Origin of the sequence: Streptomyces sp. T028 (assembly GCF_048159505.1) — a bacterium.
Lineage (GTDB): Bacteria > Actinomycetota > Actinomycetes > Streptomycetales > Streptomycetaceae > Streptomyces.
In genome coordinates this window covers 1-55,209 of record NZ_JBLRVZ010000033.1, presented here as the reverse complement: position 1 = coordinate 55,209, position 55,209 = coordinate 1, and the positions used below count along the sequence as shown (strand labels likewise).

55 protein-coding genes and 1 pseudogene (1 of these 56 only partly in view) are annotated in these 55,209 nt (G+C 71.1%); 35 read left to right on the top strand and 21 right to left on the bottom strand.

Features of this window, described 5'->3' with window-relative positions; all coding sequences use genetic code 11:
- On the bottom strand, positions 1-962 hold the start of the coding sequence (locus tag ACLZN2_RS30875) for an AfsR/SARP family transcriptional regulator (protein ID WP_416982679.1). It extends 2,017 nt beyond the left edge of the window; 962 of the gene's 2,979 nt are visible here — the first part of the coding sequence; the start codon lies at positions 960-962; its stop codon lies beyond the left edge, outside the window.
- 239 nt (positions 963-1,201) lie between these two features.
- Between ACLZN2_RS30875 and ACLZN2_RS30870 the strand changes: the two genes are divergently transcribed.
- From ACLZN2_RS30870 to ACLZN2_RS30815, 12 genes are all read left to right on the top strand, one after another.
- The gene (locus ACLZN2_RS30870; RefSeq protein ID WP_416982678.1) at positions 1,202-2,452 is read left to right on the top strand and encodes an amidohydrolase family protein; all 1,251 of its coding nucleotides are present in this window, start codon (positions 1,202-1,204) and stop codon (positions 2,450-2,452) included.
- 106 nt (positions 2,453-2,558) lie between these two features.
- Positions 2,559-3,389, top strand: a complete 831-nt coding sequence (locus tag ACLZN2_RS30865) for a class I SAM-dependent methyltransferase (protein ID WP_416982677.1) — start codon at positions 2,559-2,561, stop codon at positions 3,387-3,389.
- A complete protein-coding gene (locus ACLZN2_RS30860) occupies positions 3,386-4,597 on the top strand; it encodes a hypothetical protein (RefSeq protein ID WP_416982676.1) in 1,212 nt (403 codons plus the stop codon). The genes ACLZN2_RS30865 and ACLZN2_RS30860 overlap by 4 nt, the downstream gene beginning before the upstream one ends.
- A 141-nt stretch (positions 4,598-4,738) precedes the next feature.
- Positions 4,739-5,653, top strand: coding sequence for an LLM class F420-dependent oxidoreductase (locus ACLZN2_RS30855; RefSeq protein ID WP_416982731.1), 915 nt, complete (start codon positions 4,739-4,741; stop codon positions 5,651-5,653).
- A gap of 1 nt (position 5,654) precedes the next feature.
- The gene (locus tag ACLZN2_RS30850) at positions 5,655-6,425 is read left to right on the top strand and encodes an SDR family NAD(P)-dependent oxidoreductase (RefSeq protein WP_416982675.1); all 771 of its coding nucleotides are present in this window, start codon (positions 5,655-5,657) and stop codon (positions 6,423-6,425) included.
- Between the two features lie 100 nt (positions 6,426-6,525).
- A complete protein-coding gene (locus ACLZN2_RS30845) occupies positions 6,526-7,644 on the top strand; it encodes an LLM class flavin-dependent oxidoreductase (RefSeq protein ID WP_416982674.1) in 1,119 nt (372 codons plus the stop codon).
- 86 nt (positions 7,645-7,730) lie between these two features.
- Positions 7,731-9,461: an N-acyl-D-amino-acid deacylase family protein gene (locus tag ACLZN2_RS30840; protein WP_416982673.1), complete on the top strand. Its 1,731-nt coding sequence runs from the start codon at positions 7,731-7,733 to the stop codon at positions 9,459-9,461.
- On the top strand, positions 9,458-10,936 hold the full coding sequence (locus tag ACLZN2_RS30835; protein ID WP_416982672.1) for an aldehyde dehydrogenase family protein: 1,479 nt from the start codon (positions 9,458-9,460) through the stop codon (positions 10,934-10,936). The genes ACLZN2_RS30840 and ACLZN2_RS30835 overlap by 4 nt, the downstream gene beginning before the upstream one ends.
- A gap of 196 nt (positions 10,937-11,132) precedes the next feature.
- Positions 11,133-11,321: a hypothetical protein gene (locus ACLZN2_RS30830; protein WP_416982671.1), complete on the top strand. Its 189-nt coding sequence runs from the start codon at positions 11,133-11,135 to the stop codon at positions 11,319-11,321.
- 76 nt (positions 11,322-11,397) lie between these two features.
- Entirely contained in the window at positions 11,398-12,072 is a 675-nt protein-coding gene (locus ACLZN2_RS30825; protein ID WP_416982670.1) for an ABC transporter ATP-binding protein, read from the top strand.
- The gene (locus ACLZN2_RS30820) at positions 12,069-14,354 is read left to right on the top strand and encodes an ABC transporter permease (protein WP_416982669.1); all 2,286 of its coding nucleotides are present in this window, start codon (positions 12,069-12,071) and stop codon (positions 14,352-14,354) included. Before ACLZN2_RS30825 ends, ACLZN2_RS30820 begins: the two co-directional genes overlap by 4 nt.
- Positions 14,355-14,692: 338 nt before the next feature.
- Entirely contained in the window at positions 14,693-15,250 is a 558-nt protein-coding gene (locus tag ACLZN2_RS30815) for a DUF3455 domain-containing protein (protein ID WP_416982668.1), read from the top strand.
- A 227-nt stretch (positions 15,251-15,477) separates the two neighbouring features.
- Here ACLZN2_RS30815 and ACLZN2_RS30810 read toward each other — a convergent pair whose 3' ends face one another.
- Together ACLZN2_RS30810 and ACLZN2_RS30805 are read right to left on the bottom strand one after the other, a co-directional pair.
- Entirely contained in the window at positions 15,478-15,708 is a 231-nt protein-coding gene (locus tag ACLZN2_RS30810) for a hypothetical protein (RefSeq protein WP_416982667.1), read from the bottom strand.
- Positions 15,709-15,745: 37 nt separating this feature from the next.
- Positions 15,746-16,141, bottom strand: coding sequence for a nitroreductase family deazaflavin-dependent oxidoreductase (locus ACLZN2_RS30805; protein ID WP_416982666.1), 396 nt, complete (start codon positions 16,139-16,141; stop codon positions 15,746-15,748).
- A 91-nt stretch (positions 16,142-16,232) separates the two neighbouring features.
- Between ACLZN2_RS30805 and ACLZN2_RS30800 the strand changes: the two genes are divergently transcribed.
- Positions 16,233-17,063 carry an endonuclease/exonuclease/phosphatase family protein gene (locus tag ACLZN2_RS30800; protein ID WP_416982730.1) on the top strand — a complete coding sequence of 277 codons (831 nt, stop codon included), beginning with the start codon at positions 16,233-16,235 and terminating at the stop codon, positions 17,061-17,063.
- On the opposite strand, the gene ACLZN2_RS30795 is transcribed toward ACLZN2_RS30800, so the two are convergent.
- Both ACLZN2_RS30795 and ACLZN2_RS30790 read right to left on the bottom strand, forming a co-directional pair.
- Positions 17,049-17,363 (bottom strand): DUF397 domain-containing protein, encoded by a 315-nt coding sequence (locus ACLZN2_RS30795; RefSeq protein WP_416982665.1) that lies wholly within the window; start codon positions 17,361-17,363, stop codon positions 17,049-17,051. The two genes, ACLZN2_RS30800 and ACLZN2_RS30795, sit on opposite strands and share 15 nt — an antisense overlap.
- A 10-nt stretch (positions 17,364-17,373) precedes the next feature.
- Entirely contained in the window at positions 17,374-18,225 is an 852-nt protein-coding gene (locus ACLZN2_RS30790) for a helix-turn-helix domain-containing protein (protein ID WP_416982664.1), read from the bottom strand.
- Positions 18,226-18,424: 199 nt separating this feature from the next.
- Between ACLZN2_RS30790 and ACLZN2_RS30785 the strand changes: the two genes are divergently transcribed.
- Complete coding sequence (locus ACLZN2_RS30785) at positions 18,425-19,207, top strand: ATP-binding protein (protein ID WP_416982663.1); 783 nt, start codon at positions 18,425-18,427, stop codon at positions 19,205-19,207.
- A gap of 37 nt (positions 19,208-19,244) precedes the next feature.
- Here the strand turns inward: ACLZN2_RS30785 and ACLZN2_RS30780 are convergent, their stop codons facing one another.
- Complete coding sequence (locus ACLZN2_RS30780; protein ID WP_416982662.1) at positions 19,245-20,093, bottom strand: hypothetical protein; 849 nt, start codon at positions 20,091-20,093, stop codon at positions 19,245-19,247.
- A 71-nt stretch (positions 20,094-20,164) separates the two neighbouring features.
- Entirely contained in the window at positions 20,165-20,974 is an 810-nt protein-coding gene (locus ACLZN2_RS30775; RefSeq protein ID WP_416982661.1) for an SDR family NAD(P)-dependent oxidoreductase, read from the bottom strand.
- A 107-nt stretch (positions 20,975-21,081) separates the two neighbouring features.
- Here ACLZN2_RS30775 and ACLZN2_RS30770 point away from each other — a divergent pair, with 107 nt between their 5' ends.
- The 4 genes from ACLZN2_RS30770 (at position 21,082) to ACLZN2_RS30755 (ending at position 23,226) form a co-directional block, all read left to right on the top strand.
- Positions 21,082-21,711, top strand: coding sequence for a TetR/AcrR family transcriptional regulator (locus ACLZN2_RS30770; protein ID WP_416982660.1), 630 nt, complete (start codon positions 21,082-21,084; stop codon positions 21,709-21,711).
- 56 nt (positions 21,712-21,767) lie between these two features.
- Positions 21,768-22,184 carry a hypothetical protein gene (locus ACLZN2_RS30765; RefSeq protein ID WP_416982659.1) on the top strand — a complete coding sequence of 139 codons (417 nt, stop codon included), beginning with the start codon at positions 21,768-21,770 and terminating at the stop codon, positions 22,182-22,184.
- 61 nt (positions 22,185-22,245) lie between these two features.
- Positions 22,246-22,785 carry a GNAT family N-acetyltransferase gene (locus ACLZN2_RS30760; RefSeq protein WP_416982658.1) on the top strand — a complete coding sequence of 180 codons (540 nt, stop codon included), beginning with the start codon at positions 22,246-22,248 and terminating at the stop codon, positions 22,783-22,785.
- 102 nt (positions 22,786-22,887) lie between these two features.
- On the top strand, positions 22,888-23,226 hold the full coding sequence (locus ACLZN2_RS30755) for a hypothetical protein (protein WP_416982657.1): 339 nt from the start codon (positions 22,888-22,890) through the stop codon (positions 23,224-23,226).
- On the opposite strand, the gene ACLZN2_RS30750 is transcribed toward ACLZN2_RS30755, so the two are convergent.
- Positions 23,213-23,941, bottom strand: a complete 729-nt coding sequence (locus ACLZN2_RS30750) for a hypothetical protein (protein ID WP_416982656.1) — start codon at positions 23,939-23,941, stop codon at positions 23,213-23,215. The genes ACLZN2_RS30755 and ACLZN2_RS30750 overlap by 14 nt on opposite strands.
- Positions 23,942-24,084: 143 nt before the next feature.
- Positions 24,085-24,318, bottom strand: a pseudogene (locus ACLZN2_RS30745) (phosphoesterase); the annotation flags it as partial.
- A gap of 127 nt (positions 24,319-24,445) precedes the next feature.
- Here ACLZN2_RS30745 and ACLZN2_RS30740 point away from each other — a divergent pair.
- The 3 genes from ACLZN2_RS30740 (at position 24,446) to ACLZN2_RS30730 (ending at position 28,676) form a co-directional block, all read left to right on the top strand.
- Positions 24,446-25,312, top strand: coding sequence for an LLM class F420-dependent oxidoreductase (locus ACLZN2_RS30740; protein ID WP_416982655.1), 867 nt, complete (start codon positions 24,446-24,448; stop codon positions 25,310-25,312).
- A 68-nt stretch (positions 25,313-25,380) separates the two neighbouring features.
- On the top strand, positions 25,381-27,984 hold the full coding sequence (locus ACLZN2_RS30735; protein ID WP_416982654.1) for a bifunctional FO biosynthesis protein CofGH: 2,604 nt from the start codon (positions 25,381-25,383) through the stop codon (positions 27,982-27,984).
- A 101-nt stretch (positions 27,985-28,085) separates the two neighbouring features.
- Positions 28,086-28,676 carry a hypothetical protein gene (locus tag ACLZN2_RS30730; RefSeq protein WP_416982653.1) on the top strand — a complete coding sequence of 197 codons (591 nt, stop codon included), beginning with the start codon at positions 28,086-28,088 and terminating at the stop codon, positions 28,674-28,676.
- Between the two features lie 5 nt (positions 28,677-28,681).
- On the opposite strand, the gene ACLZN2_RS30725 is transcribed toward ACLZN2_RS30730, so the two are convergent.
- Entirely contained in the window at positions 28,682-29,206 is a 525-nt protein-coding gene (locus ACLZN2_RS30725) for a DUF2165 domain-containing protein (protein WP_416982652.1), read from the bottom strand.
- 190 nt (positions 29,207-29,396) lie between these two features.
- On the opposite strand from ACLZN2_RS30725, the gene ACLZN2_RS30720 reads away from it, so the two are divergent.
- Positions 29,397-30,515: an ADP-ribosylglycohydrolase family protein gene (locus ACLZN2_RS30720; protein WP_416982651.1), complete on the top strand. Its 1,119-nt coding sequence runs from the start codon at positions 29,397-29,399 to the stop codon at positions 30,513-30,515.
- An 80-nt stretch (positions 30,516-30,595) separates the two neighbouring features.
- On the opposite strand, the gene ACLZN2_RS30715 is transcribed toward ACLZN2_RS30720, so the two are convergent.
- Positions 30,596-32,164, bottom strand: coding sequence for a sodium:solute symporter family protein (locus ACLZN2_RS30715; RefSeq protein ID WP_416982650.1), 1,569 nt, complete (start codon positions 32,162-32,164; stop codon positions 30,596-30,598).
- Positions 32,165-32,305: 141 nt separating this feature from the next.
- The gene (locus tag ACLZN2_RS30710; protein WP_416982649.1) at positions 32,306-33,100 is read right to left on the bottom strand and encodes an SDR family oxidoreductase; all 795 of its coding nucleotides are present in this window, start codon (positions 33,098-33,100) and stop codon (positions 32,306-32,308) included.
- A gap of 77 nt (positions 33,101-33,177) precedes the next feature.
- On the opposite strand from ACLZN2_RS30710, the gene ACLZN2_RS30705 reads away from it, so the two are divergent.
- Positions 33,178-34,038, top strand: a complete 861-nt coding sequence (locus ACLZN2_RS30705; protein ID WP_416982648.1) for a hypothetical protein — start codon at positions 33,178-33,180, stop codon at positions 34,036-34,038.
- Between the two features lie 3 nt (positions 34,039-34,041).
- Here ACLZN2_RS30705 and ACLZN2_RS30700 read toward each other — a convergent pair whose 3' ends face one another.
- Positions 34,042-34,170, bottom strand: a complete 129-nt coding sequence (locus tag ACLZN2_RS30700) for a hypothetical protein (RefSeq protein WP_416982647.1) — start codon at positions 34,168-34,170, stop codon at positions 34,042-34,044.
- Positions 34,171-34,355: 185 nt separating this feature from the next.
- Between ACLZN2_RS30700 and ACLZN2_RS30695 the strand changes: the two genes are divergently transcribed.
- Entirely contained in the window at positions 34,356-35,879 is a 1,524-nt protein-coding gene (locus ACLZN2_RS30695) for an SCO2525 family SAM-dependent methyltransferase (protein ID WP_416982646.1), read from the top strand.
- Positions 35,880-35,891: 12 nt separating this feature from the next.
- On the opposite strand, the gene ACLZN2_RS30690 is transcribed toward ACLZN2_RS30695, so the two are convergent.
- Both ACLZN2_RS30690 and ACLZN2_RS30685 read right to left on the bottom strand, forming a co-directional pair.
- A complete protein-coding gene (locus ACLZN2_RS30690; RefSeq protein ID WP_416982645.1) occupies positions 35,892-37,859 on the bottom strand; it encodes an MFS transporter in 1,968 nt (655 codons plus the stop codon).
- Between the two features lie 170 nt (positions 37,860-38,029).
- Positions 38,030-40,414, bottom strand: a complete 2,385-nt coding sequence (locus ACLZN2_RS30685) for a D-alanyl-D-alanine carboxypeptidase (protein ID WP_416982644.1) — start codon at positions 40,412-40,414, stop codon at positions 38,030-38,032.
- A 215-nt stretch (positions 40,415-40,629) separates the two neighbouring features.
- Here ACLZN2_RS30685 and ACLZN2_RS30680 point away from each other — a divergent pair, with 215 nt between their 5' ends.
- The 3 genes from ACLZN2_RS30680 (at position 40,630) to ACLZN2_RS30670 (ending at position 43,028) form a co-directional block, all read left to right on the top strand.
- On the top strand, positions 40,630-41,388 hold the full coding sequence (locus ACLZN2_RS30680; protein ID WP_416982643.1) for a GOLPH3/VPS74 family protein: 759 nt from the start codon (positions 40,630-40,632) through the stop codon (positions 41,386-41,388).
- A 387-nt stretch (positions 41,389-41,775) separates the two neighbouring features.
- Positions 41,776-42,633, top strand: a complete 858-nt coding sequence (locus ACLZN2_RS30675; protein ID WP_416982642.1) for a helix-turn-helix domain-containing protein — start codon at positions 41,776-41,778, stop codon at positions 42,631-42,633.
- A 203-nt stretch (positions 42,634-42,836) separates the two neighbouring features.
- On the top strand, positions 42,837-43,028 hold the full coding sequence (locus tag ACLZN2_RS30670; RefSeq protein ID WP_133912130.1) for a DUF397 domain-containing protein: 192 nt from the start codon (positions 42,837-42,839) through the stop codon (positions 43,026-43,028).
- Between the two features lie 116 nt (positions 43,029-43,144).
- Here the strand turns inward: ACLZN2_RS30670 and ACLZN2_RS30665 are convergent, their stop codons facing one another.
- The 3 genes from ACLZN2_RS30665 to ACLZN2_RS30655 form a co-directional block, all read right to left on the bottom strand.
- Positions 43,145-44,026, bottom strand: a complete 882-nt coding sequence (locus tag ACLZN2_RS30665; protein WP_416982641.1) for a MerR family transcriptional regulator — start codon at positions 44,024-44,026, stop codon at positions 43,145-43,147.
- Positions 44,027-44,103: 77 nt separating this feature from the next.
- Positions 44,104-44,607: a glutathione peroxidase gene (locus ACLZN2_RS30660; protein WP_416982640.1), complete on the bottom strand. Its 504-nt coding sequence runs from the start codon at positions 44,605-44,607 to the stop codon at positions 44,104-44,106.
- A 145-nt stretch (positions 44,608-44,752) separates the two neighbouring features.
- The gene (locus ACLZN2_RS30655; protein ID WP_416982639.1) at positions 44,753-45,724 is read right to left on the bottom strand and encodes an ArsR family transcriptional regulator; all 972 of its coding nucleotides are present in this window, start codon (positions 45,722-45,724) and stop codon (positions 44,753-44,755) included.
- Positions 45,725-45,807: 83 nt separating this feature from the next.
- On the opposite strand from ACLZN2_RS30655, the gene ACLZN2_RS30650 reads away from it, so the two are divergent.
- Positions 45,808-47,049 (top strand): MFS transporter, encoded by a 1,242-nt coding sequence (locus tag ACLZN2_RS30650; RefSeq protein WP_416982638.1) that lies wholly within the window; start codon positions 45,808-45,810, stop codon positions 47,047-47,049.
- Positions 47,050-47,091: 42 nt separating this feature from the next.
- Here the strand turns inward: ACLZN2_RS30650 and ACLZN2_RS30645 are convergent, their stop codons facing one another.
- Both ACLZN2_RS30645 and ACLZN2_RS30640 read right to left on the bottom strand, forming a co-directional pair.
- Positions 47,092-47,682 (bottom strand): GNAT family N-acetyltransferase, encoded by a 591-nt coding sequence (locus ACLZN2_RS30645; RefSeq protein WP_416982637.1) that lies wholly within the window; start codon positions 47,680-47,682, stop codon positions 47,092-47,094.
- Positions 47,683-47,704: 22 nt separating this feature from the next.
- Positions 47,705-47,974: an SHOCT domain-containing protein gene (locus ACLZN2_RS30640; protein WP_416982636.1), complete on the bottom strand. Its 270-nt coding sequence runs from the start codon at positions 47,972-47,974 to the stop codon at positions 47,705-47,707.
- 129 nt (positions 47,975-48,103) lie between these two features.
- On the opposite strand from ACLZN2_RS30640, the gene ACLZN2_RS30635 reads away from it, so the two are divergent.
- The 5 genes from ACLZN2_RS30635 (at position 48,104) to ACLZN2_RS30615 (ending at position 52,670) form a co-directional block, all read left to right on the top strand.
- On the top strand, positions 48,104-48,532 hold the full coding sequence (locus ACLZN2_RS30635) for a hypothetical protein (RefSeq protein WP_416982729.1): 429 nt from the start codon (positions 48,104-48,106) through the stop codon (positions 48,530-48,532).
- Positions 48,533-48,709: 177 nt separating this feature from the next.
- Positions 48,710-49,552, top strand: a complete 843-nt coding sequence (locus ACLZN2_RS30630) for an SDR family oxidoreductase (protein ID WP_416982635.1) — start codon at positions 48,710-48,712, stop codon at positions 49,550-49,552.
- A gap of 73 nt (positions 49,553-49,625) precedes the next feature.
- Entirely contained in the window at positions 49,626-51,029 is a 1,404-nt protein-coding gene (locus tag ACLZN2_RS30625) for a cytochrome ubiquinol oxidase subunit I (RefSeq protein WP_416982634.1), read from the top strand.
- Complete coding sequence (locus ACLZN2_RS30620) at positions 51,026-52,084, top strand: cytochrome d ubiquinol oxidase subunit II (RefSeq protein WP_416982633.1); 1,059 nt, start codon at positions 51,026-51,028, stop codon at positions 52,082-52,084. Before ACLZN2_RS30625 ends, ACLZN2_RS30620 begins: the two co-directional genes overlap by 4 nt.
- Before the next feature lie 214 nt (positions 52,085-52,298).
- Positions 52,299-52,670 carry a hypothetical protein gene (locus ACLZN2_RS30615; RefSeq protein WP_416982632.1) on the top strand — a complete coding sequence of 124 codons (372 nt, stop codon included), beginning with the start codon at positions 52,299-52,301 and terminating at the stop codon, positions 52,668-52,670.
- Positions 52,671-52,693: 23 nt separating this feature from the next.
- On the opposite strand, the gene ACLZN2_RS30610 is transcribed toward ACLZN2_RS30615, so the two are convergent.
- A complete protein-coding gene (locus ACLZN2_RS30610) occupies positions 52,694-53,116 on the bottom strand; it encodes a DUF6325 family protein (RefSeq protein WP_416982728.1) in 423 nt (140 codons plus the stop codon).
- Positions 53,117-53,380: 264 nt separating this feature from the next.
- Here ACLZN2_RS30610 and ACLZN2_RS30605 point away from each other — a divergent pair, with 264 nt between their 5' ends.
- Both ACLZN2_RS30605 and ACLZN2_RS30600 read left to right on the top strand, forming a co-directional pair.
- The gene (locus tag ACLZN2_RS30605; protein WP_416982631.1) at positions 53,381-54,757 is read left to right on the top strand and encodes a hypothetical protein; all 1,377 of its coding nucleotides are present in this window, start codon (positions 53,381-53,383) and stop codon (positions 54,755-54,757) included.
- Positions 54,758-54,849: 92 nt separating this feature from the next.
- Positions 54,850-55,083: a hypothetical protein gene (locus ACLZN2_RS30600; RefSeq protein WP_416982630.1), complete on the top strand. Its 234-nt coding sequence runs from the start codon at positions 54,850-54,852 to the stop codon at positions 55,081-55,083.
- The last annotated feature ends 126 nt before the right edge of the window (positions 55,084-55,209 follow it).

The following is a 55,209-nucleotide window of genomic DNA, read 5'->3' as shown; positions in this document are numbered from 1 at the left end:
GCGCCCTCACCCCCACTGGCCGCCGCCAGCACCTCGCTCAGCTCGGCCACGAAGGACGCGCGGCCCGTGAAGTCGGGGACGGTCGCGGGCAGTTGCGCGGGGCGCACCCGTACGACCCCCGCCTCGGCCGGCGAGGCCGACGGTTCGGCCAGCTCCGGGTCCGCCTGGAGGATACGGCGCTGCAGCTCGCGCAGCCCGGCGCGCGGGTCCACCCCCAGCTCCTCCGCCAGCAGCCGCCGCGTGTCCGCGTACACCGCCAGCGCCTCCGCCTGCCGCCCGCCGCGGTACAGCGCCAGCATCAGCAGCTCCCGCAGCCGCTCGCGCAGCGGATGCGCGGCCGTCAGCGCCGTCAGCTCCGAGACCGCCTCCGTGTGGCAGCCCAGCTCCAGGTCGAGGTCCAGCCGGGACTCCAGCAGCCCCAGCCGCCACTCCTCCAGCCGGACCCGCTGGGCCTCCGCGTACGGCCCGGGGACCCCGGCGAGGGCCTCCCCGTCCCACAGCCCCAGCACCCGGTTGAGCCCCTCCCGGGCCCGCGCCAGATCCCCGGACGTGCGCGCCTTCTCCGCCTCGGCGGCCCACTCCTGCGCCACCGCCAGATCCAGGGCGCCCTCGCCGAGCCCGCGTACGGCGTACCCGCCGGACTCGCTCACCAGGACCCCGGGGTCCAGCACCTTCCGCAGCCGCGAGGCGTACGTCCGTACCGCCGCCAGCGCCTGCGAGGGAGGCTCCTCGCCCCACAGCGCGTCGATCAGCTCGCCCGCCGTCGCCGTACGGCCCTCGCGCAGCAACAGGGCGGCCAGCAGCGCCCGCTGCTGGGGGGAGCCGGTGTTCAGCTGCTCCTCGCCGCGTCGTGCGCGCACCGGGCCGAGCACGTCGAAGCCGAGCGCCGCCGGTTCCTCGGAGGAGCCGGGACGCCTCTGCTCCGGCACGCGCGGGCCGCCGGGTCCTACGCGGTGGTCCATCAGGGCTCCCTCAGACATCCGAACTACCGGTTCATCTTGCCTTGTCCGTACCGGAGTCGTCAGCCGCGCGGGGCGCCGATTCCGGACGACACGCGTGACTCCACACAGTCCTCACATCCAGGACGCACACCTCTCCACACAGTCGATCAACTTCGACCCCGTCTGATACAGCCGACGGGACAGCTGATACAGCCGACAGGACAGCTGACGGACCGTCAGATCGGCGCTACCGTGCCCCCATGGAGACCATGGAGACCACATCCGGCACCGCGACCCCCCTCCCGCTGATCATCTCCGTCGACGACCACACCGTCGAACCCCCCACCGTCTGGCAGGACCGCCTCCCGAAGAAGCACCTCGACACCGGCCCGCGCATCGTGCGCGCCCCACTGAAGGAGATGACCTTCCTCGGCGGCCACTTCAAGCCCGTCATGGGCGACCCCGGCGACGACGGCCCCCTCGGCGACTGGTGGGTCTACGAGGACCTCAAGCGCCCCCTCACCCGCCTCGACACCGCCGTCGGCTTCAGCCGGGACGAGATCAAGCTGGAGGTCATCACCTACGAGCAGATGCGCCCCGGCTCCTACGACGTCCCCTCCCGGCTCGCCGACATGGACGTCAACCACGTCCAGTCGGCCGTCTGTTTCCCCACCTTCCCGCGCTTCTGCGGCCAGACCTTCACCGAGGCCGCCGACCACGAGCTGGGCCTGCTCTGCGTCCAGGCCTACAACGACTGGATGGTGGAGGAGTGGTGCGGCCCGCAGGCGCGGGGCCGGCTGATCCCGCTCACCCTCATCCCCCTCTGGGACGCCGAACTCGCCGCCGCCGAGGTCCGCCGCAACGCCGCACGCGGCGTCCGCGCCGTCGCCTTCTCCGAGATACCCCCGCACCTCGGCCTGCCCTCGGTCCACACCGAATACTGGGACCCGTTCCTCGCCGCCTGCGACGAGACCGGCACGGTCGTCGCCATGCACATCGGCTCGTCGAGCCGGATGCCCTCCACCTCGGCGGACGCCCCGCCCGCCGTCGGCTCCACCATCACCTTCGCCAACTGCTGCTTCTCGATGGTCGACTGGCTGATGAGCGGCAAGTTCGAACGCTTCCCGAACCTGAAGGTGATGTACGCCGAGGGCCAGATCGGGTGGATCCCCTACATCCTGGAGCGCGCCGACGTGGTGTGGGAGGAGAACCGCGGCTGGGGCGGCGTCGCCGACAAGGTCCACCGGCCCCCGTCCGAGCTCTTCGCCGACCACGTCTACGGCTGCTTCTTCGACGACGCCTTCGGCCTGCGCAGCCTGGACTCCATCGGCCTCGCCAACGTCCTCTACGAGACCGACTACCCCCACTCCGACTCCACCTGGCCCAAGTCCAGGGAGGTCGGCGAGGCCCAGATGGGCCACCTGGACGCGGAGGTCGTCGAACGGATCGTCCGGGGCAACGCCATCGACCTGCTGGGGCTCACGGACGACGGCCTCTGGCCGGGCGCATAGCCGGAAAGGGCGCGTTCCAGGTCGTGGCTCGCGCCCCCCTCTTCGCCCCAAGTCGCCCCATTCCGCGCCTGGTTGACATTGATCGCAAAGGTGATTGCATACGTGCATGCGCTATGGAGTGGAGCGGACCGCGTACCTCGTCAACGAGTCGCGCGCCCGCCGGCCCGAGCTCGCCCGCGACCCGCTGGCGGCCGCCTGGATTCCGAACGACGAGCGCGGCGGCGTCCGCGCCCTGTGGGAGGAGTTCGCCGGCGAGGTGTACCCCTACGACGACCTGGTGGTCTCGCTGCGCGGCAGATACATCGCCGACACCCTCGAACAGGCCCTGGTCAAGGACCCCGACACCGTGCTCGTCGTCTGTGGCGCGGGCTTCTCCTCCTACCCGTGGCTGCTGCCCTTCCGTACGGCGCTCGAGGTCGACCTGCCCACGATGGTCGAGGCCAAGCGGCTGCGCGCCGCCGAACTCATGGACGCGGGCGTGATCCCACGCCGGGACGTGCGCCATCTGGCCGCCGACCTCGGGACCCCGGCCGGCCGTGAGGCGGTCGCCGCGGCGGTGCGCGAGATCGCCGCCGGGCGGCCGGTGGCGTACGTGGCCGAGGGCCTGGTCTTCTACCTTCCGCCCGACGAAGCGCGGGCGGTGGCGCGCTTCGGTGCCGAGCTGGACGGGCACGCGGTCACCGCCGTCAGCTACTGGCCCGCCGGGGCGGCCGGCAACCGGGTCCTCGCCGACCAGCGGCTCTGGTTCCGCCGCCACCAGGTCCCGGAGGACGCCAGCTATCTGACCCACGACGAGCTGCCCGGCCTGCTGGGCGGCCCGCCGGTCGAGGACCACGGCCCCGAGTCGCTGCAGCGTCGCTACCTGGACCGGGTGGAGGTCCCGGAGAGCGACCTGATTCCCGAGTATGTGGCGGTGTCCTGGGGCTCCGCGGCATGACCGAGGCATCGCCGGCGGTGCTGCATCTGCAGAGCAGGGCGTACCCCTTCCACTACGGCTCGCCCGATCTCACCCGGGGTTCGGTCCTGGTCCCCGGGCTGGGCGAATTGCGACCGGTCCCCGGGCGGCTCGGGTCACTGTCGTACAACCACGACGCGACCGTGGAGATCGACCTGACCGAGATGGCGCTGTCGGGGATATCGCAGTCCGGGATGTCGCTGTCGGGGATAGCGCTGTCCGGGATAGAGATCGTGGGCTGCCATGCCCGCATCCTGAGCGGCGGGTCCGTGCTCGTCGTCTACGCGCTGCGGCACGAGCAGGACCTGCGGGAGCTGTCGCTGTTCGACCTCGACGCGCGGGTCAACGACGCGTTGCGGGAGGCGGACGCGCCGATCCTGACCGCCATGCTGAACGCCTCGGTCGGCAGCGGCCTGGTGCGCGGCCTGCGTCTGAGACCGGACCGGGAGCTCGGCGCCGACGAGTCGCCGATCGACCGGCGCTCGGTCCGGTACAACTGCCACTTCGTGACGCAGGACCCGCCGTGGGCACCCGATCCCCGGGTGCCCGAGCTGACCCTCGGCCCGGCCTGCCGGGTCCTGCTGCCCTTCACGTACGCCTGGGACCGCGACCCGGCGACCCCGATCGGCGAGCTGCTGACGATCACCGAGCCGACCGACATCGCGGTGGCGCAGCAGTCGCTGCTCGTGGGCGCGCTGCTGGCCGGTCGCGAGATCCTCGTCGACCTGGCCGGGACCCATCCCGACCGGGCCGACGTGCACGCCTTCCGGCACTTCCTGGACGGCATCTGGGCGGGCTTCTACCACCTGGACGGCTACCGCATCGAGTCCGCGCAGGACCACCGGGCCACCTATCTCGCCGCGCGCGAGGTCATCGGGCTCGACGGCACCCAGGAGCGGGCGGACCGACTGCTCAGCTATGTGAGCAGCTCGATGACGGCGTCGTCGATGCAGCGGACGGAGGAGCTGGACAACCGGCTCAACCGGGTGGCCTCGGCGCTCGCCGTGTTCACGGTGGTGTCGTTCGCGCTGGACGCGGCGGTGTTCCTGCTGGGTGAGAGCGCCCCGATGTGGGGACGGCTCGCCGCGGTCCTCGGTGTGATCGGCGCGGGTGCGGCAGGGCTGTATGTCACGGTCCACCCGCGCGCGCGGGAGCGCCGCCGCCGGAGGGCCGCCGGGCCGGGGGCGTGATCTGCCTCGGGGCGTGATCTGCTGCGGGGCCGCGGGGCCGCGGCGTCCCCTCCCCGTCTCTTGCCTGACGGTGCGTCAGTGAGGACGATGGGGGCGCGCGTCCGTAGCTGACATACCGTCAGGCAGGTGGGTCCCTTGGTGATGTACGGCATCCAGCTCCCCGTCCAGTCCCAGTCCACGATCTACGCCGAACCGTGGGAGGCGGGCGCCGGTCCCGCCGATCTCGTCGAGATCGCGCGGGCCGCCGACCGCGCCGGTTTCGCCTACGTGGCCTGCTGCGACCACGTCGCGATCCCGCGCCGTCTTGCGGACGCGATGAGCACGGTCTGGTACGACCCCGTGGCCACCCTCGCCCACCTCGCCGCCGTCACCGAGCGCGTCCGGCTGCTCAGCCATGTCGCGGTGGTCGGACTGCGTCACCCCCTCGTCACCGCCAAGCAGTACGCCACCCTGGACGCGCTCTCCGGCGGCCGGCTGATCCTCGGGGTCGGCGCCGGACACGTACGGGAGGAGTTCGAGGCGCTCGGGGCCGACTTCGAGCAGCGGGGCGCCGTACTGGACGAGACGGTCGACGCGCTGCGGGCCGCGCTGGGACCGGAGGAGTTCCCCGTCCACCACGGCAAGCGGTACGACTTCGAGGGGCTCGGCCAGCGCCCCCGGCCCGCCCAGGCACGGGTGCCCCTGTGGGTCGGCGGCTCCTCCCCGGCGGCGGTCCGCCGGGCCGCCCTCAAGGGCGACGGCTGGCTGCCCCAGGGCGACCCCCGGGACCGGCTGCCCGCCCAGATCGAGCGGATACGGCGGCTGCGCGGCGACCGCGAGACCCCCTTCACCGTCGGCGCCATCACCGAACCCCTCTACGTCGGCACCCCCGCCTGGGACACCGGCCGCCGCACCCTCACCGGACCCCCCGAGGCCCTCGCCGACTCCCTGCGCGCCTACCCGGCGATGGGCGTGGACCAGATCCAGGTCCGCTTCCGCTGCCGCGACCGCGCCGAACTCACCGACCAGATCACGGCGTTCGGGGCCGAGGTGGCCCCGCGCCTCCGAGGAGACTGACATGGGCAAGCTCAACGGAAGAGTCGTCCTGGTCACCGGCGCCGCGCGCGGGCAGGGCGAACAGGAGGCGCGGCTGTTCCGGGAAGAGGGCGCCCGGGTCGTCGTCGCCGACGTCCTCGACGACCAGGGCCGCGCCCTCGCCGAGGAGATCGACGCCCTCTACGTCCATCTCGACGTCGGCCGCGAGGAGCAGTGGACAGCCGCCGTACGGGCCGCCAAGGAGACGTACGGCCATCTCGACGGGCTGGTCAACAACGCCGGGATCCTGCGCTTCAACGCCCTCGTCGACACCCCCCTCGACGAGTTCATGCAGGTCGTCCAGGTCAACCAGGTCGGCTGCTTCCTGGGCGTACGCACGGTCGCGCCCCAGCTCGCCGACGGCGGCACCATCGTCAACACCGCCTCCTACACCGGGCTCACCGGCATGGCGGCCGTCGGTGCCTACGCGGCGACCAAGCACGCCGTGCTCGGCCTCACCCGGGTCGCCGCCCTGGAGCTGGCGCCCCGCCGTATCCGGGTCAACGCGGTGTGCCCCGGCGCCATCGACACCGCGATGTCCAACCCGGCCCGGCTGGACCCCGACGCCGACCCCGAGGAGACCACCCGGGCCCTGGACCAGCTCTACCGCAAGCTCGTGCCGCTGGGCCGGATCGGACGGGCCGAGGAGGTGGCCCGGCTGGCGCTGTTCCTCACCTCGGAGGACTCCTCGTACATCACGGGGCAGCCGTTCGTGATCGACGGGGGATGGCTGGCGGGGGTCAGTGTCATCTGACGGGCTGTCAGCTATTGACCTTTCTGATGGTACGTCAGAAAGTCGTAGGACTCAGCAGGACCACCAGCAGGACCACCTGGACTTGGGACGGTGAACCGCCTTGGAATTCGGGCTCTTCGTACAGGGATACGTGGGCAAGCGCGCCGAGACCGACCCCCTCGCCGAGCACAAGGCGCTGATGGAGGAGACCGAGTACGTCATCCAGGCGGACAGGTCCGGCTTCAAGTACGCCTGGGCGTCGGAGCACCACTTCCTGGAGGAGTACTCGCACCTCTCCGCCAACGAGGTGTTCCTCGCCTACCTCGCCCACGCGACGGAACGGATCCACCTCGGATCGGGCATCTTCAACCCCCTCGCCCAGGTGAACCACCCCGTGAAGGTCGCCGAGAAGGTCGCCATGCTCGACCACCTCTCCGAGAACCGCTTCGAGTTCGGCAGCGGGCGCGGTGCCGGCTCGCACGAGATCCTCGGGTTCATACCGGGGGTGACCGACATGAACTACACCAAGGAGATCTGGGAAGAGACCATCGCCGAGTTCCCCAAGATGTGGCTCCAGGACGAGTACGTCGGCTTCCAGGGCAAGCACTGGCAGCTCCCGCCGCGCAAGGTGCTGCCCAAGCCGTACGGCAAGTCGCATCCGGCGATGTGGTACGCGGCCGGGTCGCCGCCGTCGTACGAGATGGCGGCCAGGAAGGGGCTCGGCGTCCTGGGGTTCAGCATCCAGAAGGTCTCCGACATGGAGTGGGTGCTGGAGAAGTACAAGACGGCGATCGTCAACGCGGAACCCGTCGGGGACTTCGTCAACGACAACGTGATGGTGACGACCACGGCGATCTGCGCGCCCACGCATGACGAGGCGATCTCCATCGCCGTGAACGGTGGGCTCCACTATCTGCCCTCGCTCGTGTTCCGGTACCACGACACGTTCCCCCGGCCCGAGGGCTTCCCGGAGTGGCCGGAGACGCTGCCCGAGTACACGCCGGAGTTCGTGGAGCTGCTCGTGGAGGAGGAGCTGCTGATCTGCGGGGATCCGGACGAGGTGCTGCGGCAGTGCAAGCGGTGGGAGCAGGCCGGGGCCGATCAGTTGTCGTTCGGGTTGCCGGTGGGGGTGCCGAAGGAGGAGACGCTTCAGACGATTCGGCTGATCGGGGAGCACGTGATCCCGAAGATCGACACGGATCCCGTTCACCGGACAACGCGGTTCCGTCAAGCCGCTTGATCGCCGTCGGCGGGTGCGGGTGGAGTGTGGCTGGTCGCGCAGTTCCCCGCGCCCCTTTTCAGTCACGGAGTTGAAAAGGGAACCCCATGCTTGATCACGTCATCAAAGGAGCGACCGTCGTCGACGGGACTGGTGCGGCCGCCTATGTCGCCGACGTCGGTATCAGGGACGGCCGAATAGCCGTGATAGGTACCGTCACCGAGGAGGCCCGGTCCTCCGAGGACGCGCACGGCCTCATCCTCGCCCCCGGGTTCGTCGACCCGCACACCCACTACGACGCCCAGCTCTTCTGGGACCCGTACGCGACCCCCTCCCTCAACCACGGTGTGACGACCGTCGCCGCCGGGAACTGTGGGTTCACGCTCGCGCCGTTGAACCCTTCCCGTCCCTCGGACGCCGACTACACCCGCCGGATGATGTCCAAGGTGGAGGGGATGTCGCTGGTGGCGTTGGAGGAGGGGGCGCCGTGGAGCTGGAGTTCGTTCGGGGAGTATATGGACGCGCTGGAGGGGCGGATCGCCGTCAACGCGGGGTTCATGGTGGGGCACTGTGCGCTGCGGCGGTATGTGATGGGGGCCGATGCGGTCGGCGGGCAGCCGAGCGCGGAGCAGCTCGACGCGATCGTACGGCTGCTGCACGAGGCCATGGACGCCGGTGCCTGGGGGTTCTCGACCACGCAGTCCTCCACGCACTCGGACGGGGACGGGCAGCCCGTCGCCTCGCGGCATGCGGGGCCGGACGAGCTGCTGGCCCTGTCCCGGGCCGTCGGTGAGCACGAGGGGACGCAGATCGAGGCGATCGTCGCGGGGTGTCTGGACCAGTTCAGCGACGCCGAGATCGATCTGTTCGTCGAGATGAGCGCGGCGGCCGGGCGGCCGCTCAACTGGAACGTGCTGACGATCGACTCGGCCGTGCCGGAGCGGGTGCCGCGGCAGCTGGTGGCGAGCGAGCGGGCGCGGAAGGCCGGGGGCCGGGTGGTGGCGCTCACCATGCCGATCCTCACGCCGATGAACATGTCCCTCGGGACGTTCTGCGCGCTGAATCTGATCCCCGGGTGGGGGGAGATCCTGGGGCTGCCCGTGCCGGAGCGGATCGAGCGCCTGGGGGATCCGGACGTGCGGGCCGAGCTGGTGCGGCGGGCCGAGTCCAGGGAGGCGGGCGTCTTCCGGCGGCTGACCAACTTCGGGCGGTACGTCATCGGCGACACCTACAGCGCGGCGAACGAGGGGCTCACCGGGCGCGTGGTGGAGGACATCGCGCGGGAGCGGGGGCTGGACCCGTTCTCCTGTCTGGTGGAGATCTGCGTGGCCGACGATCTGCGTACGGTCCTGTGGCCGATGCCCACCGACAACGATCCGGCCTCCTGGTCGATGCGTGCGGAGGCCTGGCAGCACGAGGACGTGATGCTCGGCGGCTCCGACGCCGGCGCGCATCTGGACCGCATGTGCGGGGCGCCGTACACCACGAGGTTCCTCGGGGACTGTCTGCGCGGGCGGCGGCTGGCGAGCCTCGAACAGGCGGTGAAGATGCTGACAGACGACCCGGCGCGGCTGTTCGGGCTGCGGGAGCGCGGGCGGGTGCGGGAGGGCTGGCATGCGGACCTCGTCCTGTTCGACCCGGAGCGGGTCGACGCGGGCAAGGCCACCCTGGTGCACGACCTGCCGGGTGACAGTCCGCGCCTGGACTCCAAGGCGGTGGGTGTACGGGCCGTCTGGGTCAACGGGGTCGAGGCCATTCGCGACGACGAGGTGACCGGGGCGGTGCCGGGACGGGTGCTGCGGTCGGGGCGGGACACCGAGACGGTGAGCACCCGGTGAGTTCCCGGCCGGTTTCTCAAGGGGGCGACGGGCAGCGGCTGTTCGTCGGCGGGGCGTGGGTCGAGCCGGAGGGCGGGCACTACGAGGTGACCGACCCGGCGACCGAGGAGACCGTCGGCGGGGCGCCGGAGGCCTCCCGGGAGCAGGCCCTCGCGGCCTGTGCGGCGGCCCGGGAGGCCTTCGGTCCGTGGTCGCGTACGGCACCGGAGGAGCGGGCGGCCGTGCTGGGGAGGGCCGCCGACATCATCCGGGGACACCTGGAGCCGTACGCCTCCCTCGCCCAGGCGGAGACCGGCGCCACGACGGGGACGGCCCGCGGGATGCAGGTGGGGGTGGGCGCGGCCCGTTTCCGGCGGTACGCGCGCGTGGAGCCCGCCGAGTGGGCGATCCCGCCGCAGATCAACGAGGCGGGGCCGATGGGGAAGGCGGGCGTGATGGGCGCGCTCGCCGTACGGCAGCCCGTCGGCGTCGTCGCCTGCATTACCTCGTACAACAACCCCTGGGCGAACCCGGCCGGGAAGATCGCCCCCGCCCTCGCCATGGGCAACACGGTGGTCGTGAAGCCCGCCCCGCAGGACCCCCTGTCCGTCTACCGGATGGCGGAGGCGCTGGAGGCGGCGGGGGCGCCGCGCGGGGTGGTGAACGTCGTCTCCGGGCGGTCGGTGTCGGTCGGCGAGGCCGTCGTGGAGTCGCCGGACGTGGACATGGTGAGCTTCACGGGCTCCACGGCGGTCGGGCAGCGGATCGCCGAGGTGTGCGGGCGCGACATGAAACGCCAGCTGATGGAGCTGGGCGGGAAGGGCGCGGCGCTCGTCTTCGACGACGCGGACCTCGGCTCGGCCGTCGCCGGCATCGGCACCACCTTCTCCTTCTACAGCGGCCAGATCTGCACGGCCCCGACGCGGGTACTGGCACAGCGCGGGGTGTACGGGCGTGTCGTGGAACAACTGACCGCCTACGCGGCCCGGTTGAAGGTCGGCGACCCGAGGGAACGGGACACGGTGGTCGGCCCGCTGATCTCCGCGGCGCACCGGGACCGCGTCGAGTCGTACGTCGAGCTCGGCCGGAAGGAGGGCGCGACGGTCCTCGGTACGGAGGGACGAGACCGCCTCCCCGACAGAGGCTTCTACGTCGGCCCGACCGTGCTGGCGGACTGCACGAACGACATGCGGGTCGCCCGGGAGGAGATCTTCGGCCCGGTGGTCGTCGTCATCCCCTTCGACGAGGAGGACGAGGGCGTGGCCCTGGCCAACGACAGCGACTACGGCCTCATCGACTACGTCTGGTCCGGCGACGTGGCCCGCGCCTTCCGCGTCGCCCGGCGGCTGCGCGCCGGCGGCGTCGGCGTCAACACCGTCGGCCGCAACATGGAGGCCCCGTTCGGCGGCTTCAAGAAGAGCGGAGTGGGCCGCGACGTCGGCTCGTACGCACTGCACGCCTACAGCGAGGTGCAGGCGATCGTCTGGCCGGGGTGAGTCGGGCGCCGAGTGGCCGAAAGTCGCGCTTGTCGTGGCTTGATCAAAATCAGCTGTGCCTTCGCTGTTAACGGCTGTTACTCTCCCGTCGATCCCTGGCCATGACCAGCCAGGGGGGAAGAAAAAACGGGAGGAAATCGCGGTACCGGCGCTGAGCCTGGACGACACCGACAACGGGGACGGTCACAACGTCTACATGCAGGTGCGCGTCGAGGGCTACGACTGGAGCCGGTACAACGGCAAGCAGAAGAAGACCGTTCACTTCGACCAGTTGAACTGGGACGGCGCCGCGCTCCACACCGACGACGCGTACATACGCGTCTGCCGTGACAAGGGCTCGCTGAACCCGGACAACTGCTCGCCGACCAAGCACTACCAGAGGTAAGTCGCCGCTTCGGCAGACGCTGCGGGCCCAGGGGTGCACACCTGGGCCCGCGTCGCTTCTTGGGGGAAGCAAAGGAATGTCTGAAATACTCACTGCCACGGGAGTCGACCTCTCCTACGGCAGCCAGCTCGCCGTTCGTGACGCGCATCTGTCCGTCTCGGCCGGGGAAGTCGTGGCGATCACCGGGCAGAGCGGTTCCGGCAAGTCCTCGCTGCTCTACTGCCTGGCCGGGGTTCTGCCCGTCACCCGTGGCCAGGTCCGGTTCGAGGGGCGCACGCTCGGTGATCTCACCGACGACGAGATCAGCACGCTGCGCCGGGAACGCTTCGGATTCGTCTTCCAGTACGGCGAGTTGCTGCCTGAGCTCACCGTCGAGGAGAACACCGCCCTGCCGCTGAGGCTGGCCGGGCAGCGCAAGCGCCCCGCCCTCGCGGCCGCCGGCGAGGTACTCGAGCGCCTCGGCCTCGGCGACCTGCGGGAGCGCCGGCCCGCCCAGGTTTCCGGCGGGCAGAGCCAGCGCGTCGCCGTCGCGCGTTCCCTCGTCCACCGGCCCGCCGTGGTCTTCGCGGACGAACCGACCGGGTCGCTCGACAGCGCCAACGCCGACGCCGTCCTCAAGGAGTTCCTCGACCTGGCCCGGTCGCAGGGCACCGCCGTCATTCTGGTGACCCACGACCCCGCCATCGCGGCGCAGGCCGACACCCACTACACGATGTCCGACGGCGTTCTCGGCCCACGAGGTGCGCGGTGACCGAATTCCTGCTCGGCCTGCGCCTGTTGTTCGGCTCGGGCCGCGGCAACCGCATCCGGTTCTTCCTGATGGCGGCCGGCGGGTCCATCGGGGTGTGCTGCCTCGCCCTCGTCCTCACCGTCCCGGCGATCCTCGAAGCCCACGACGCGCGCGCCGCCGCACGCCAGCCCGTCACTTCGGCGAAGGGCCCGGCGGACGGCACACTCGTCCTGCAGCGCGACGACTCCTACGGCTCCCAGTCCTTCACCCGTGTGTTCGTCGCCAAGGGCACCGGGGGCGCACGCTCGGTCCCCCCGGGACTGAGCGACCTGCCCTCCCCGGGTGAGGTGTTCGTCTCCCCACGGGTTCACGAACTGCTGCGCGAGGCACCCGCCGTCAAGGGCCTGCTGCCCGGCCGAGAGGCGGGCGTGATCGGCCCCGCCGGGCTTGCCCACCCCGACGAGCTGTACGCGTACATAGGTACCGAACGGGCCAAGATCGCCGACGACGGCCGCACCCTGAAGGACTTCGGCTACCCCTACGCCCCGTTCCCCGCCGTCGACTCCTCCACCCTCACCGACGTCCGGTTCGCCCTGGCCACGCTGGTCCTGCTGCCCCTGGCCATCTTCCTGTCCGTCTGCGCCCGGCTCTCCGCCGCCAGCCGGATGCGCCGTCTCGCCGCCCTGCGGCTGCTCGGGCTGAGTGTCAGGGGCACCCAGCGGGTGAACGCCGCCGAGACCGTCGTCGCCGCGCTGCTCGGCGCGGTGCTGGGACTGGGCGAGTACTGGGTACTCAACCAGGTGATGTCCCGGGCCGGGCTGCCCGGACTGAGGTGGTATCCGGGCGACGGTGCCCTGTCCGTGACCACCGTCGCGATCTGCCTGATCGGCTGCCCGGCCCTCGCCTGGTTCGTCGGCCGCAAGAGCGCACGTGACGCGACCGCCAACCCGCTCGCGGTCCGGCGTACGGCGGTACCACGGCCCCCGACCAAATGGGTCGGTCTGCTGCTGCTCAGCGGCCTGGGCATCGTGTGCGGCTTCTGCGCCACCGCTCTGATGGGGCGTCCCGCCTCCAGCCTCGGCCTGAACGCGGTGCTGGTGGTCGCCGGCGTCGTCCTGACCGGCGTAGGACTCGTACTCACCCTGCCGCTGCTGTCGTACGCGCTGGCGAGCCGGGTCGCGCGGACCACCCAGTCCCTGACCCTCAACCTGGCGATGCGGCGCAACGAGGCCGAGCCCGGCAGCACGATGCGGGTGGTCACCGGCCTCGTCCTGCTCGTCTACGCCGCCTCACTCGCCCAAGGTGTCCTCATCCAGCTGGAACAGGTCACCCGCCCGTACGGCCCGGTACAGGAATACTCCCTGCCCCTGTCGAAACTCAGCGCGCAGCAGCAGCGGGACCTCGCCAAGGTGCCCGGGGTCGGCGCGCACACCATCCTGATGAACTCGTGGATCGACCTCGACGACCCGGCTTCCTTCGCGTCCTCGGCCACGGCCCTGGTGGCCACCTGCGCCCAGCTGGAGCAGCTGACCGTACGCACCGAGGGCTGTGTGGACGGCAAGGTGCTGCGGCTCGTCGACCTCAACTCAAGTGTGGGATCCGAACTCAAACCAGGCACGTCGTTCCCGTTCCGCTTCCGTACCGACACCAGGCATGACGAGAACCGGAACATCGCCATGCCGGCCGAGCGTGTCGTCTACCGGGGGTACGAGGCGTCCGCGGTCGGCGGCGCGGTGCTCCTCGTCCCCCCGTCCGCCCTCCCCGCCGACGCCCGCCCGCGCGACGCGAACCTTGTGCTCGCCAGCAGCTCCGATCCCGAACAGGTGCGGGCCGCCCTGGACGGCATCGCCGCCGTCGCCCCGATCGCCGAGGTCGAGCTGGTCGGACTGAACATCCAGGGGCTGGAGCAGATCTCCGTGGTCGAGACCCTGCTGGCCCTGGGCATGATCATGGGCCTGGTCATCGGCGTGGCCGCCTTCCTGGTGTCCGTCACCGACCGGGCCGTCGAACGCCGCTCCCAGGTCACCGCCGTCACCCTGATCGGCGCGCGGGCCAGAACCATGCGGGCGGTGCAGTGCGCCCAGGTCGTGCTGCCGCTGAGTCTCGGGCTCGTCCTGGCCCTCGTGACGGGCAAACTCGCCGAGTCCAGCTATCTGATCACCGGAGGCGGCGCGGTCCGCTGGGACGTGGAGGGCATACCGCTGCTGACACTCGCTGCGGTGGGCGTCGTGGTGGCGGCCGCGGTGGGGTCGCTCCCGCTGGTGGGACGCCGAATCGATCCCGAGCTGATCCGGCGCGACTGAGACACGGGGTCGGATGACCGGGGGGGGCATGGACCGCCGCCCGGTCGTCCGGCCGGATCGAGGTGCCCTTTGGCGCCACCGGGGCTGTCCCAAGCGGGCAGACAGGGGAGTGCGAGAGGTCCACATTCGGCCGATGGGGCTGGAAATCCTCCGGCGAACCCGTAGCGTCCCGGCCCAGGGGACATGGACACGGACTGCCCATCAGTCCGATCTGCCCCTGCCACAGACTCGGGAAACATCAGACAGACAACATCGGTCGTGCACCATCGGCCGGGCAACGTCTGTCGGACCCCATCTGTCAGGCACTCCTTCGTCAGAAACCTTTGCGGAGAGCTCACTTGAAGCACGCCAAGCGTCTCGTCCTCACCACCACGGCTGTCGCCACCGCGGCCGCCGGTCTCTTCCTGGGCACCACGGCGGGCAACGCCGGCGCCACGGAGCCCGCCTCCGCCGCGGCCGCGGTGAAGGCCCCGGCCGCCCCCGCCGCCCTCGCCGTCCCCGACGGCAACAAGCTGACCGGTGTGTTCGCCGCCCACGGCGTGCAGACCTACACCTGCACCGACGGCGCCTGGAAGTTCCTGGAGCCCGCCGCCACCCTGTCCGACAAGCGAGGCCGCACCGTCGCCCTGCACTCCCGCGGCCCCGTCTGGGTGTCCACGGTGGACGGCAGCGCCGTGAACGCCTCGGCGATCGCCAACTCCCCCAAGACCGGCACCATCCCGGAGCTCCTGCTCCAGGCCACCGCCACGCGCGGCACGGGCGCCTTCGCCGATGTCTCCTACATCCAGCGCCTGAACACGACCGGCGGCGTCGCCCCGACGACCGCGTGCACGGGCACCGAGCAGGTCGGCGTCCAGTACACGGCGACGTACGCGTTCTACAAGCCCGCGAAGTGACGCGAGTCGCGAGGTAGGCGGTAAGACAGTGGCCCCCGGTGCGAGGGGGCCACTGTCGTGTCGGCGAATCCGGCCGACGACGGCCGATAACTTGTGGTGAATGAGTCTCAGCGACACGCCGTGTACGCGGCGTGTCGCTGAGACTCAGCGCACACTTGGCTCTCGCTGCGCGGGATTTCGCCAACAGCCCACGAGTGTGGCCGGAGAGCGCGTGACATGCCCCCGCTTCACCGGCCGGCTACCCGCCCCCACCGCTCCAGGGTGGCCTCCTCGCTCTCCTCGGGCTCCTCGAGCGTCGGCACTATGCCTGCCTCGGCCCGCATCCGTGCCGGCTTCTCCAGTTCCTCGGCGAGCATCTGCTGACGCAGTATGCGCGCCGTGTAGGCGGACGCATTGCCCTTGGCCTTCACGAAGGCCGCCACGTCGTCGGGCAGGCTCATCGTCATGATCACCGTCATGCCTTCACCATGTGGGACTCTCGTGGACGGCGTGGCGTCAGTGATCCAGATCCACCCGCACGGTCAGCAACTGCGTCCCCATGGCCCGTACGGCCGTGCTGTTGGCCCTGGGCAGGGTGCGCAGGCGGGCCACCGGGTCGTCGTCGGGCAGCAGGTGGGCCGTGCCGGTGTGCCAGCGCCCGCCTATCCGTACCCGCACCCGGGGATCGGCCTTGATGTTGCGGACGTACTGCGACCGCTCCCCGAACTCCGACACCAGCCAGAAGGTGTCACCGATCCGCCGGCCGCCCAGCGGGGTGCGTCGGGGCCGACCGGAGACACGGCCCGTGGTCTCCAGGAGCGTATGAAACGGCAGACGGCGCATGAGCGGATTGGCGACATGGCGCTGGAAGGCGGTGGTCGCGCGGAAGCGGAGGTCGTTGGGGCGGGACATTGGCCGGTGCACTCCTTTGGGTGAGGCTCTGCTGCTTCACTGTTTCAATGGTCGCCCCATGCGGTCGTCGTGATGAGAGCGGGTGCCTGTCGTGCGAGTGGTGACCTGGAACCTGTGGTGGCGCTTCGGACCGTGGCGCGAGCGGCAGAAGGCGATCCTGGCCGTCCTGCGCGAGCTGCGCCCCGACGTGGTCGGTCTCCAGGAGGTGTGGGCGGCGGACGGTGAGAACCTCGCGGAGTGGCTCGCAGCCGACCTGGGCCTGTACTGCGCGTGGGCCCCCTCCCCGGCCCCCGAACGCTGGCGCCGCCGCATCGGCGACGACACGGTGGACATCGGCAACGCGGTACTGAGCCGCTGGCCGGTGACCGAACAGCGGACGCTGCTCCTCCCGGCCCCGCCCGACATGGCGGACGGCCGCCAGGCGCTGTACGCGCGCGTGGCGACCCCGTCGTACGACATCCCGTTCTTCACGGTGCACCTCACCTCGGCGCCAGGCGCGTCGGCCGTCCGCTGCGAACAGGTGAGGGCGCTGGCGGAGTTCGTGTCGTCGGCCTCGGGCAACACACCGCACCCCCCGGTCGTCACCGGCGACTTCAACTCCCGCCCGGACTCCGACGAGGTCCGCCTCTTCGGCGGCTACCGCACCGCCCCGGCCGTCCCCCGCCAGATCCTCTACGACGCCTGGGACTACGCAGACCCGTCGGCACCGTCTGCGACGTGGACCCCGGAGAACCCGTACGCGGCGCGCGTCCTGGAACCCCCGGCCCGCATCGACTACATCCACGTGGGCCCACCGGGCCCGATCGGCGAGGGGCACGTCCGTGCCGTACGACGGGCGGGACTGGCCCCGGTGGACGGGGTGTGGCCGACGGACCATGCGGCGGTGGTGGCGGACCTGGCGGAGGGATCACCTGCGGGGTGACGGCCGGCCGGGGGTGAGGCTGAGGAGCAGGGCGGCGAAGGCGGAGGGGGTGGTGGTGAGGATGGTTTGGGCGGGGTCTGCGGATTCGGTGAGGTGGATGGTGCGGGGGTGGGGGCTGGCGGATATGTGGACGCAGGATTCGCCTTGGCCGCAGTAGGACGACCTCTGGGAGGTGGTGGCGACATGGACGCAGGCTTCGCCTTCTTGGCAGTAGGAGGACTTCTGGGCAGCGGCGGCGACATGGACGCACGATTCGCCCTGGGCGCAGTAGGACGACTTCTGCCATGCGTAGGCGGTCATGCGGGTCCTCTCACAGTTCGGTGGCCAGGTTGTGGATGAAGTCCCGGGTCTTCTCCGGGGACAGGGCTACGGATTCCATTCGTTGCAGCAGATTCCGGTAGGTGTCCAGTCCGGCCTCGGCATCGACGAGCGCGGGTCCGTGCGACTGGTCCAAGGAGATCGTGTCGAGCCGTGGCACGGCGCCGTGGACGTACAGGAAGGTCTGTCCGGACCCCGGATAGGCCCCGATTGCGAAGGGGATCACCCGGATGGTGATGCCGTCGCGCTCGCTCTGGGTCAGCAGGTGCCCCAGCTGGCGCTTGGCGACTGACGTCCCACCCACGGGTACGCGGAGTGCGGCTTCGTGGATGATCGCCTGATACGGCACGGGGGTGTCCTGGTCCAGTAGCGCCTGGCGCTGGAGCCGGAAGTTCACGCGCAGCTCGAGCTCGCGGCGGCTGAACTCGGGCACGGCCAGTTCGAATATGGCGCGCGAGTGGTCTGCGAGTTGGAGCAGGCCGGGGATGTGCGCCGTATTGGCTGCCTGGAGCGCGAGGGCGTAGTGCTCGGTCTCGGCCAGGTCGAGCAGTGCGGCGGGCAGCATCTCGCGGAAGGTCTCCCACCAGCCGCTCTTCCGCTCACCGGCGAGCTCGATCAGCCCGTCGAGGTAGGCGGTGTCCGAGCAACGGTAGATGCGCGCCAGCGCCCGCAACCGGTCTGCGCTCACGCCGAATCGACTTGCCTCGATGTTGCTCAGCTGTGTCTGGCTGACGCCCAGTTGACGGGCCCCCTCGGTGACGGACAGCCCTGCCCTCTCCCGGAGTCTGCGCAGCTCCGTGCCGAGGCGGAGGCGGCGGGCACTCGTGGCGGTCTTGGGGGCCAATGGCCAACTCTCCTTGGAAAGCTGAGCGTTGTTGTCACTCACACGAGGGAAAACCTCATGCGATTGCCAAAATGGGAAATGTATTAGGTGGCCGGTCGGTAGCGTACTGAACCAGGCGCCCGCCCGGAAGCGCACCGTGGGACGCCGCGGCAATGACACCAGGCACCCGTCCAACTCCCCTCAGTGATCGGAGACTTCCATGGCCACCGTATCCCCGTCCTGGAACTACACCCTGCACCTTCCCCGAGATCCACGCGCACCGGGTATCGCGCGGGGCACCCTCAGACTGATCCTCGCCGCCCATGACCTGGGCGAGCTGACCCCCACGGCGGAGCTCCTCGCGAGCGAACTGCTCACCAACTCCCACTGTCACACGAAGGGCCCGTACTCCCTCCGGGTGCTGTCCCCGCAGCCCGGCCGCCTGCGGGTCGCCGTATGGGACACGGACCCCAGGGTCCCGCCCGCCTTCTCGGCCGACACCGCCGCCGTACCGCCGCCCGACACGGAAGGCGGCCGTGGCCTGCACCTCGTGCGGGCCTGTGCCGACGAGGTCGGCGTCTCCGTACTGCGTGAGCTCGGGGCGTCGAAGGGCGGCAAGCTGCTCTGGGCGGATTGCGGAGGCGGCGTGGTGAGTACGCGCTGCCAGGCCCGGTCGGCGGGCGCGATACTGGAAGTGGAGCCATGCCCCGTTCGTCAGGACCAGACCATGAGCGCACAGCCCGAGCAGGACTGGGGAGCGATGCCTCTCCCGGAGATCCGGACCGTGGACGATCTGCGCAGTGCGCTCAGCCGCTACGGCTTCCCGGGTGACCGGGAGCGCTTCGAGGAGGAGCTGGCCGCCGCCATAGGAGCCGCACCGACCAACGACTTCGCGGGCGCGGCGGCAGTGGTACGGGCCTACCGGCACCGGATCCTGATCAGGAACTCGCCGGAGATCATGACCGCTCTGGAGGACGCGCGCGGCGGAGCCGGCCGGGCGTGAACGAGGGCTGAGTCCTCGAAGGGCCCTCACATCGGTGTCAGGGGCGCTCGAAGTACTGAAGGGCGCCGCCGAGGGAGAAGCAGGTCGCGCCGAGCAGGGTGCCCCAGTTGGCGATGTCGGCGTTGACGAGGCTGTCGGTGGCGGGGCGGGTGTAGGCGGCGATCGCCGAGATCATGAAGAGGACCGAGCCGAACTGGTTCACCGCGACGATCCACCAGCCCAGGCTGCGGCGGCGAAGGCAGGGCAGCCACCGGCCGTGGCAGATCTCGGCGAACCCGAGGTGACCGGAGAGCAGGAAGAGCATGCAGCCGATCACGTCCGGGACCCAGATCAGCCGGTTGACCTGCTGGACGCTCAGGCCTTGGAGGAAGGAGTCCAGCAGGTTGACGCCGAAGACGAGCGTGCCGACGAAGAGGACGAACACGCTCAGCCAGTCCATGCGCGTGGGCTCGTAACTCCACCAGCGCCACGGGGGAGTGACCAGCCGGCCCTCGCCGCCGGGGTCGTGGCGGGGTGCGTTGACGACCTGGAGGAGTGAGACGTATCCGCCGGTGTTGAAGAAGAGGCCCCCGGCGAAGTAGATCGAGGCGCAGGTCGTGGCGTCGCCGGAGCCGAACTGGGCGACACCCGCGCCCGCCGCGAAGAGCGCTCCGCCGATGACGAAGGCGGTCGCGGCGATGGCGTTGAGCAGGCGCAGTCGGCGGACGGCGAGCGTGTCGGCGCTGGTGTGGCTGCCGGCGGGTGCGCCGGGCGGGCGGACGGCGATGACTCCGCGCCGACGCGCGGGCCGCGACTCCCATACGGCGGTGCCGCCACCGGGAGGCCGCCAGGTGAGCCGGGTTGTGAAAGGTCCCGCACCCTCGGCGCGCTGCTCGGGCTGTCCCACGGCCCGAGACTAGACGTCTCACCACGACCCTCCCGCGACCGAAACGCGGCGCGCGGCCTGCCGCCTGCGGCCTACGCGACGGGAGCGGTACGGGCGGTCATGCGACCCAGCGTGTTCACCATCCGGCGCCGGCTGACGAGCCGCCCCGCCAGGGCCATGGCGTGGTTGAGACGGCCCGAGATCACGCTCGGTGGCGGGTTCCGCCGGTCCAGGGCCCGGAGCGCGTCGCGGACGACGTCACCGGGCTCGCTCAGCTTCGTGCCGCCCGCGGCGTCCAGCGTGCCGACGACGTCGAAGAACTCGGTCCTCGTCGCCCCGGGCGACACGGCGATGACACGCAACCCCGTGCCCCGCGACTCGTACCACAGAGCTTCCGTGAAGCTCAGGACGAACGCCTTGGTCGCCCCGTAGACGGCCATCTGCGGATCCGGCTGGTAGGCGGCCATGCTCGCGACGTTGACGAGGACGCCCCGCCCGGCGCTGCGCAGCTGCTCGATGAAGGCGCGGCTGATGTCGACGACGGCCGTCACGTCGAGGGCGATCTCCTCGCGCAGCCGGTCCGGATTCTCCCGGTGGAAGGGGCCGAACGTCCCGAACCCGGCGTTGTTGACCAGGCTCGTCACGGCCAGACCGCGACGGGCGGCCTCGGCCGCGAGAGCCTCACCGGCCAGCGGCTGCCCCAGATCGAACGGGAGGGGGACGACAGCGACGCCGTACGCGGAGACGAGCTCGGCCGCCAACGCCTCCAGCCGCTCCCGTCTCCGCGCCACCAGCACCAGATCGGATCCCCGCTCGGCGAGCTGCCGGGCGAACTCCGCGCCGATGCCGGAACTGGCACCGGTGATCAGAGTGGTCTGGCCGCGATAGTCGACCTGGGACATGCGATACCCCTCTCGGTCCTGAAGTCCTGACACCGTACGCCACTCTGGCAGTCACTGCCAGAAAAACCAAGGCTGCCCGCTGATCGGTTGCTCGATATCTTGGCCGCATGGGTAACCCGAAGCCGAAGCCGAAGCCGGATCCGTCGACGCCGCCGCCGACGCTGTGGGACCGCTCGCGCCAGGTCGCGGTCGCCGCGATCCTCGACACGGCGCTGAGGCTGTTCGCCGAGCGCGGTTACGAGGAGACGACGATCGCCCAGATCGCCAAGGAGGCCGGTATCTCCCAGCGCTCGCTCTTCCGCTACTTCGGCACCAAGGAGGACCTGGTCTGCGGCGACCAGGAGGCCTTGGGCGAGCTCCTGAAGAACACCGTCGACGCCCAGCCCGCCGACGCCTCCCCCTGGGACGCCCTGCGCGCCGGCTTCGCGGCCGTCCTGGTGGCCAACCACACCCCCGAACGCGTCCTCCAGATCAGCACCCTGATCCTCGACACCCCGTCCCTGCGCGCCCGCTCCATCGAAAAGCGCCTCCGCTGGCAGGCCGCCCTGGTCCCCGGCATCGAAGCCCGCATGGGCATCCCGAGCGGCCCGGTCCCGGACCCGCGCGCCCTCGCCGTCATCGCAACGGCCTTCGCCTGCCTGGACACGGCCACCGAACTCTGGGTGAGAACCGGCGGCAACACAGACGTCACCACGACCTACGACCAGGCCCTCACCGCCGTCCGCACCACACCCTGACCGCTTGCACCCGCCGTGTGCCAGACTTCCGCCCATGACTCACCACCGAAAGGGCCGTGCCGCGTAGGCGCCCCTCCCGCCTCAGAGCCGACAACAGGCGCTTCGCCGCACACCACCGCTACTCGAAGATCGGCCGACTCTCCGGCTCGGCCCAGGCGCAGATCGTCCGACTGGAGCGCACTCGGCTCCGCCCCGACGTGATCGAGCAGGCTCTCGCCTCCTGGACCGCCCTCGCCAGGACACCGAAGGGCCGACTCCCTTCGCCGTTCGCCGACAACTGCGGCGTCCCGGAGTGCTGCCCCCAACCGGCGGACGAACGAGAGCTACTGGAACTGGCGATCCATGCCCTGCCCAGGAAGAGCTCCCGCGAACTCCGCGCCCTGGTCACCCCCCTCGACCTGAGAATCCTCGAGCACCCCGACGCCGTCCCCTACTCCGATCCACCTCCTCGCTGGTGGCACTGCGCCTTCTGATCCCACAGGCCGGAGCGGTGACGCCCGTCGCAGACGACCGAAACGGAAGGACCCCGCGCCCATGCGACACCCGGAGCGCCACACCCGGCGCTTGTGGCTGCGTCAGTGGACAGAGGCGGACCTGGACGCTCTCGCGGAGATGGACGCGGATCCGGACGTCATGCGGTACATCGGTGACGGCTCACCCGGCACCCGTGAGCGGACCGCAGCCGCGCTGGCCCGTGCGCGTGCCGCGTGGGACGAGCGTGGGTACGGCCTGTTCGCCGCCGAGGAGAGCGTGACCGGCGAGCTGATCGGCTGGGTGGGCCTGGCCGTTCCGGCCTACCTCCCCGAGATCATGCCGACGGTGGAGATCGGCTGGCGGCTGCGACGCCGCTCGTGGGGTCGGGGCTATGCCACCGAAGCGGCCCGGGAGGTCCTGGCGTTCGCATTCGACGAGGCGGGACTCGACCGCGTCGTCAGCATCTGCCACGTCGACAACCACGCCTCGGCGCGCGTCATGACCAAGCTCGGCCTGACCTTCGACCGAACCACCCGCGTCCCCGCCCATGGGCAGCCGGTCCAGGTCATGGCGCTGTCCCGGGAGGACTATCACTCCTAGGGCCTCGCCACACATACTTGGCGACGGTTCGAGAACATGGGGGGACGGACGATGGTGGAAGCGGGGCCGCCGGCTCCTGTGAGGTCCTGGTCTGCGGGAGTCGTGTCCGGCGTCGTCGTCGGAGGGCTGACGGCGGTGGTCTGCGTCGTGGCCATCGGGCGGGTCTGGACGGCATGCGACATCGGCTCCGGCGCGGCGGCCGACAGCATGACGTTGCTCCTTCTCGCCCCTGTCATATGGGTCACCGCGGCCGTTCCGTGGGTCGTCCTGCAGGGCACCCTCGGCAGACGTCACCCCAGGGCGGCGCTGGCCGCAGGGCTCGTCTTCGCTGTGTGGTTCGCCTGGTTCCTGGTGACGTGGCTCGGCATGATCGACTCCTACCCTGCCCCGTCGTGCCCGGGAAACGTTCCGCCCTGGTGGCCGGAGTTCATCCCGACATAGCCGACTTCGGGCGCCGTCGGGGATAGCGGTGGATTTCCCACGCCGTGTAGCCCATGAGCGGTACGAGGACCGTCGGGACGATCCACCAGGGGATGCCCCACCACACCGACAGAAGGCCCAGTACGGGGCAGGCGATCGAGATGGTGATCAGCAGGGGCTTGCCGAAACCTCGCCAGGGGAGCGGGCGGGGGGTGTGGGGCCTGGTCAGGCGGGCTGTGCCGGTGGCCAGGCCGAGGGCCGAGAGGAGGGCGGCGAAGGTGCCGAGGGCGGCGGGCATCTGGGGTTCGTCGCGGGGCTCGTCGCCGGACTTCTGCCGGATGCCGTCGCGGCTGAGCGACATGATGTCGCCCCGCCAGACCGTGCCGGTGACCCGGTCGCCCGGTTCGAGCCGTTCCAGCAGCGGGGTCGAGTCGCCGAAGCCCAGGACGCCGTTCCAGAAGGGCGCTCCGGAGAGGGTGGCCTGGTACGTGCCGTTCCTGCCGCCCTTGATCTTCGTCCTGTCCACCGTGAAGGTGACCTCGCGGAGGCAGTCCTCGTACTCCTGCGGTGAGGTTCCCGCAGCGCAGGACTCGGCGTTCGCGTAGTCCCGGTAGCGCTCCATGTCGTCGGGGAGCCAGATGGTGAAGATGAAGTAGCAGGCCAGGGCCGGGATCAGAGACAGTGTCAGGAGCAGTGCGCCCCAGATTCTCGTGCGAGTGATGTTCTTGCCCGACACGTCCGTCGTTCCCCCCGCCTTGTCGGATCAGTCCCTCGCGCCAGCTTCTCCCCGGCAGGACCAGGCAGACAAGGCGGGCGGCAGGCAGTCAAGTGCCGCACCGCCTTGCCGGGCCCCGGCAATCCCGGAGGAGAGAGACTCAGGGTGTCGGCGTCCACCCGCAACCGCTCGCCGATGCCCGCCTGTTCACCTCTCCCGCCCGTCACCGTGAAGGACAGCGACACCGCGCTCGACTCCGCCACGTAGACCCGGCCCGCCCGGATGCTGTCCTGGATCGCGTCCCGGGTGAGCGCGTCCGCCGGCGCCACCGTCTGGGGGAGCCCTACGACGTCCGGGTCCCGGTGGGCGTCACCGTTGCCCACCGCCGGAAGCCACCACGAAGTCGCCCTCCTCATGAGCCGTGCCTGACAATGCCGACCGGTCGGTATGGACACCGGCCTCTTCTCCCGGTACAGATGAACCGGCCCAGATGAACACTGAGGAACCGGCACCGAAAGGCCCGCCATGCGCATCGCCGTAACGATCTTCCTCACCGACGAGACGATCACCCCGACCCGCCTCGCCCGTGAGCTGGAACAGCGCGGGTTCGCCGGGCTCTACGTGCCCGAGCACACGCACATCCCCGTCGAGCGGACCACCCCGTACCCGGCGGGCGGCGAACTGCCCCGCGAGTACGGCCGTACCCTCGACCCCTTCGTCGCCCTCGGCCAGGCCGCCGCCGTCACGGACAGCCTGGGCCTCGGCACCGGCATCACGCTCGTCGCCCAGCACGACCCGATCGACCTCGCCAAGCAGATCGCCACCGTCGACCACCTCTCCGGCGGCCGCCTCACCCTCGGCCTCGGCTTCGGGTGGAACGTCGAGGAGGCCGCCGACCACGGGGTCGAGTGGCGCACCCGGCGGGAGCTGGTGCGCGACCGGATGGCGCTGATGCGCGCCCTGTGGAGCGAGGAGCCGACCGCGTACGAGGGGCAGTACGGGTCCGTCCGGGCCAGCAGCGCCCACCCGAAGCCCGTGCAGCAGCCGCGCGGGCCGGTCGTCGGACCCCGCACGCTCATCGGCGGGGCCGCCGGGCCGAAGCTGTTCGCGCACATCTGCGAGTACGCCGACGGCTGGCTGCCGATCGGCGGGCGCGGGCTGTCCGAGACCCTGCCGGTGCTGCGCGCCGCGTGGGCGGACGCCGGGCGCGAGCCGGAGGCGCTCCAGGTCGTGCCGTACGCCGTCCACCCGTCCCCGGGCAAGCTCGCCCACTACGCCGACCTCGGCATCGACGAGGTCGTGCTCCAGCTGCCGCCGGCGGGCGAGAGCGAGATCCTCAAGATCCTCGACGAGTACGGCCCTTACCTCATGGCTTCCAGTGACACCGTGTAACGACCTCCGGTGAGGGACGAATCGGGCTCCCCCACCGGCCCTGATCAGCCCGAACGTATGCTCAAGAAATGACGACTTCCGCGACCTCCGGAACCGGCCCCGGCCCCTTTCCCGGCCCCACCGAGAACTCCATGCGTCGCGCTCTCAAACGTGCCCGGGACGGCGTCGCGCTCGACGTGAACGAGGCGGCCGTCCTGCTCCAGGCGCGCGGCGAGGCCCTCGACGACCTCGCCGCGTCCGCCGCCCGGGTGCGTGACGCGGGCCTGGAGGCGGCCGGCCGGCCCGGCGTCATCACGTACTCGAAGAGCGTCTTCATCCCCCTCACCCGGCTGTGCCGGGACAAGTGCCACTACTGCACGTTCGTCACCGTCCCCGGCAAGCTGCGGCGCGCCGGGCACGGGATGTTCATGTCGCCGGACGAGGTGCTCGACGTGGCCCGGAAGGGCGCCGCCCTCGGCTGCAAGGAAGCCCTCATCACCCTCGGCGACAAGCCCGAGGACCGCTGGCCCGAGGCCCGAGAGTGGCTCGACGCGCACGGCTACGACGACACCATCGCCTACGTCCGCGCCATCTCCGTCCGCATCCTGGAGGAGACGGGGCTGCTGCCGCACCTCAACCCCGGGGTGATGTCCTGGACCGACTTCCAGCGGCTGAAGCCGGTCGCCCCGTCGATGGGCATGATGCTGGAGACGACCGCCACCCGGCTCTGGTCGGAGCCCGGCGGCCCGCACCACGGCTCCCCGGACAAGGAACCCGCCGTACGGCTGCGGGTTCTGGAGGACGCGGGCCGCTCCTCCGTCCCCTTCACCTCGGGGATCCTCATCGGCATCGGCGAGACGTACGAGGAGCGCGCGGAGTCGTTGTTCGCGCTGCGCCGGATCTCCCGCGCCCACCACGGCATCCAGGAACTGATCATCCAGAACTTCCGCGCCAAGCCGGACACGGCCATGCGCGGCATGCCGGACGCCGAACTCGACGAACTGGTCGCGACGGTGGCCGTCGCCCGCCTCCTCATGGGCCCGGCGGGCAACATCCAGGCGCCGCCCAACCTCGTCGACAGCGAGTACGAACGCCTGATCGGCGCGGGCATCGACGACTGGGGCGGGGTCTCCCCGCTGACCATCGACCACGTCAACCCCGAACGCCCCTGGCCGCAGATCGAGGAGCTGACCGCCCGGTCCGCTGCCGCGGGGTTCGAGCTGCGGGAACGGCTGTGCGTGTACCCCGAGTTCGTCACCCGCGGCGAACCCTGGCTGGACCCGCGGCTGCTGCCGCACGTCCGCGCCCTCGCCGACCCCGGGACCGGCCTCGCCGTGCCGGACGCCGTCGTCGAGGGCCGGCCGTGGCAGGAGCCGGAGGAGGTGTTCACCGCGACCGGCCGTACCGACCTGCACGCCTCCATCGACACCGAGGGCCGTACGACCGACCGGCGCGAGGACTTCGACGAGGTGTACGGCGACTGGTCCGCCCTGCGGGAGGCGGCCGCCCCCGGCATGGCGCCCGAGCGCATCGACACCGACGTACGCCAGGCGCTCGCCACCGCCGCCGACGACCCGACGCGCCTCACCGACGCCGAGGCGCTCGCGCTGCTGCACGCGGACGGTCCCGCGCTGGACGCGCTGACCCGGATCGCGGACGACGTCCGCCGCGCCGCGGTCGGCGACGACGTCACCTACATCGTCACCCGGAACATCAACTTCACCAACGTCTGCTACACCGGCTGCCGTTTCTGCGCCTTCGCGCAGCGCCGCACCGACGCCGACGCCTACACGCTCTCCCTCGACCAGGTGGCGGACCGCGCCCAGCAGGCCTGGGACGTGGGCGCGGTGGAGGTGTGCATGCAGGGCGGCATCCACCCCGACCTGCCCGGCACGGCGTACTTCGACATCGCGAAGGCCGTGAAGTCCCGGGTCCCCGGCATGCACGTCCACGCCTTCTCGCCGATGGAGGTCGTCAACGGCGCGACCCGCACCGGCCTGTCGATCCGCGAGTGGCTGATCGCCGCCAAGGAAGCGGGGCTGGACTCCGTCCCCGGCACCGCCGCCGAGATCCTCGACGACGAGGTCCGCTGGGTCCTCACCAAGGGCAAGCTGCCGACGGCGACCTGGATCGAGGTGATCACGACGGCCCACGAGGTCGGCATCCCGTCGACGTCGACGATGATGTACGGCCATGTCGACCAGCCCCGGCACTGGCTCGGGCATCTGCGCACCCTGGCCCGCGTGCAGCAACAGACCGGCGGCATCACCGAGTTCGTGACCCTGCCCTTCATCCACACCAACGCGCCCGTCTACCTGGCCGGCATCGCCCGTCCCGGGCCGACCATGCGCGACAACCGGGCGGTGACGGCGATGGCCCGGCTCCTCCTGCACCCGCACATCCCGAACATCCAGACCAGCTGGGTGAAACTGGGCACCGAGGGCGCGGCGGAGATGCTCCGCTCCGGCGCGAACGACCTCGGCGGGACCCTCATGGAGGAGACGATCTCCCGCATGGCGGGCTCCTCCTACGGCTCCTACAAGTCCGTCAGGGACCTGATCGCCGTCGCCGAGGCCGCGGGCCGCCCGGCCCGTCCGCGCACCACCCTGTACGGCGAGGTACCGGAGGAGCGGCAGCGCGCCGCCCGGGCCTCGGACGGGCAGCTGCCGGAACTCCTGCCCGTGCTGGAGTGAGTACGATGATCCGACCCTCCTGATGGAGGGAAGCGCCCCAGGGAAGCCCCCAGGGGAGACCCCAGGGGAGGCCCCATCGGCGGGGTCCCGGAGCTGAGGAGATGCTGCCCGTGCCTGCCCGACTTCCCTCGTGGGTCTGGGTCACCGGTCTGACGACCGGCGCGATCGCGGCCGTCGCCGCGCTGACGGTGCAGGCCGAGCGGGGCCCGCATCCGACGGCCGCCGCCGTCCCCCCGAGCGCGTCGGCGTCCGCCGCGCCGGGTGCGAAGGCGTCCCCCTCGCCGAAGGCCTCCGCCTCCGCGGCCGCGACCGGGGTGCCCGAGGCCTCCGGCACCGGCCGCCGGGTCGTCTACGACCTCTCCGCGCACCGGGTCTGGCTGGTCGACGCGGACGACACGGCCCGCCGTACCTTCACGGTCTGGCCGGGCACGGTCGCGCCCGCGCCCGGCACCTACACGATCTCCGTCCGCAAGGACACGACGACGGGCTCCGACGGCGTCGAGATCGAGCACGTCATCTACTTCTCGGTCGTCTCCGGCGTCAACATCGCCTTCTCCAACGCCGTCGACGGGGCCTCCCCGCCCCCGGCCGCCGCCGGCGCGAAGACCGGCGGCATCCGGATGCCGAAGGCGGACGGGGCGGCCCTGTGGGCGTTCGGTGAGCTGGAGACGAAGGTCAGGGTCGTCGAGTAGAGCGGTCAGGCGGCGTCCCGCCGGGCCTGACTGAACGCCAGCTGGTCGACGAGCAGCACGACCCCGCTGAACAGGAACACCCGCGTCGCCGCCTCCAGCCCGTTCCAGGTCTTCGACTGCCACATCGAGAACCACTCCCCGCCGATCGCGATGAACCCGGCGCCGAACAGCAGCATCAGCATCAGCAGGCCGTACGTGGAGAAGGCGTGCGCCCGGACGAGGTCCCGGCGCGCCCAGAACCACGTCCCGGCGGTCAGCACCACGGCGGCCACGGTCTCCCACGCGATGATCGCCACGTACGCGGCGTCCTGGAGCCCCTTGCTCGTCACCGCCCGCCACATCAGGTCGTCGTCCTTGAACGTGTCGTCCATCGCGAGCACATGCCGTACGAACTGCTGGTTCGTGCCGAAGTCGGTGATGTTCCCGAACGCCACGAGGGCGATGTAGAGGGCCACCGCCCCGGTGAGGAGCGTGGCCGTGAGGGGGAGGACGCGTGAGGTCTGTGTGATACGTGAGGTGGACGTGGTCATGACGCTTCCCCTACCCCGTCAAGTCCCCTGTGTCCCATCCGAGTTGAGGTGGGCCGGCAGGAGGGCGCGGCGCCCGGACCTCCACCGTGCCTGCACCACCCCTCCACCCGCCGCCTGCCCGTGACCCCGTTCGATTACAGTGACGAACGTCGTACGTACGGACGGTGCCCGGTGGCCTTGGGAGGACTTGGTGAGTACGACATCAGGGGCCGTCTGGGGCCGTCACGAGCAGCAGGACTTCCGCAGCCGGGTGCGCGGAACGCTGCTGGGGGCGGCCGTCGGGGACGCGCTCGGGGCGCCCGTCGACGGGCTGGCGACCGAGGAGATACGGCGGCTCCACGGGCCGGACGGGGTCGTCGACCTCGCCCCCGCCTTCGGGCGGCGCGGTGCCGTCACCCACCACACCCAGCTCACCCTGTTCACCGTGGACGGGCTCGTCCGGGCCCAGGTGCGGCGCGACACCGGCGCCTGGCATCCGCCGACCGATCTGCACCGGGCGTATCTGAGATGGGCGGCCACCCAGCGCGACTGGGGCCCCGACCTGCGCCGCAAGGACGACGGCTGGCTGGCCCGCGAGGAGTGGCTGTACGCCCGCCGGGAGCCGACCCGGGCCCTGCTCATGGGGCTCGGCGACGAGCGGATGGGCACGCTCGACGATCCCAAGAACCCGGCGGCCGACGGGCCCGAGCCCCTGGCCCGCTCCGCGCCCTTCGGGCTGCTCGTCGGCTGGGAGCCGCAGCTCGTCGCCCAGCTCGCCGTGGAGTGCGCGGCCCAGACCCACGGCCACCCGGCGGCGTACCTCTCGGCGGGCGCGTACGCCGTCATCGTGCACGCGCTGGCCCGGGGCGACAGCGCCGACGCCGCGGTGCAGCGGGCGCTCGGCCTGCTGGCGGCGCGGCCGGGGCACGCGCCCGCCTCGGAGGCGCTGCAGCGCGCGCTGGGCGCCGTACGGCAGGGGTTGCCCGGACCGGGACGGGTGGAGGAACTGGTGGGCGTGGGGAGGGCGCCGGGCGTGTTGTCCGCCGCCGTGTACTGCGCGCTCGTCGCCGAGGACGTCAGACACGGGCTGCGCCTCGCGGTGAACCAGGGCGGCCCCTCCGCCCCGACCGCCGCCCTCACCGGCGGACTGCTCGGCGCCCTGCACGGCGAGACGGCCCTCCCGCCGGCCTGGCTGGCCGAGCTGGAGGGCCGTCCCACGATCCTGGAACTCGCCGACGACTTCGCCATGGAGATGACCCAGGGCCCGGCCCTGCACAACCCGGCGGGCGCGTCACCGGGGTGGCTGGCCAGATATCCGCGAGGGAACTGACCGACCTGGACCGGCGCCCCAAAGGGGCGCGGGGAACTGCGCGACCAGCCCCCACGGACCCGCAGACGACGCACCGGAGTTCAGTCCTTGGCAGGAGCCGCTACCGCGTCCCTGGGCTCGGGCAGGGCCGCCGCCGCCGAGGAGCCGCCGCCGTCGTCCGTGTTGATCTTCTCGATGAGGGCGAGCCGTTCCGGGGTGTCCTCCGGCCTGATGAAGCCGACGAGGACGTAGAGGACGAGGGAGACCGCCAGCGGGATGGAGACCTGGTACTGGAGCGGGACCCCGCCGGTCACGCGGTCGTCGATCGGGTAGTTGACCAGGTAGAAGGCGAACAGGCCCATCGACCAGCTGGTCAGCGCCGCGGTCGGGCCGGAGCGGCGGAACGGCCGCAGCAGGCCCAGCATCATCGGGATCGCCATCGGGCCCATGAGCCCGGCCACCCACTTGATGACGACGGTGATGATGTCCTTGAAGGTGGGGGAGTTGACCTGGGTGGCCGCCGCCATGGACAGGCCGAGGAAGACGACGGTCGTGATCCGGGCGACCCGCAGCCCCTGCCCCTGGCTCCAGCCGCGCGCCCGGCGCCACACCACCGGCGCGCAGTCCCGGGTGAACACGGCCGCGATCGCGTTGGCGTCGGAGGAGCACATGGCCATGGTGTGCGAGAAGAAACCGACGATGACCAGGCCCAGCAGGCCGTGCGGCAGCAGTTGTTCGGTCATCAGGCCGTAGGAGTCGGAGCCGTCCGGCTTCTGCGCCTCGACCAGCAGCGGCGACATCCACATGGGGAAGAAGAGCACGACCGGCCACACCAGCCACAGCACCGCCGAGAGCCGCGCCGACCGCTCGGCGTCCCTGGCGCTCGCCGTGGCCATGTAGCGCTGGGCCTGGTTGAGCATGCCGCCGTTGTACTCGAACAGCTTGATGAAGAGGAAGGCGAGGAGGAAGACGGTGCCGTACGGGCCGACCAACGGCTCGCCGTGGCCCTTGAGTTCGGGCTCGTCCCAGGCGCCGAAGAACCCGATGCCCTTGTCGTCCAGCTTCAGCACGACGGCGACGAACATCGCGATGCCGGCCAGCAACTGGATGGCGAACTGGCCGAGTTCGGTGAGCGCGTCGGCCCACAGACCGCCGATCGTGCAGTACACGGCGGTGATGGCGCCGGTGATGAGGATGCCCTGGTTGAGGGAGATGCCGGTGAAGACGGACAACAGGGTGGCGATGGCGGCCCACTTGGCGCCCACGTCCACGATCTTCAGCAGCATCCCGGACCAGGCGAGCGCCTGCTGGGTCTTCAGGTCGTAGCGGTTCTTCAGGTATTCGAGCGGGGAAGCGACATGGAGGCGCGACCGCAGCCGGTTGATGCGTGGCGCGAACAGCTTGGAGCCGATCGCGATCCCGAGGGCGATGGGGAAGGACCAGGTGACGAAGGAGGTGACGCCGTAGGTGTAGGCGATGCCCGCGTACCCGGTGAACATGACCGCGCTGTAGCCCGACATGTGGTGCGAGATGCCGGAGAGCCACCAGGGCATCTTGCCGCCCGCGGTGAAGAAGTCGCTGACGTCGTCGACGCGCTTGTGCGACCAGACGCCGATGGCGACCATCACGCCGAAATAGCCGATGAGCACGGCCCAGTCGAGACCGTTCATGTGCGTCCTCCCAGGGGTCGACCCGGCGCTCATCGTGGGCGCTGCCGCATGAACACGACAAGTAACCGTAAGGTCAAAGGGAGGTAAAGCTATTCGGTATGGTGGCCTGCGTTCACTTACATGAACACCCCTGGGGTGTCGTCAGCGCATCAGTTCCCCGGCGTTGACCAGCAACGACTGCCCCGTGATCGCCCGCGCCCGGTCCGACGCGAGAAACACCGCCGCGTCCGCGACGTCCCCGTCCGTGGCCAGTTCGGGCAGCGCCATCCGCTCCGTCAGCCGGGCCAGCACCTCCTCCTCGGGCACCCCCTCCGTGTGCGCCGTGAACTGCACGTACGCCTGTACCGGCGGCCCCCACATCCATCCCGGCAGTACGGTGTTGACCCGGATCCGGTGCGGCCCGAGCTCCCGCGCCAGCGAGTACATCGCACTGGTCAGCGCCCCCTTCGAGGCCGCGTACGCCGCCTGCCGCACCTGTGAGGGGGCCGCCACGGCCGACTGCGTGCCGATGAAGACGACCGCTCCGCCCCGCGCCTTCAGCCCGGGCAGGCAGGCCCGGGTGATCCGCAGCGAACCCAGCAGGTTCACGTCGATGACCGACTGCCAGGTCGCGAAGTCGGCGTCCTCCACCCCGCCGAAATACGAGTCCCAGGCCGCCACCTGCACCACCGCGTCGATCCCGCCGAACCGCTTCAGTGCCAGGGCCGCCAGCGCGTCGCACTGCCCCTCGTCGGTGATGTCGGTCGCCCGCCACGCGGTGTGCCTGCCGTCCGGATCGATCTCCGCCGCGCTCTTGGCGAGATTCGCCTCGGTCCGTGCCCCCAGCACCGCGTTCCCGCCGTCCCGTACGACCGCCGCGGCGACCTGGTGACCGAGGCCGGCGCCGACTCCGGAGACGACGACGGTCTTGCCGGCGAGCGGTGGTGTCGCGGACATCGGGGACCTCCCGGACTCTGGCGCATTATCTGACGGAGCGTCAGAGTATGGTCCGGCCACCATGGAAGGGGAAGAGCATGAGCGAGGAGACCCGCAGCGAGACGTACGCCGAGCTGGCCGCCGTAGGACCGTACGGGGTCCGCCCCGGCCACGCCCTGATCACCATGGTCGAACCGCACCCGGGCCACGAGTACGCCTACAACCGCTGGTACGAGGACGACCACTACTACGCCGGCGCGATGGCCATGCCCTGGATGTACGCGGGCCGCCGCTGGGTGGCGACACGGGAGCTGCAGCTGCTCCGCTCCCCGGAGAAGTCCGCGATCGCCCAGCCCGTCACCGCCGGCTGCTACCTCTCCACCTACTGGATCACCGCCGGCCGCTACGACGACCACATGAAGTGGACGGTCGCGATCAACAAGCGCCTCAACCGCGACGCCCGCGTCTACCAGGACCGCACCCACGTCTTCACAGCCTTCCAGGACCACGAGACGACGGTCTACCGCGACGGCGCGGCCGGCCCCCGTGACTACCACGCCCTCGACCATCCCTACGCCGGCCTGGTCCTCGAAGCCATCGACACCGACACCCCCGAACAACGCACCGAACTCCTGGAGTGGCTGCGCACCCGTCACCTCCCCAAAGCCCTCTCCGGCTCCCCGGCCGCCATGGTGACGGTCTTCCGCCCCACCCCCCTCCCCGGCGACCGCATGACCTACGTCAAACAGGTCGAGGGCGTCGACACCCGCCTGACCCTGCTGTGGTTCCTGGAGACGGACCCGAGGGAGTGCTGGCAGGACCACTTCACCGGCCTGGACACCCGCATCACGGAATCGGGCCTGGGGAGACTGGAGTTGCTGGCCCCGTTCATACCGACGGTGCCGGGGACGGACCGTTATGTGGCCGACCTGCGCGCCGTCGGCCCGTCCCGCGACTGAGCGTCATCGGTTCCGCACCCACCAGGCGATGCCCGCCACGAGCGCGGAGCCCGCTGCCCAGGCCGCGCCGCGCACAAGGCTGAAGACCGCGGCGCGGCCGAGTTTGCGCGTGAAGCGCGGGGTCCTGTCCATGTCTGCCTCCTCGGAGTTCGCCGGCCCGAGCGGCCGGGCAGAAAAACCGTGCCGGGTGGGGGCTCGCGATGTCCGATATCGAGGGCACTGAGGGCAAAGTCCCCCTACGCTCCAGGTCATGGGCGTGCCCGCCGTGCCCGGGGCGGGCAGCTCGGTAGGCGGGCACGAGGAAAGCGGGGGTATGGATGGGGAAGCCGCCCAAGGCGCGCGAGTTGTACGACGCACTCCGGGTCCTGGAAGCGAAGGCCAAGGAGGCGTACGAGAAGCAGAGGGGGAGGAAGTACTCGCGTCGTGAGGCCGCACGGAAGGCCGGCGGCCCCGAGTCGACGCTGGACAGGCGTCTCGCGGAGTGGCTGCCCGAGGAGTGGGCGGAGGCGAGGACACCGGGTCCCGGCAGTGCCGAAGATCTGCTGGCCGTGGTCAGACTGTGGAGCGAGTGGGCCGCGAAGCCATGTAACGAGAGCTGGTGGCGGACCCTGCTGGACGAGGCGCAGCCGCCCCGCTTTCCGACGCGGCGCGCGGACTCGGCTTCCGTCGGCACCGCCGACACGGAGTCCGGCCGTTTCGACCACCTCTTCCTCCAGGAACAGGTCGCATACCTCCAGGGGCAGGTCGGAGAACTCCGGGCCGGCGTAAGGACCCTCCAGGACCACGTCCTGGGCACCGAGGACACCGTGCCCCGCCTCCTCGAACGCCTCGACGAGGCCAACGCCGAGGTGGCCGCGGCCCGGACGCAACTGGCGGCGGCCGCGGAGTACGCCAAGGAGTCCGACGCCCTCCTGGAGCAACAGCAGGAGCAGCTGGGGCAGTTGCGGGCGGAGATCAAGACGCTGCGCCGCCAGGTACAGCAGCTCACCGAGGAGAACCGCGACAAGGCTCCCAGCAAGTCCGCGGCTTACGCGGCCCACGCGGCCCACTCGGCGCAGACCGGCGCCGCGAACGTCCAGTCCCCGGTTTCCACCCCATTGTGGAACGCCGAAGCACGCTGGGACGACTTCGATCCCCGTGAGTACGTCAGCCGGAACTATGGCGAGATGGCCCCTGAGGACAAGGAGATCCTCTCCCTGATGCGAGATCACTTCAGTGGTCATTTCCGGGAGCGGCCTGGCCGGGTGCCGTCCGCCATCGACGTGGGCGCCGGCGCGAATCTGTATCCCGCCCTCGCCATGCTGCCCTGGAGCGACCGGATCACGCTCCTTGAGCGGTCCTCCCGGAATCTGGAATATCTCAACGGGCAACTGCCGGGCTATGACCGGAACTGGGATCCGTTCTGGGACCTCCTGTGCGAGGACAGGGCATACGCACACCTCGGCGTCGATCCCCGGGAGCGCTTCCGGCAGGCGGTACAGGTCGAGCAGGGAAACCTCTTCGACCTGGGCGATCGGCCCGGCCGGTGGGATCTGGGCACGATGTTCTTCGTCGCCGAATCCATGACCACATCACTCGAGGAATTCCGGCACGGGGTGAGCTGTTTCCTGCGGGCTCTGCGGCCCGGCGCGCCGTTCGCCGCCGCGTTCATGGAGCATTCCGCCGGGTATCGCGTGGGTGATGTCGATTTCCCGGCCTGCGACGTAGGGGTGGCCGACATCCAGATGGTGATCGCCGCCTTCGCCCGGGAAACACGGATATACCGCTTGAACGAGGCGGGTATCTCCCTGCGTGACGGATACTCCGGGATGATTCTGGCCTGCGGCCGTCGTGGGGAGTGAGACCGGCGTTGATCAGGGCTCCTTCAGCTCGTCCGGACACGGAGTGCCACGGGGGAGCTGATAGGGGGCCGCGAGTCGGTACACGCCGGCCTTGGGGGCCAGGAGGACCGTCCACTTGTCGCCCTGCGGATCCTCCTCCGTCTCGTAGAGGCAGCCGTTGACGTTCGTGTACGTCTTCGGCTCGCCCTCGGCCCGGTGCTTGGACGCCTCCGTCTCCTGCGGAGCCTGAAGGCTCTTGCCCTCCGCGTCGACCACGCTCAGCCACGGCGAGTACGGGATCCGGATCAGCACCCGGCCCGCCTTCTTCACGTCGATCGTCATCTCGCCCTGCTCGGCCCGCTGGACGACCGCGTCGGGCTCGGCGAGCGGCGCCGGGTCGGTCACCTTGAACAGCTGCCAGTTGGCGTCGCCCCAGATCTGCTCGAGATACGACAGCCCCCGCTGGATCAGCTCCCGCTCCCGTTCCCCGCCGTCCCCGTCCAGCGCCTCCTTGGGGACGACGACGTAGTGCACGGCCCACCGCTGAAGCCACTCGTGGTAGTTCGCGGAGTTGAGCGTGTCGTCGTAGAAGAGGGGGTTGCGCTCCATGTCGGCCTGCCGGTTCCAGCCCCGGGCCAGGTTGACGTACGGCGCGAGCGCGGAGGCCTCGCGGTGGGAGCGGGCCGGGACGACCTCGACCCGGCCCTTCTCGGCGCCGACCCCCTGGAGTTCGTTGACGAGCGGCGCGAGTTCGCGTGCCCAGGAGGCCGCCGGGGTCGTACGGATGACGTCGTCGACCGACTTGAAGCCGATCCAGCCGGCGAACCCGAGTGACGCGAGGACGATGACGTACCACTTGCGGCTGCGGGGTACCGCGAACGGCAGCGCCGCCGCCAGCACCACACCCGAGAACAGCATCGCGAGCCGCGTGATGTTCGACCCGATCTGGGAGCTGATCAGCCACACCCCCAGCACCCCGAGGCCGTACACCGCCGCCGTGATCCGTACGGTCTTCCAGTCGCGCGGGACGACCGCGTAGACGATCGCCGAGTACAGCAGGGGCAGCGACGCCGAGCCGAAGGACATCGGCTGGGTGCCGGAGAAGGGGAACAGCCAGGCGGAGACGGCGACGACGGCGGTCGGGGCGAGCCCGAGGGCCCAGGCGCCCGGCCGCCTCTTCTGCAGGAACAGCGCGACGGCGACGATGCCCACGAACAGCCCCGCCACCGGCGAACCCATCGTGGCGAGCGCGGCGAGCGGGGCCGCGCACAGCGCCTTCGCCCAGCGTTTGTAGCGCCAGCGGTACGGCCAGCAGAACACGACGGCCACGGCGGCCAGCGCGAACATGTTGCCGAGACCGAAGGTGACCCGCCCGGACGCGGCGTTGCAGAGGAGGGCGAAGACCCCCGCCAGCGCCGGCCACACCGGGTTCCTGACAGGGCGGCAGCGCAGCAGGACGAGCGTGAGGAGACCGGCCGACAGGGTGCCGGCGATCATCATCGTCGTACGGACGCCGAGGACCGACATCAGATACGGCGAGACGACGCTGTACGACACCGGGTGCATCCCGCCGTACCAGGCGAGGTTGTACGCGGAGTCGGGGTGCCGGCCGACGAACTCGGCCCAGGCGTCCTGCGCCGCGAGATCGCCGCCGCTGTTCGCGAACGTGAAGAACCAGATGAGGTGCAGGGCCCCGGACAGCGCGGTGACGGAGAGCACCAGGTGCCGGCGGAGGAACCCGCCGAGACGGGCGAGGGCGGCGCGCGGCCCCGCCTTCGCCGGGTCCTGCGGCGCGGTGGCCTGCGCCGAGGCCTTCGCCGGGGCCGTCATGGCGTCGTGCGGGTCATGGGCGTTGTGCGGGTCATGGTCGTGGTGCGGGGCATGGGCGTCGTGCGGGTCATGGTCGTGCTCGCCGGACTGAGGCGCGGGCAGCCGGACGCGCGGGCCGGCGTCCGGGCCCGGACCGGTGTCGTCGGCGCGTGTCGGCTCCGCAGTGGCCACCTGAAGGCACTCCCCGTGTCCCGTCTTCTGTTCTCGGCCGCGTCCTGTTCGCGTCCGCTTCACGGCAGCGTCGTTGCGACCGGCGACCTGTCCCGTTTCGCGACGCTAGCACGCACCCCGTCGGGCGGCTGCCCGACGGGGTGGCGAGAGGTACGGACGCGGTTGGCGGGTCAGCCGAGTCGCGTCAGCTTGTCCGCGAAGCCCGGCTCGACGAGTTCGCTCTGCAGGGCGACCGGGACCTTCACCGCACCGCTGGTGCCGTCCCCGACGGTGAGCGTGCCCACCTGGGTGCCGGCCTTCGCCGTGTGCGGTACCGCGTCGGAGGTGAACTTCAGTTCCACCGTCAGCCCGCCCCAGCCGACCGCCGTGACGTCCTTGGTGACGACGACCGGGGTGTGGCCGCCGAGCCCGTCGTCCACGTACCCGACGACATCGCCCTTCTTCAGGATCTTCGCGGAGGTCAGCGCGTCCTGGGCGGCCTCCAGGGCCGTCTTGCTGACCTCGTTGACCGTCGCGAGGATGGTCGGCTTGTGCTGGCCGAGGATCGCGCCGACGACGGTGACCGTCTCGCCGCCGACCTCCTTGCGGGCGGCGAACAGGAGGTTGCCGCCGGCCGCGGTGGTGGAGCCGGTCTTGATGCCGATCGCGCCCATCTTGTAGGGGAGCTCGTTGTAGTTCGAGTGGTTGACCCCGTAGGGGTCCGTCCAGCTGGCCGCGCTGGTGATCGCCACGAGCGCCGGGATCTGTACGACCGCGTTGCCCAGCTTCACCTGGTCCTCGGCCGTGGAGACGGTGGTCTCCTTCAGCCCGGAGGCGTCGGTGTACGTGGTGTTCGTCATCCCGAGCTCCTTGGCGGCCTCGTTCATCTTCGTGATGAACGCCGCCTCGGTGCCGCCGTCCCAGCGGGCCAGCAGCCGGGCGATGTTGTTGGCGGACGGGATCATGATCGCCGACAGGGCCTGCGTCAGCGTGAGCTTGTCGCCGGCCTTGACGCTGTTGAGGGTGGACTCGCCGTCGTTGTCGTAGCCTCCCTCCTTCTCGGCGGTGGCGTCGACGGTGATGCTCGGGCCCTCCTCGCCGGTCTTCAGGGGGTGGTCCTTGAGGACGACGTACGCGGTCATCGTCTTGGCCACCGAGCCGATGGCGACGGGCGTCTGCTGGCCGAAGCTGTCCATCGTGCCGACGCCGGCGACGTCCATCCAGCCCTGGCCCTCGTCCGGCCAGGGCAGGGAGAGCTTGCCGCCCTCGAAGGTGTACGAGTCCTTCGCGGTGAGCGCCAGCGCGGTCGCCGGCAGTGGGCGGAAGGCCTGTACGACCGCAAACACGATCACCAGCAGGATGACCAGCGGCGTCCAGATCTTGATCCGCCGGCCGAAGGTGCGCAGGGGGGTCGGCGGGGGCGGCGGGGTGTTGGTCAGCTCCGCCAGCAGGTCCAGCGGCGGCTTCGGCGGCAGCGGTTGCTGCGTCGTCCGCTCGGGGCCGATCTGGGGCACCAGCGCGGTGACGGCGGTGATGTCACCGGACGCCTTCGGCGGGCGCGGCTCGTCGAGCGGCTTGAGCGCGACGAACTTGCTGGTGCGCTCGGCGGGGGGCGGGGTGTCGTCGCCGGCCTCTGTCTCGCCGGCCTCTGTCTCGCCGGGCCGGGGCTCGTCGGCCTTCGACTCGTCCGTCTTGGGCTCGTCCGCCTTCGGCTGGTCCGACTTGGGCTTGAGGGCCCCGCCCAGCTTCAGCATGGTGGTCGGCTGGTCGACGGTGGGCTTGGGCCGGGGGGCCTTGAAGACGGCGGTGGGCTGGTCGACGGGGGAGTCGTCGGCCTTGCCGCCCTCGTCCCGTTTGTCGTCGTCCTCCGCCTTCTCCGCGTTGTCTTCCTTGTCTCCCTTGTCTTCCTTCGCGGCGCCGGAGGCCCACTTGGGGACGTGCTTGGCGGAGGGCGCATCGGCCTCGGCCTGCGGCTCCGGGTCGTCCTCGGTGCTGTCGTCGTCCGTGTCGGCGACACCGGCCGCGTCGTCGACGGTGTCGCCGCCACTGTCGTCGCCGCTGTCGTCATCGGCGGCGCCGTCCTCGGCCGAGTCCTCCGGCGCGTCCTCGGCCGAGCCGTCGGAAGCGTCCTCGGCGTCCTCGGCGGCGTCAGCGTCCTCGGCGGCGTCAGCGGCCTCCGAGGTGTCCTCGGCGCCCTCTGGGCCCTCCGGGGCGCCTTCCGCGTCCTCGCGGTCCTCGGAGGCGTCGGAGGCGGCCTCGGTGTCCTCGGAGCCCTCAGAAGGGCTCTCGGCGCTTTCCGCGGCGCCGCTCGCACCCGTGGCCCCGTCGGCCTCCGGAAGCGCGTCCTGCGGCTCCTCGATCTCCAGTTCGCGTACGGAGAGAACCCGCGTCGCCGTGTCCACGCCGCCCCGTGAGCCGGCTTCCGAGACCGACGTCCCGTTCTCCCGGGCCACCGCGATCCGCGGATCGCGAACCTCGCGGGCCTCGCGTGCCTCGGGAACCGTACCCGCGCTCCCCGACGTCGGTTCTGCCGACGACTCGCGCTGCTTCGACCTGTCGGGGGACTCGCCCGCCACCGATGCCTCCTTGTGCTGTCGAACCGTGAACGCCCGCCCGGGACCCGCCGTTGGGCGTTGTCCGAACCATGTACCAGTGTCCTGTGTAGAGGGCCTGGCTCCTGCGGTAGACGAGAACGACATACCTACTGGTTCCACTACAAACAGGTCACGCACCCTCGACAGACCAATGTGAGAGGGGTCACCCTGTCATTCATCCACGCGGGGAGGCATGGATGGGCAGGAGCCGCAGAACGATTCCGGAAGAGCTTCTTCTGCTGGCGTTGGACCCGACCACGGGTACCACCGCACAGCCGCAGTCGCTCGACCTTGGTCTGGCCGGAGCACAGCTAGTGGAGCTGGCGCTGGCCGGGCGGATAGCCCCTGACGGGGATCGTATCGCCGTGGTGTCCCCACGGCCGACAGGAGATCCAACCCTGGACTGCGCGTTGGAGTTGCTGCGAAGGCGTGGCGCTCCGGTACGGGCCGTCCACTGGATCGGCGGGCCGCGTCTCGGGCTGCGCCAGACCTACCTCTCGCATCTGGAGCGGTGCGGCATGGTGCATGCCGTGGCGGGTCAGATGTGCGGAGTGCTGCCGACCACTCGCTACCAGGCGACGGACACCGAGATCAGCCGGGAGATCAGGGCCCGGCTGGACTCCGCGATCCGCACCGGCGTACCGCCGGACCCGCGGACCGCGGCGCTCGCCGCACTGGCGCACGCGGTCGGCCTCGGCAAGCACCTGTACCCGGGGAACGAGGGACGCTCGTCCCGCTCCCGGCTGCGGGACCTGATCAGGCACGACCCCATGGGCGGTCTCGTCGCGCACGCCGTGATGGACGTCCAGAACGGTGCGGCGGCCCAGCCGCGCCGCGGCCCGGCGGCCCCGGCCGGCCGGCCGACCGGACCGGGCGGACGGCCCGTACCGGAACCCGCCCGTGGAGTTCCGGCACAGCCGCGCCGCGGCCCCATGGCGCGTGTCGTGGCCCACTGAGCCGCAGTCCCACGACACACCCGGAAACCGCGGAAGCACGACCCGTACGACCCGTACGACGCGTACGACCCGCAGAACCCGCACGACCCGTATGACCCGTTCGGGAGCCGCCGCGGCCCGCGCGGGGTGGTGAAGCCGTACGTCCTTCGCGACGCACGGTCCCGCCGCCCCGCGCGGACGCATGTCCGGAGCTCCCCCGTTGCGGGCGGCGCGACCCGCGCGCGCCCCGCGTGCGATCCGCGCGTTGAACGGGTCGTGACCCGAACTGGCGTGTACCGGCCGCATATCCACCGTTTTCCAGCGGTACAAAGCACCTTGGTGGCAGTCTGCTGAACAGCAGATACGCAAAGTGGCAACGACAGGCATGCAGCCGGAGGTGCGCGTCCCGTGACGTCCAATGTCAATCCCACGGTCAGGCGACGCCGGTTGGGCCAGGAGTTGCGCCGACTCCGCGAGGAGAAGGGCATGACGGCCGAACAGGTCGCCGAACGCCTGCTCGTGTCCCAGTCGAAGATCAGCCGTCTGGAGAACGGCCGACGCAGCATCAGCCAGCGCGATGTGCGCGACCTCTGCGGAGTCTACGAGGTCGAGGACCAGCGCATGGTCGAATCGCTGATGGAAATGGCGAAGGACTCCCGCCAGCAGGGCTGGTGGCATGCCTTCGGGGACATCCCCTACAGCGTGTACATCGGCCTGGAGACCGACGCCGAGTCGCTGCGGGTGTACGAACCCCAGACCGTCACCGGCCTGTTGCAGACCCGGGCGTACGCCGAGGCCATCATCCGGGGTGCGCTCCCGGAGCGGCCGGAGGCCGAGGTCGACAAGCGGGTGCAGGTGCGGCTGCGGCGGCAGGAACGAATCACCACCGGGGACGGCCCGCTGCGGCTGTGGGTGGTGCTGGACGAGGCGGCCCTGCGCCGGGTCGTCGGCAGCCGGCTGGTGATGCGCGAGCAACTGGAGTACCTCGCCGAGATGTCCAGGCTTCCGCATGTCACCGTGCAGGTGCTGCCGTTCGAGGTCGGCGCGCATCCCGGCCTCAACGGCCAGTACACGATCCTGGAGTTCGCCGACGCCTCCGACTCCAGCGTGGTCTACATCGAGGGCGTGACGAGCGACCTCTACCTGGAGAAGGCGTACGACGTCCAGCAGTACTCGGTGATGTACGAGCACCTGCGGGCGCAGGCGCTGAACGTGGAGCACTCGCGCCGCGTCATCGACGACCTGGCGAAGGAATACGCGCGATAACCCTCGCGGGATGCCCTCACGGCGTGCGGTCGCGCAGGGTACACCACTGACACGCGCGACTGGAAGACTCGCCTGGAATATGCCATTCGACCGAGTGAATGACTCCTCCGAACAGTGGGGTTGGCTAGTAGCGTCGATCACGCCAACGATCACCGACGTTGGCGCAAAACCGTGACTCGCCAACTGGCTAATCGGAGCAATCAATGGCAATTCGTCTGGGCGCCACGGAAACGTGGACGACGTCCTCCTACACCAACGGCAACGGCGCCTGCGTGATGGTCAGGTCGACCATCCTGGAGACGCTGGAGCTCGGAGACACCAAGATCCCCGAGGGACCCAAGCTGGCCTTCCCCGCCGGCGCGTGGAACGCCTTCGTGGCGTCGGTGAAGGAGTAGGGCGAGGAACGTTCCGAGCAACGCCCCGGTTCCACTTCGATCATCGCACAGCCACCGACAGAGCCCTCTCGACAAGATCGCCGTCCTTGCCGAGGGGGCTCGGCCTGTTCAGGGCCTCAGCCCTGACCGCGCCTGACGGGGAACGCCACGTCGCACACCGGGTCCTCGGGGCCCGCCGCGCCCCAGTCGGCGAAGTAGATCTCCCGGCACGGGCCGTCGTACTCCCAGCCCTCCCGCTTCATCCATGCCTCCACTGCCTCGAACGCGGCGATGATCTGCGGATGGGCGACCTGCGCCTTGCTGATCCGGGTGTACGCCAGCCGCCGGGCCGGCTCCACCTTCACCTCGATCTGCCAAGCCCGCCCCTGCGCGGCCGCCCACGCCCGGGCCGCCGCCTCGTCGGCGACCGGCACACAGGACTCCGCCGGTCCGTCACTCTCCATGGACACCTCGGCGTGGTACGCCACGAACGGCGCGCCCGTGGTGCCCCCGCACGCGCCCGCCGCCTCCTCCAGCCGCCCGAGGGCGGCGGGGATCCAGGTGGGCAGCTCGTCCGCCAGCACATGACGCGTCTCGGTGATGATCACCTGCTCGGGCACGTCGACGATCTCGACCTCGAACTTCTCGTACATCTCGGAGCTCCTCCCCGACAGTCGTCCACGGAGGTATCCGGCGAGCGTGCGCCGGGCGGCGAACCGGTCCTCGGCCTCGGCCCAGTAGGCGGCGAGCAGGTCCGCGCCCTCGGCGCCACCGGTCTCGACCACCTCCGCGATCAGGGCCAGCGGCATGTCGAGCTGCCGCAGCATCGCCACCAGCCGGGCCCGGTCCGCCTGGCCGGCGCGGTAGTAGCGGTAGCCGCTGACCTCGTCGACCCGCGCCGGGGCCAGCAGGCCCAGCCGGTCATAGAGGCGCAGCGCCTTGGCCGTGAGGCGGGCCCGCGCGGCGAACGCGCCGATGGTCAGCAGTTCGTCGTCGTCGCGTACGTTCACCCTGGTCATCCTCCGTCACCGGACGGTCTGCTCCGCCCGGCGACGAGGAGACTCCGCCTTGCCCCAGGGGGAAGGTCAAGCAGCGGCTATCCGAGCCGCGCCTCGATCGCGGTGACGACCTCGTCGGACTCCGGCTCGGTCTGCGGCGAGAACCGGGCGACCACGGCCCCGTCCCGCCCGACGAGGAACTTCTCGAAGTTCCAGCGGATGTCACCCGTGTGGCCCTCCGCGTCCGCGAAGCCCACCAGGCGCTCGTACAGGGGGTGCCGGCCCTCGCCGTTCACCTCGACCTTCTCGGTCAGCGGGAACGTCACGCCGTACGTCGCCGAGCAGAACTCCGCGATCTCCTCGGCGGTACCGGGCTCCTGCCCGAGGAACTGGTTGCAGGGCACGCCGAGCACGGTGAAGCCCTGCGCGGCGTACCGCTCCTGGAGCTTCTCCAGCCCGTTGTACTGCGGGGTCAGACCACACTTGGAGGCCACGTTCACGATCAGGACGACCTGTCCCGAGTACTCCGAAAGCTGCGCGGACCCACCCTTGAGCGCACCGATCTCAACATCAAGGGGGGAGGAAACGCCATCAGTAGTCATGCCCCCGATGCTAACCGCCGCAACTTCCTGAGCTGCGGGCAGTCGCATGCCGCCGCAGCTGCGGGCAGTCGTGCCGCTGGGGCGGCACGGGTGGGCGCAGCGGCACCCCGCAAGCGCGGGCAAGCAAACCCACCCCCGGCCGGGGCTACAGCCGCCCCGCCCCCACCACGGCCTCCCCCACGCCCGTGCGCGAATACAGCACCGACCGCCCCGCCCGCCTCCGCTCCACCAGCCCCGCATCCAACAGCACCCGCAGATGCCGCCCCACCGACCCCAGCCCCTGCCCGGTCAGCGCGACCAACTGCGTGGTGCTCAGCGGCCCCTGCCCGAGCAGCACCAGCACCGCGGCCCGCCCCGGCCCCAGCAGCGCCCCGAGCGCCGCCGGAACGGCCCGCCCCCGGTGGTCCCCGGCCAGCACACCCACGCACGGGTACACCACCGCGTACCGCTCCCGCCCCTCCCACGACACCCACCCCGCCTTGGGGGTGACCGGCACGAACACCAGCTCGGCCCCCGAGATCTCCCGGGGCGGGTATTCATGGGCGTTCACCTGGAAGCGGCTCTCCCCGAGCCACCGCGTCCCCGGCCGAAGCGAGTCCAGCACCGCCGCCCAGCCGCTCCGGCTGACCTGCGCGGTCCGCGCGACGACATCCGCCTCCAGGACATGCCGCCGACGCTCCCAGTACGGCCGTACCGCCGTCTCCCACACGTACTCGAGCAGCGCCGCCGCCCGTACGGGCAGATCGTCGCGGTCCGCCAGGGCGGCGGGCAGCGGACCGGCGAGGGACATCCGCAGATGCGCGCGGGCCTCGGCCGGATCGGCCGCCCGCACCCGCGCCACCCCCTCCTCGAAGCTCTCGCCGTCGCGCGGGGTCGGGGTGAGGAAGTCTGCGATCCAGCTCCGCCCCAGCCCGGCGCGGATCAGCAGCGCGGTGACCGGATCCGCCGCCAACTCCGCCCGATAGGCGGGCAGATGCTCCCGCAGCCACTCCTGCTCGCCGGGATGCGCGCCCACCCCCCACTGCAGCAGCTTCAGACTCGCGAACGTCTCGGCGAGCGGCGAGAGCACGAACCGGCTGCGGGCCAGCGTGTCGGCGTTCAACTGCCACCAGCCCACCGCGAACCTCCTTGCGTTCTACGACGTTTCGCGCGACCGCGAAACAATAACCACCCCCTGCCGGGCCGTCCGAGACTCCCGCCATGACCGGCTATCGACAGCTTTTCCGCACCCCGGAGTTCACCCCACTCTTCCTCTCCGGCGCCGCGCACGCCGCCGCCCAGACGGTGGGCGGGCTCGCCCTCGGCGTGCTCGTGTACGACGCCACCGACTCGCCGCTGCTGTCGGCGCTCAGCATGTTCGGGCCCTCGCTCGCCCAGGTGCTCGGCGCCACCCTGCTCCTCTCCGGTGCCGACCGGCTGCCGCCGCGCACCGCGCTGACCGGCATCCGGCTCACCTTCGCCGCCCTCACGGCCCTGCTCGCCCTCCCCGGCCTGCCCGTACAGGGCGTCCTCGCCGTCGTCCTCCTCCAAGGGCTGATCGCCTCCCTCGGCGGGGGTGTGCTGTGGGGCCTGCTGAACGAGATCCTGCCCAAGGAGGGCTATCTGCCCGGGCGTTCGCTCTTCAACATCATGAACGGCCTGGCGCAGATCACGGGGTACGGGGCCGGCGGCGCCCTGGTGGCCGTCCTCTCCCCGCGCCGCACCCTCCTGCTCGCCGCCCTGCTGTACGCGGCGGCCGCGATCACCGCCCGCCTCGGCCTGACCGCCCGGCCCCCGCGCGCCACCGGCCGCCCCTCACCCGCCGCGACCTGGCGCACCAACGCCGTCCTGTGGTCCTCCCGCCCCCGCCGCCTCACCTACCTGGGCCTGTGGCTCCCCAACGGCCTGGTCGTCGGCTGCGAGGCGCTGTTCGTGCCGTACGACCCCGACGCGGCGGGGCTGCTGTTCGCGTGCGCGGCGCTGGGGATGCTGGTGGGTGACGTGACGGTCGGCCGGTTCGTCCCGCCGCCGGTACGCGGCCGTCTCGCCACACCCCTGCTGCTCCTGCTGGCCGCCCCGTACCTTCTCTTCGCCCTGCGGCCCGCACTTCCCGTCGCCGCCGTCTGTGCCGCGCTTGCCTCCGTGGGCTTCGGGGCGAGCCTGGTCCAACAGGAGAGGCTGATGTCCCTGACGCCGGCCGGACTCAGCGGGCACGCGCTGGGGTTGCACTCGGCCGGGATGCTCACGATGCAGGGCGTGGCCGCGGGGATGGCGGGCGGGGTGGCTCAGCTCACCTCCGCGGGGGTGGCGATGACCGTGATGGCGGTGCTGTCGGTGGGGGTGACGGCGGGGTTGGCCCTGGCGGGCCGGGCGGGGGAGCGGGCGCGGGCCGAGCTTGTCCAGGTGTTCGTCCGCGGGTCTGTCGTGGCTGGTCGCGCCCACGCGGCGGAGCCGCATGATTGATACAGCCCCGCGCCCCTTTCGGGGCGCGAGTCCCACGTGGTTCTACGGGGTGGCGAGCTGTGGCGGGGCGGTGACGGTCCGTACGTGGCGATGGCCGTCGAGCGGGAACGCGGGCGGGGCGGCGGGGAGGGTGCCGTCAAGGGCGTAGCCCGTCTTCTCGGCCACCCGGCAGGACGCCGTGTTGTCGACCTGGTGGAGCAGGGCGAGGCGGCTCAGGCCGGTGGGCGCGAAGGTGACGGACGCCCAGTCGGTGAGGGTGAGGAGAGCGCGGGAGGCCACGCCGCGTCCGCGTGCCTGGGCGGCGGTCCAGTAGCCGACCTCGGCGGTCGGGGTGCCGGGGGTGACGTCCTTGAGGACCACCTGGCCCACCAGACGGTCACCACGGCCGCCGGAACTCTCCTCCACCACGGCGAAGCAGAACCGCCTCCCGGACGCCCAGGCCCGCTGCTGGGACTCGATCCAGCGCGCCCCGTCGGTCTCGTCGCTCACCCGGTGACTCGTCCAGCGGCGCAGCACCGGGTCCCGCAGCGCCTCGGCCAGCGCGGGGGCGTCCGTCGGACGCCAGGGGCGCAGGGTGAGGGCGGGGGCGTCGGGGTGCGCGGCGGCGCGGAGCGAGACCGGGGCAGGAGGCATCGGGCGATCGTACGCCGCGCCGTCACGCGAGCAGTCTGCGCTTCTGTTCCTCGAACTCCGCGTCGGTGAGGATGCCCTGGGCCTTCAGGTCGCCGAGCTGCTTGAGCTGGTCGATCTTGCCGGTCATCTCGTCCGCCTGGGACGGGGGCGGCGGGGGCGGGGGTGCGGGCTGCTGCTCCGCGGCCTGCTCGGCCCAGCGGCCCTGCTGGCGGCGTGACACTCGGTTGGAGACCGCGGTCGCCGTTCCCGCCACCACCGCGGTGCGGGCGACTCCGCGCAGAAGACCAGGCATGGCGATCTCCCTTTCGTCCGGACGGTACCGGGAGGTACCTCCATTGGAGCACGCCTCCCCTTGATCTGCCGGGTGCCGCAATTCGTGGCAGCCTGGATTTGTGTGATCGCCGACTCGAAGGAGCTCGAAATGGCCACACAAGGCAGGGGGATGGCGGGCACCACGGCTCGCGGGGGAATGGCCGTGTCCGGCTGGACGCTGTTTGCCGCGATCATGATGGTGTTCGGCGGCGTCATGGCGATATTCGAGGGAATCGCCGCCATAGCCGAGGACGACGTGTTCGTCTCGACGAGGAATTACACGTTCCAGTGGAGCCTCACCGGCTGGGGCTGGCTGCACCTCGTTCTCGGCATTGTGGTCACGCTGGCGGGCATCGCTCTGTTCAGCGGTGCCGTGTGGGCCCGCGTCGTCGGTATCGCGCTGGCAGGCCTGTCCATGATCGCCAACTTCGCGTGGCTGCCCTGGTACCCGTTCTGGGCGATCATGCTGATCGTCATCGACGGCTTCGTGATGTGGGCGCTGTGCGTGGGACCCAGTAGGGACGCCCGGGCGATCTGAGCCGCCGCCCCGGTCCCCGCCCGGTACTGCGCCGTTCGGCCCCGGCGGTCACCCGCACGTGCCGCCGGGGCCCGCGCCGCCAGGCCGTTCTTTCCCTCCGGTGTTTTCGTTGGGTGTGGATTTCCCCCGTCCCGTCGATTTCGCCTGTGACGGGGGCGCACCCGTAGGGAGACACCAGTGGAGACCAGTAGCGGCAGCCCGGGAATTCAGCCGATCGACTTTCCCCTCCTCAGGGGACAGAAAGCTCTGGTCACGGGCGCGAATTCCGGCATCGGCAAAGCCACCGCCGTCACGCTCGGGCGAGTGGGCGCCGATGTGGTGGTGAACTACGTCGCCGGCCGGGACGCCGCAGAGGAGGTGGTCCGCGAGATCGAGGGATTCGGGGTCCGCGCCTACGCGCACGAGGCCGACGTCTCCGAGGAGGACCAGGTCGTCGACATGGTCGCCCGGATGGTCAGGGAGTTCGGGACCATCGACGTCATGGTGGCCAACGCGGGTCTGCAACGGGACGCCCCGATCACCGACATGACCATGGACCAGTGGCACAAGGTGCTGGACGTCAACCTCACCGGCCAGTTCCTGTGCGCCCGCGAGGCCACCAAGGAATTCCTGCGCCGGGGTGTCGTCCCGGAGGTCTCACGGTCCGCCGGGAAGATCATCTGTATGAGCTCGGTGCACCAGATCATCCCCTGGTCCGGGCATGCGAACTACGCCGCGTCCAAGGGCGGGGTGCTGATGCTGATGGCGACGCTCTCGCAGGAGCTCGCCCCGTACCGGATCCGGGTCAACGCCGTCGCCCCCGGCGCGATCCGCACCCCCATCAACCGCGGCGCCTGGGACACCCCCGAGGCCGAGGACGCCCTGCTGCGGCTCATCCCCTACCGCCGGGTCGGCGACCCCGACGACGTCGCGAACACCGTCGCCGTCCTCGCCTCCGACCTGCTCGACTACGTCGTCGGCACCACGATCTACGTCGACGGCGGCATGACCCTGTTCCCCGGTTTCGCCACGGGCGGCTGACATCGACGCCGTCCAGGCCGCCGGCGTCCTCGCGGCGGGCGCCCCGCCCCAACTGCTGCCCGCGCGCCAGCTGATGGCCTTCACCCTGGCCACCCACATCCTGCTCGTGCCCTTCGGCGTCGCCCTGCCCTTCCTCACCCTGCTGCTGCACCACCGCGGGCTGCGCAAGGGCGACGAGGCCGCGCTGCGGCTCGCGCGCCGCTGGTCGGCGGTGATGGCCTTGCAGTTCGCCATCGGCATCGTCACCGGCACCGTGCTGTCCTTCGAGTTCGGGCTGCTGTGGCCCGGCATGATGGGCCGCTGGGGCGATGTCTTCGGGCTCGCCTTCGGTATCGAGGGCTGGGCCTTCTTCCTGGAGGCCATCCTCATCGCCGTCTATCTGTACGGCTGGCGCACGCTCCGCCCCTGGCCGCACTTCTGGGTCGGTGTCCCGCTGTGCGCGTCCGCGCTGCTCGGGGCGTTCGGGATCATCGCCGCGAACTCCTGGATGAACACCCCCCGCGGTTTCTCCCTCGACGCGTCCGGCGACCCCGTCTCCGTCGACGTACGACGGGCGATCTTCACCCCGATCTTCGGCCCCGAGTACTGGCACTTCCTGGGCGCCGCCTACCTGACCGCCGCGTACTGCGTGGCCGGCGTGTACGCGGTGGGCTGGCTGCGCGGCCGCCGGGACCACTACCACCGGCTCGGCTTCACCGTGCCGTTCACGGTCGCCGCGATCCTCACACCGATCCAGTTCGTGCTGGGCGACTCGCTGGCCCGGGCCGTCTTCCACCAGCAGCCGGTGAAGTTCTCCGCGATGGAGATCGTCTGGGCGACCGGCACCCATGTGCCCGAGTACATGTTCGGGATCCTGCGTTCCGACGGGTCCGTCTCCGGCGGCGTCAAGATCCCCCAACTGGACTCGATCCTGGCCGGCTTCAGCCCCTCCACCGAGGTCCAGGGCCTCACCGCGGTCGCCGCCGACACCCGCCCGACGACCACTCAGGCCACCATCGTGCACTGGGCGTTCGACATCATGGTCACCCTCGGCAGCCTGCTGGTCCTGCTCGCCCTCTGGTACGGCTGGGTCTGGCTGCGCCGCCGCGACCTGCCCCGCTCGCGCTGGTTCTTCCGGTGCGCGGCCGTCGCCGGCGTGGCCTGCGTGGTGTGTGTGGAGTGCGGCTGGGTCACCACGGAGGTGGGCCGCCAGCCCTGGATCGTGTACGAGCACATGCGGGTGTCGGAAGCGGTCACCGGCACGCGCGCGTACGGGCTGTGGACGATGTTCGGGATCGTGATCGTCGTCTACGTCTGCGCTTTCGCCGCGTTCCTGACCGTCGTACGGAGGATGAGCGCCCGGTGGCGGGCGGCCGACGAGGCCGGGGACGTCGTACCGGAGGGCCCGGAGAGCGAGATCCCCTACGGGCCGCGGGCGCTGTCCGGTGCCGGGGACGGGCCGCAGAAGGCGTCGCACCGGGACGGGGACCGGGTATGACGATCGAGAGCCTCATCGCCTGGGTGCTGCTGATCCTGGTCGCCGCCTACGCCTGCGCCGGGGGCACCGACTACGGCGCCGGGTTCTGGGACCTCATGGCCGGGGGCGCCAAGCGCGGGGAACGGCCCCGCCGGCTGGTCGATCACGCGATGGCGCCGGTGTGGGAGGCCAACAACGTCTGGCTGATCTTCATCCTGGTCGTCATGTGGACGGGCTTCCCGGTCCTCTTCCAGACGGTCTTCTCGGCGATGTGGCTCCCGCTGGCCCTCGCCGCGGTGGGCCTGGTCCTGCGCGGTGCCGGGTTCGCCCTGCGCAAACCGACCCGGCGGCTCGCCGGACGCCGGGTCTACGGCGCCGCGTTCGCCGTAGCCTCCCTGCTCACGCCGTTCTTCCTCGGCGCGGTCGTCGGCGGTCTCGCCACCGGACGGGTCGCCCCGGGGACCCCCGCCTCGGCCGACGCCTGGTCCAACAAGACGTCCGTGATCGCGGGCCTGCTCACCGTCGCGGCGACCGCGTACCTCGGCGCGGTCAACCTCACCGCCGACGCCCGCCGCTTCGGACAGACCCCGCTCGTCGGCTACTTCCGGTTGCGCGCCTGGGCCGGCCTCGGCGCGGTCGCCGTCCTGGCGTTCATCGGCCTCGGCATCACCCACGACGACGCCCGGTACGTGTACGAGGGGCTCACCAGCGGAACCGGGCTGCTCCTGGTCATCCTGGCGGCCGTCTGCGCGCTCGCCACCGCCGCGCTGCTGCACCTTCTGGCCACCGGGTGGGCCCGGCTCACGGCGGCCGCCTCGGTCGCCCTCGTCGTCTTCGCGTGGGGCACCGCCCAGCGGCCGTACCTCATCCCCACCTCGCTGACCGTCTCCCAGGGGGCCGGCGCCTCGGCCACCCTGCGCTGGCTCGCCCTGGTCACGCTGATCGCGGTCGTGCTGGTCGGCCCGCCCCTGGTCCTGCTCTACCGCCTCGACACCAAGGGCGCCCTCCAGCCCCTCACGGACGCCGACCTGCGCCGGACGGCCCCGGGGAGCGGGCCGGAGGGGCCTGCGGCGTGATCGTGGTGGGGCTGGGCGAGGGGAAAGTGTGTGCTCAGTCTCAGCGACACGCCGCGTGCACGGCGTGTCGCTGAGACCGGATCACCAATTGTCGCCCGGATTCAGCCGACTGGGCCCGTCCCGGATGACGCGGACGGCCGGTCGCGGCAGCCTGGGCGGAAGAGAGCCCGGTGACCTTCCGCAGGGCTTCCCGCACAGACGAGGACCCGTCGCCATGATCTGTCGTAGCCGTGTCGGCCGGCGGGCCGCAGCCGCCGTTCTCGTGCTCGCCGTCGCGGGCTGTACGGGGCACTCCGCCGTGGGCACGATCGAGTACACGACCCCGGAGAAGCGGGTGGTGCAGATCCAGAGCCCCTCCCGCGACGGCTGCCACCCGCTGCCCGGCGGCGCCCGCCACGTCGTCAACCACACCGGCGACGACATCCGGCTGTACGCCAACACGGACTGTGTCCTGACGGCGGCCGGGAACAACCAGAGCGGCAAGATCGGCGGCGACGCCTTCTACCTCGGTACGCAGATGTCCGTCGAGTACACGCCCGGCCAGTCCCCGTGGCTGAGCTACTCGGTGGTGGGCGGGGGCGGTTGAGACCCTCGGGAAGCCCCGCGGGATCAGGTGGCGGCCTCGGCCGCGTCGAGGGAGGCGAGGACGGCCTGGACGTTGAGGCGTCCGGAGGCGACGAGTTGGGCGCCGCTCCGCCGCAGGGCCGCGGCGAACGGTGCCGCCCACAGGTTCTCGTAGACGAGCAGTCCGGCGGAGTTGCCGGGCTCCACCGCCGCGGCCGCCTCCTCCAGGTCGTCCTGGCCCAGCACACCGGAGTGGACGCCCTCGAAGACGGTGAGGTCCAGTTCCCCGTCTCCGGTGAGATCGGCGATCTCCAGGGCGGTCACCGAGCCGTCCTCGTCCTTCCTGATGAACATCAGGTCCAGGATGCGGACGATGCCGCGGTCCACCAGATCGACCAGCAGCGGGAACGCCTCGCCCGTCATGCGGTTGCCGGGGAACTCCACGACCAGGTAGTCGATGGGTCCCATCTCGTCGACTTGCTCGCTCACGGCGGTCACCTCGGGTGCTCGTGGTGCTCGTGGTGCTCGTAGTGCTCGTGGGCCCCCTGACTGCCATTGCAACACCGGACCCGGGCGGTCGCACCCGGTGCGCGGGGGCACCCGGCCGGCCGTCTCCCGCCCGCCCTGGTCACCCCACCGGCCGCGCCCGGTTCACCCCATCGGCCCCGCCCTGGTCACCCCACCGGCCCGCCCGGCTCGCCCGCCGGACCCCGCCGGGATCTTCTCGGAGGCATGACAGGCAGCGACACACCGCCGCCGGAGCGGCAGCCGGGCCCCGGGCCGGACCGCGAGCCGGATCACGAGTTGCGGGAACTGCGGCGCCGGGTGAGCGAGTTGGAGAGTGCCCGGCACGAGCCGAAGCACCGGCTGCGGGCGCTCGGTTCCACCCTGCTGATCATCCTGGCGTCCCTGCTGGCCCTGCTCGCCGTCGTCGCGGTCTGGGCGAACAGCATCGTGCGGGACACCGACCGCTATGTCGCCACGGTGGCCCCGCTGGCGTCCAACCCGGACATCCAGCAGGCCGTGACGACCCGGGTCACCGACGCCGTCATCAAACAGATCGACGTGGACGGCCTGGTCAAGCAGCTCAGCGACGCGGCGGCGGCGCAGGGCGTGCCGCCCAGGGTCGCGAGTCTCGTCGAGGACCTCGACGGCCCCATCACCAGCGGACTGAAGGAGCTGATCAGCGGCACCGTGATGCGCGTCGTCTCCAGCTCCGCCTTCGAGACGGCCTGGACGGACGCCAACCGCCGCGCCCACTCCGCCGTCGACAAGGCGCTGACGGGCAGCTCCGACAGCGCCGTGCAGCTGAAGGACAACCAGGTCGTCATCGACGTCGGCCCCATCGTGGCCCAGGTGAAGGAGCGGCTGGTCGACTCGGGACTGACCGTGGCGTCGAAGATCCCGGACGTCCACACGGACTTCGTCGTCGTCGAGGGCAAGGACGTCGGCAAGATCAAGTCGTACATGCGGATCCTGGAGATCATCGGCAACTGGCTGCCGGTCATCGCGGTGCTGGTCGCCGCGGCGGGCGTGTTCGTGGCCGCTCACCGGCGGCGGGCGCTCATCGGGGCCGCGATCGGGTTCTTCCTCGCCATGGTGCTGCTGGGCGTGACCCTCAGCGTCTTTCGCGCGGTGTACCTGGACCATCTGCCGGCGGGCACGAACGAGGACGCCGCGGGCGCGATCTACGACGCACTCGTGCGGTTCCTGCGCTCCAGCGTGCGGGCGGTCGGGGCGCTGGCCCTGGTCACGGCCATCGGCGCGTTCATGGTCGGGCCCTCCCGGCCCGCCGTGTTCACCCGGCACTTCTTCACCAAGGGCATCGGCGCGGGCCGGGACGTGGCCGTCGGGGCGGGGCTGCGGCTCGGCCCGGTCGGCCGGTTCGTGCACCGCTTCAAGATGTGGATCGGGGTGGCGATCCTGGTGGTGGCCGCGATCGTCCTGTTCACCTGGAGCTATCCGACCACGGCGGTGGTGATCTGGACGGCCGTGATCGTGCTCGCCGCCTTCGGCATCCGCGAGTTCCTGGACGCCGGGGACGCGGGGGGCACCGGGGACGCGGGGGACGCGGGGGACGCGGGGGACGCGCGGGAGAAGACCGTCTGAGGGTACGGCTCTGGGTGCGCGGGTCCGGGCCCTGCCGGATGGTGGGAGCATGCGGACCTCCCACCAGCTCGGCGAGTCCGGCTTCCGGTCGCATGATCGGCATCCAGGGGCCGCTGCGGGACGGCTTCGGCCTCGGGCCGTGGCTGGGCGTGCCGCTGCTGTTTCTCGCGGAGGTCGGCCTGTGGTGGTGGACGCAGCACCTGCTGCTGACCGCGCGGGTGCCCTGGCCGCCGCTGCTGCCGGGCGCGCTGCTGACGGGAGTGGCCCTCGGCGTCCTCACCACGACCGCGTCCCGTTCCCCGGGCCCTCAACCACAGCGTCTCTAATCAGCTAAGCGATCCTATGCAAGACGTAGTGTCTGGCACGGGTTGTGCCCACCGTGGTGGGGTGGCGTGGGCGTGCAGGTGGAAGCCTGCGCCCAGTGCTGCCCCTTGGGGCCGGTGTCGGCGGGT

What these genes read in the sequence shown, in the direction of transcription:
- ACLZN2_RS30785 (WP_416982663.1), top strand. Translation starts at nt 18,425, where the DNA reads ATGGCCACCGTATCCCCGTCCTGGAACTACACCCTGCACCTTCCCCGA.
- ACLZN2_RS30865 (WP_416982677.1), top strand. Translation starts at nt 2,559, where the DNA reads ATGCGCTATGGAGTGGAGCGGACCGCGTACCTCGTCAACGAGTCGCGC.
- ACLZN2_RS30850 (WP_416982675.1), top strand. Translation starts at nt 5,655, where the DNA reads ATGGGCAAGCTCAACGGAAGAGTCGTCCTGGTCACCGGCGCCGCGCGC.
- ACLZN2_RS30665 (WP_416982641.1), bottom strand. Translation starts at nt 44,026, where the DNA reads ATGACCAGGGTGAACGTACGCGACGACGACGAACTGCTGACCATCGGC.
- ACLZN2_RS30810 (WP_416982667.1), bottom strand. Translation starts at nt 15,708, where the DNA reads ATGACGGTGATCATGACGATGAGCCTGCCCGACGACGTGGCGGCCTTC.
- ACLZN2_RS30615 (WP_416982632.1), top strand. Translation starts at nt 52,299, where the DNA reads ATGATCTGTCGTAGCCGTGTCGGCCGGCGGGCCGCAGCCGCCGTTCTC.
- ACLZN2_RS30620 (WP_416982633.1), top strand. Translation starts at nt 51,026, where the DNA reads ATGACGATCGAGAGCCTCATCGCCTGGGTGCTGCTGATCCTGGTCGCC.
- ACLZN2_RS30735 (WP_416982654.1), top strand. Translation starts at nt 25,381, where the DNA reads ATGACGACTTCCGCGACCTCCGGAACCGGCCCCGGCCCCTTTCCCGGC.
- ACLZN2_RS30855 (WP_416982731.1), top strand. Translation starts at nt 4,739, where the DNA reads ATGTACGGCATCCAGCTCCCCGTCCAGTCCCAGTCCACGATCTACGCC.
- ACLZN2_RS30600 (WP_416982630.1), top strand. Translation starts at nt 54,850, where the DNA reads ATGATCGGCATCCAGGGGCCGCTGCGGGACGGCTTCGGCCTCGGGCCG.
- ACLZN2_RS30625 (WP_416982634.1), top strand. Translation starts at nt 49,626, where the DNA reads ATGGCCTTCACCCTGGCCACCCACATCCTGCTCGTGCCCTTCGGCGTC.
- ACLZN2_RS30805 (WP_416982666.1), bottom strand. Translation starts at nt 16,141, where the DNA reads ATGTCCCGCCCCAACGACCTCCGCTTCCGCGCGACCACCGCCTTCCAG.
- ACLZN2_RS30640 (WP_416982636.1), bottom strand. Translation starts at nt 47,974, where the DNA reads ATGCCTGGTCTTCTGCGCGGAGTCGCCCGCACCGCGGTGGTGGCGGGA.
- ACLZN2_RS30645 (WP_416982637.1), bottom strand. Translation starts at nt 47,682, where the DNA reads ATGCCTCCTGCCCCGGTCTCGCTCCGCGCCGCCGCGCACCCCGACGCC.
- ACLZN2_RS30795 (WP_416982665.1), bottom strand. Translation starts at nt 17,363, where the DNA reads ATGACCGCCTACGCATGGCAGAAGTCGTCCTACTGCGCCCAGGGCGAA.
- ACLZN2_RS30705 (WP_416982648.1), top strand. Translation starts at nt 33,178, where the DNA reads ATGAGCGAGGAGACCCGCAGCGAGACGTACGCCGAGCTGGCCGCCGTA.
- ACLZN2_RS30840 (WP_416982673.1), top strand. Translation starts at nt 7,731, where the DNA reads ATGCTTGATCACGTCATCAAAGGAGCGACCGTCGTCGACGGGACTGGT.
- ACLZN2_RS30695 (WP_416982646.1), top strand. Translation starts at nt 34,356, where the DNA reads ATGGGGAAGCCGCCCAAGGCGCGCGAGTTGTACGACGCACTCCGGGTC.
- ACLZN2_RS30825 (WP_416982670.1), top strand. Translation starts at nt 11,398, where the DNA reads ATGTCTGAAATACTCACTGCCACGGGAGTCGACCTCTCCTACGGCAGC.
- ACLZN2_RS30650 (WP_416982638.1), top strand. Translation starts at nt 45,808, where the DNA reads ATGACCGGCTATCGACAGCTTTTCCGCACCCCGGAGTTCACCCCACTC.
- ACLZN2_RS30680 (WP_416982643.1), top strand. Translation starts at nt 40,630, where the DNA reads ATGGGCAGGAGCCGCAGAACGATTCCGGAAGAGCTTCTTCTGCTGGCG.
- ACLZN2_RS30870 (WP_416982678.1), top strand. Translation starts at nt 1,202, where the DNA reads ATGGAGACCATGGAGACCACATCCGGCACCGCGACCCCCCTCCCGCTG.
- ACLZN2_RS30610 (WP_416982728.1), bottom strand. Translation starts at nt 53,116, where the DNA reads ATGGGACCCATCGACTACCTGGTCGTGGAGTTCCCCGGCAACCGCATG.
- ACLZN2_RS30710 (WP_416982649.1), bottom strand. Translation starts at nt 33,100, where the DNA reads ATGTCCGCGACACCACCGCTCGCCGGCAAGACCGTCGTCGTCTCCGGA.
- ACLZN2_RS30740 (WP_416982655.1), top strand. Translation starts at nt 24,446, where the DNA reads ATGCGCATCGCCGTAACGATCTTCCTCACCGACGAGACGATCACCCCG.
- ACLZN2_RS30830 (WP_416982671.1), top strand. Translation starts at nt 11,133, where the DNA reads ATGCAGGTGCGCGTCGAGGGCTACGACTGGAGCCGGTACAACGGCAAG.
- ACLZN2_RS30605 (WP_416982631.1), top strand. Translation starts at nt 53,381, where the DNA reads ATGACAGGCAGCGACACACCGCCGCCGGAGCGGCAGCCGGGCCCCGGG.
- ACLZN2_RS30730 (WP_416982653.1), top strand. Translation starts at nt 28,086, where the DNA reads ATGCTGCCCGTGCCTGCCCGACTTCCCTCGTGGGTCTGGGTCACCGGT.
- ACLZN2_RS30660 (WP_416982640.1), bottom strand. Translation starts at nt 44,607, where the DNA reads ATGACTACTGATGGCGTTTCCTCCCCCCTTGATGTTGAGATCGGTGCG.
- ACLZN2_RS30700 (WP_416982647.1), bottom strand. Translation starts at nt 34,170, where the DNA reads ATGGACAGGACCCCGCGCTTCACGCGCAAACTCGGCCGCGCCGCGGTC.
- ACLZN2_RS30770 (WP_416982660.1), top strand. Translation starts at nt 21,082, where the DNA reads ATGGGTAACCCGAAGCCGAAGCCGAAGCCGGATCCGTCGACGCCGCCG.
- ACLZN2_RS30775 (WP_416982661.1), bottom strand. Translation starts at nt 20,974, where the DNA reads ATGTCCCAGGTCGACTATCGCGGCCAGACCACTCTGATCACCGGTGCC.
- ACLZN2_RS30860 (WP_416982676.1), top strand. Translation starts at nt 3,386, where the DNA reads ATGACCGAGGCATCGCCGGCGGTGCTGCATCTGCAGAGCAGGGCGTAC.
- ACLZN2_RS30635 (WP_416982729.1), top strand. Translation starts at nt 48,104, where the DNA reads ATGGCCACACAAGGCAGGGGGATGGCGGGCACCACGGCTCGCGGGGGA.
- ACLZN2_RS30715 (WP_416982650.1), bottom strand. Translation starts at nt 32,164, where the DNA reads ATGAACGGTCTCGACTGGGCCGTGCTCATCGGCTATTTCGGCGTGATG.
- ACLZN2_RS30670 (WP_133912130.1), top strand. Translation starts at nt 42,837, where the DNA reads ATGGCAATTCGTCTGGGCGCCACGGAAACGTGGACGACGTCCTCCTAC.
- ACLZN2_RS30760 (WP_416982658.1), top strand. Translation starts at nt 22,246, where the DNA reads ATGCGACACCCGGAGCGCCACACCCGGCGCTTGTGGCTGCGTCAGTGG.
- ACLZN2_RS30725 (WP_416982652.1), bottom strand. Translation starts at nt 29,206, where the DNA reads ATGACCACGTCCACCTCACGTATCACACAGACCTCACGCGTCCTCCCC.